The following is a 54,679-nucleotide window of genomic DNA, read 5'->3' as shown; positions in this document are numbered from 1 at the left end:
GACCCCTTCGGGCGCCCCGAGGAGTTCCCCGACGGGGCGTACGAGCTGGTGGAGGTGGCCCACGGGGACCACGGCTTCGCGGTGCCCAAGAAGGCGGACCTCACCCAGGACGAGGCCCTCGCGGTGATCACCGGGGCGGTCGCCCCCTGGCTCGCCCGGCTCCTCGGCTGACCCCCTCGCCACCGACCTGACAGATTCGCCCCGCACCCCCGCGTGATCCCGCTCACCCGACCCGCCCACGGCCGCCGCGAAACCGCCGGATCCCTTGCCGCGCCCGGGAATGCGCGGGCCCGGGCTCCTGTTGTGCCGAGTGTCGGTAAGCAGGGAAAAGACGTCGGAGGAGAGGGAGCGCATGACCCAGGTCATCAGCCAGAACCGTCGGCAGGCCGCTGACCTGGACTGGACGGTCCTTCCGGCGCCCAAGCGCGGCTCGGTTCGAGCGGCGGAGGGCCGGGAAGGTCGACTATTCTCCGATTCGAGCGGATCCGCTTTCGGAGCCGCCACGCTGTCGGAGGAGGTGGGTCCTGTCGCTGGGACCGACGAAGGCCAGGCGCAGGAGACGACCGCTGAGCGCAACGCGCGGTTCGAGCGGGACGCCCTCGGCTACCTCGACCAGATGTACTCCGCCGCCCTGCGCATGACGCGCAACCCGGCCGACGCCGAGGACCTGGTCCAGGAGACGTACGCCAAGGCGTACGCGTCCTTCCACCAGTTCCGCGAGGGCACCAACCTCAAGGCGTGGCTCTACCGCATCCTGACCAACACCTTCATCAACTCCTACCGCAAGAAGCAGCGCGAGCCGCAGCGCAGCGCCGCGGAGGAGATCGAGGACTGGCAGCTGGCGCGCGCCGAGTCGCACATGTCGACCGGTCTGCGTTCGGCCGAATCGCAGGCGCTCGACCACCTGCCGGATTCCGATGTGAAGGAGGCCCTCCAGGCCATTCCCGAGGAGTTCCGCATCGCGGTCTATCTTGCCGACGTAGAGGGCTTTGCGTACAAGGAGATCGCGGACATCATGGGTACACCCATCGGTACGGTCATGTCCCGGCTGCACCGTGGCCGCCGTCAACTCCGCGGAATGCTGGAGGACTACGCCCGCGAGCGCGGGCTGGTCCCCGCGGGCGCGGGAGAGTCGAACGACCTGAAAGGCTCGGGCTCATGAGCTGCGGAGAGCCGCACGAGACGGAGTGCTCCGAGGTCCTGGATCATCTGTACGAGTTCCTGGACCACGAGATGCCCGACAGCGACTGCACCAAGTTCGAGACGCATTTCGGCGAGTGCAATCCCTGTCTGGAGAAGTACGGCCTGGAGCAGGCCGTGAAGAAGCTGGTCAAGCGCTGCTGCGGCTCGGACGACGTACCGACCGACCTGCGTTCCAAGGTCATGGGCCGGATCGAACTGATCCGCTCGGGCCAGGCCGTTCCTGACCACGACGTCACCGCGGACCCCGCCGGCGGCTGATCCGCCGCCCTCTGCAACCGCCCCCGGAAGCACCGTTCATTCACTCGAAGGTGCTAATCCGGGGGCGCCCGTACGGGGCAATACGAAAATGTCCCCCGCTTCGCACGGGGGCCGATTTATTCTCCCCTCGCGGTACCCCTTCCGAAGCGGTACCCGGAATGCACGTCCCAGGGGAGGAGAGCGCCATGCGGGTCCTTCCGCCGGCAGCGCGCGCCTGCGTCCTGGGCGCGGTGCTCGCGGCCGCCGCGTGCGTCACCCCCGCCCTCCGTCCCGGATCCGCCGTGCCCTGGCCGGCCGTGGGACTGCTGGCCGCGCTCTGCCTGGGCTGCGAGGCGGCCCGGGTGCTGCCGCTGCGCGGGCGCGGGGCGCCCGAAGGGACCGGCCCCTTCTTCCCGGTGGTGCTGGCCGCCGTCTTCCTGCTGCCCCCGGCCGCCGCCGCGCTCGTGGCCCTGCCCGGCGGGTTCGCCCAGCCCGCCCCCCAGCGCCCCGTCGCCGTCCGCCGGATCTGGCACGCCGCCCAGCAGGCCGTCGCCGCCTGGGCGGCCGGACGGGCCTACGGGGTCCTGGGCGGCCGCGAAGCCCTCGCCGGGGCGGCCGCCTTCCCGTACGCGCTGCTGCCGGCCGCCGTCGCCGCCGTCGTCTTCTGCCTGGTGCTCACCGCCCTCGACACGGCCGTCCTCGCCGCCGCCGAAGGCCGCCCCGCCACCGGCACGGCCACCGCCACCGCCACGGCCACGGCCACCGCGACCGCCACCGACACCGCCACGGCCACCGACACCGCCACGGCCACCGCGACCGCCACCGCGTCCCGGCGCGGACCGGCCGCGCTCCTGCGGCCGCCGGCCGGGGCGGGCGCCCCGGCCCTCGCCCCCTACTGCCTGCACGGACTCGTCGGCCTGATGATGGCCGTGATGTGGCACAGCCCCTACGGCCCCCCGGCCGCGCTGCTGGTCCTGCTCCCGATGTACATCTCCTGCTGGGTCTTCGCCCAGTACCAGCGCGAACACGCCGCGCACCAGGCCACCATCCGCGCCCTCGTCCAGGCCGTCGACATCAAGGACCGCTACACGCGCGGGCACAGCGAGCGCGTGGGCCAGGCCTCCGAGATGATCGCCCGCGAGCTGGGCATGGCCGACGACCGCCTCGAAGTCGTCCGCATCGCCGGGATCCTCCACGACGTCGGCAAACTGGGCGTGCCGACCCGGCTGCTGCGCAAGAACGGGCCGCTGACGCCCGAGGAGCGCCGGGTCGTCGAACTGCACCCCGAGTACGGGCACGAGATGGTGCGCGGCATCGGCTTCCTCGGCGAGGCCCGCTCGGCGATCCTGCACCACCACGAACGGGTCGACGGCTCCGGCTACCCGTACGGGCTGAGCGGGGAGCAGATCCCGGTGCTGGCCCGGGTGGTGGCGGTGGCCGACTCCTTCGACGCGATGACCTCGACCCGCTCCTACAGCCGGGCCCGGCCGGTGGAGACCGCCCTCGCCGAGCTCCGGCGCTGCGCCGGCTCCCAGTTCGACCCGGCCATGGTGCGGGCCCTGACCTCCGCCGTCGGGCGGCACGGCTGGCACCCCGTGGTCACCTCGGACGAGGACCTCCGGGCCGCCCGGGCCATCGCCGGGGCCGGCACCCGCGGAGCCGGACCGCAGACCCCGCCCGTGATGCCCGCCCAGGGGCGCGAGGCCGCCGGTTCACCTGGACAGGGCAAGGCCGGCGGCCCGTGAGGGCGTTCGCCGGCTGGGCCGTGCGGGGGGCCGCGGCCCTGCTCACCGCGGGCGCGCTGGGACACACCCTGTGGACCGGGGTCGCCGAACCCGGCACCGCCCTCGCCTTCGCCACCCTGATCACCATCGGGGAACTCGCCCGCCGCGACCACCCCGCCGAGGACCGCCGCCCCGCCCCGCTCGGCTCCGCCGGGGCCCTCGCCTACGCCCTGCTCGGCCAGGACGCCGGGCAGCCCACCCACCACGGCGTGCTCCAGACCGTCGCCGTCGTCGTGGCGGCCGCCCTGGCCGGGACCGTCCCGCACATCGCCCGCGGCCACGCCCCCGCCCTCGACCACGTGGCCCGCCGGGTCCTGGCCGTCGCCTTCGCCGCCGCCTGCTTCCAGCCCCTCTACGGCTCCGGCCGCCTCACCCACCGGATCGGCCAGGGACCCTACCTCGTCCTGTTCCTGGTGCTGCTGCTGGGGCTCACCGCCCTGTGCGACGCCGTCCTGGCCGCCGCACTCGCCGCAGCCCGCACCGGCTGGCGCTTCGGACCGCTGCTGCGCGACGAGCTGCGCGCCCAGCTCGGGATCGGCTCCGCCATCTGCGCCACCGGCGTCGTCATGGCGCTCGGCGTGGCCGTGGCCGGCCTGTGGGCCCTGCCGGTGTTCAGCGTCCCGCTGCTGCTGACCCAGCTCTCCTTCCACCGCATCGACGCCGTCCGCACCACCTACCGCCAGACCATCACCTCCCTGGCCCGCGCCACCGAGATCGCGGGCTGCACCGCCCCCGGCCACTCCCGCCGGGTGGCCACCCTCAGCCGCGCCGTCGGCCGGGAGCTGGGGCTCTCCGAGCGGGAGCTCACGGTGCTGGAGTACGCGGCCCTGATGCACGACATCGGGCAGCTCTCCCTCGTCGACCCCGTCCCCGGCGGGGCCACCGCCGAGCTGGCCCCCGACGAGGCCCGCCGGATCGCCGGGCTCGGCGGGGAGGTGGCCCGGCAGACCGGGGTGCCGGCGGAGGTCGCCGTGATCGTGGAACGGCAGGCCGACCCGTACCGGCAGCAGCCCGTCGCCGCCCGGATCGTGCGCGCGGTCAACGCCTACGACGACCTGGCCGGGGACGGCCGTCACCCGGCCGGCTCACTGGCCGCCCTGGAACGCCTCCGCCTGGGCACCGGGCACGACTACCAGCCGGAGGTCGTGGAGTCCCTGGCGAGGGTTCTGGCCAGGGGCGGACGCGGCAGAGTCGTTCCCGCTCCACCGGGGTAACCCATGGGTAATGAGCGGTCGTCCGAGCGGGCATGGTTGGATGCAGTAAGGGGTGTCCGTGAGGGTGTCCGCAGGGCTGAACCGTTGGAGCGGCAGGCGGGAATCGTGAGGATCTTCGGGAAGGTACGGCATCGGCCCTCCGCCTCGTGGCGGCAGGCCACCGACCGCGCGTTCACGCTGATCGGCGACGGTCGGTACGAGGACGCGGGTGCACTGCTGACCAGGGCGGCGGACCTGGAGCCCTGGCTGTCCGAGTCCTGGTTCAACCTGGCCCTTCTCCACAAGTTCCGGCACGACTGGGAGCAGGCGCGGGCCGCCGGCCTGCGCGCCGTCGCCCTGCTGGACCGCGAGACCGGCGCCCCGGACTGGTGGAACGTGGGCATCGCCGCGACCGCCCTCCAGGACTGGCCGCTGGCCCGCCGGGCCTGGCAGGCCTACGGGCTGAAGGTGCCCGGCGACCCCCACAGCACGGCCGGGACGGGCGAGCCGGTGGGCATGGAGCTGGGCAGCGCGGCCGTGCGGCTCTCGCCCGAAGGCGAGGCCGAGGTCGTGTGGGGCCGCAGGCTCGATCCAGCCCGCATGGAGGTCCTGTCCATCCCGCTGCCCTCCTCGGGACGCCGCTGGGGCGAGGTCGTCCTGCACGACGGGGTGCCGCACGGCGAGCGGGTCACCGCGGCCGGGCCCTCGTACCCGGTCTTCGACGAGATCGAGCTGTGGGCGCCCTCCCCCGTGCCGACCTGGGTGGTCCTGCTGGAGGCGGCCACCGAGGAGGACCGCGACGCCCTGGAGCAGCTGGCCTCGGACGCGGGCTTCGCCGCCGAGGACTGGTCCTCGTCCGTGCGGCTGCTGTGCCGGACCTGTTCCGAGAGCTCGATGCCCAGCGGCGAGAACAACGGCGACCACCTCGACCCCCACGACCACAGCGAGCCCGGCCACCCCGGCCCCCTCGGCCACAGGACGGCCGGATCCGGCTCCCTGTGGGTCCCCGAGCGCGAATGCGGCATCGCGGCGCCGGCCGGACTGGTGCGCGGACTGCTCGACGGCTGGGTCGCCGACAGCCCCGACAGCAGGGAGTGGCGGGATCTCGAAGAAGTCTGCTGACCCCGGGCCGTAGGCTGTACGGGCACACCACGGACTTTGAGGGAAGGCGTACGGCGGACATGGCGCAGCAGGAGAACCAGGTGACCCCGATCGACGACGAGGGCTGGGTCGTGGACACCGAGGACTGTGAGGCGCGCGAGCTCGCCCACCGCGAGCGCGGTACGTCCCGCCCCATCACGGTCGTCGGCAACCCGGTCCTGCACCGCGAGTGCAAGGACGTCACCGAGTTCGGCGACGAGCTGGCGCAGCTCATCGACGACATGTTCGCCAGCCAGAAGACCGCCGAGGGCGTGGGCCTGGCCGCCAACCAGATCGGCGTCGACGCCAAGGTCTTCGTCTACGACTGCCCCGACGACGACGGCGTCCGCCACACCGGTGTCGTGGTCAACCCCAAGCTCGTCGAGCTGCCGGCCGGCGCCCGCGTCCTGGACGACTCCAACGAGGGCTGCCTCTCCGTCCCCACCGCCTACGCCTCCCTGGCCCGCCCCGACTACGCCGAGGTCACCGGCCAGGACGCCCAGGGCAACCCGATCAAGGTCCGCGGCACCGGCTACTTCGCCCGCTGCCTCCAGCACGAGACCGACCACCTGTACGGCTACCTGTACATCGACCGCCTCTCCAAGCGCGACCGCAAGGACGCGCTGCGCCAGATGGCCGAGAACACCCCGCGCTACGAGGTCGTCCCGAACGACTGACCCGGCCCGCGCCCCGCGGACGCACGAAGGCCCCGCTCCGGAATCGCTCCGGAACGGGGCCTTCGCCTGTGGGGGGTGTTCCGCGCGGGTGACGCGGAGCGGCGTACTCGGATCCCACCACCGCCTCGGCCCGACGACCAGACCCGCCCGCCCCGCATGTCAAGTCGGGGGTCGAATACCGGCCGCCGCTGCCGACCGGCCGGACTAGAAGTCCTCGTCCAGGTCCACGGTGCCCTCGACGGCCACCTGGTAGGCCGACGGGCGGCGCTCGAAGAAGTTCGTCAGCTCCTGGACGCCCTGGAGCTCCATGAACGAGAACGGGTTCTGCGAGCCGTACACCGGCGGGAAGCCGAGGCGCACCAGGCGCTGGTCGGCGACGCACTCCAGGTACTCGCGCATCGAGTCGGTGTTCATGCCCGGCAGGCCGTCACCGCACAGGTCGCGGCCGAACTGCAGCTCCGCCTCCACGGCCTCCTTCAGCATGTCGGTGACCTGCTGCTGGAGGGCGTCGTCGAAAAGCTCCGGCTCCTCCTTGCGGACCGTGTCCACGACCTCGAACGCGAAGTTCATGTGCATGGTCTCGTCGCGGAAGACCCAGTTGGTGCCCGTCGCCAGGCCGTGCAGCAGGCCGCGCGAGCGGAACCAGTACACGTACGCGAAGGCGCCGTAGAAGAACAGGCCCTCGATGCACGCGGCGAAGCAGATCAGGTTCAGCAGGAAGCGGCGGCGGTCGGCGGCCGTCTCCAGGCGCTCGATCTTCTCGACCGAGTCCATCCACTTGAAGCAGAACTGCGCCTTCTCGCGGATGGAGGGGATCTCCTCGACCGCGTCGAACGCCGCCGCGCGGTCGTCCGGGTCGGGCAGGTAGGTGTCGAGCAGCGTCAGGTAGAACTGGACGTGCACGGCCTCCTCGAACAGCTGGCGCGACAGGTACAGGCGCGCCTCCGGGGAGTTGATGTGCTTGTACAGCGTCAGGACCAGGTTGTTCGAGACGATCGAGTCGCCCGTCGCGAAGAACGCGACCAGACGGCCGATCATGTGCTGCTCGGCCGGCGTCAGCTTCGCGAGGTCGGCGACGTCGGAGTGGAGGTCGACCTCCTCCACCGTCCAGGTGTTCTTGATCGCGTCCCGGTAGCGCTCGTAGAAGTCCGGGTAGCGCATCGGGCGGAGCGTGAGCTCGAAGCCCGGGTCGAGGAGGTTCTTCTTCTCGGTGGAGCTCATTACTGGCAGGCCTCGCAGGACTCGGGGTTCTCAAGGGAGCAGGCCAGCGCCTCGGCGTCCATGGCCTGCGGCAGCTGGGTGGGGGTGGCGGCGGCCGGGACGGCGGCGCCGGAGGCCGCGCGGGCGATCTTCGTCGCCGGGCGCGAGCGCAGGTAGTACGTGGTCTTCAGGCCCTGCTTCCAGGCGTACGCGTACATCGAGCTGAGCTTGCCGATGGTGGGCGTCTCCAGGAAGAGGTTCAGCGACTGGCTCTGGTCCAGGTACGGCGTACGGGCCGCCGCCATGTCGATCAGGCCGCGCTGCGGGATCTCCCACGCCGTGCGGTACAGCTCGCGAACCTCCTCCGGGATCCAGCCGAAGCCCTGGACCGAGCCGGAGGAGTCGCGCAGCGCCTCGCGGGTCTGCGCGTCCCACACGCCGAGCTTCTTGAGGTCCTCCACCAGGTAGCCGTTGACCTGGAGGAACTCACCGCTCAGGGTCTCGCGCTTGAAGAGGTTGGAGACCTGCGGCTCGATGCACTCGTACACGCCCGCGATGGAGGCGATCGTCGCCGTCGGGGCGATGGCGAGGAGCAGGGAGTTGCGCATGCCGGACTGGGCGACCCGGGCGCGCAGGGCGTCCCAGCGCTCGGGCCAGTGGCGCACGGTGTCGTAGTGGTCCGGGTGCAGGACGCCCTGGGCGGTACGGGTCTCGGCCCAGGCCGGGAGCGGGCCGGAGCGCTCGGCGAGGTCGCAGGAGGCCTCGTACGCGGCGAGCATGATCCGCTCGGCGATCTTCGTGGACAGCGCCTTGGCCGCGGCGGAGTCGAAGGGCAGGCGCAGCTTGAAGAAGACGTCCTGGAGGCCCATCGCGCCCAGGCCCACCGGACGCCACTTGGCGTTGGAGCGGCCGGCCTGCTCGGTCGGGTAGAAGTTGATGTCCACGACGCGGTCGAGGAAGGTCACGGCCGTGCGGACGGTCTCGTCCAGGCGCTCCCAGTCCATGTCCCCGTCGGCGACGAACGCGCCGAGGTTGACGGAGCCGAGGTTGCAGACGGCCGTCTCGCCGTCGTTGGTGACCTCGATGATCTCGGTGCAGAGGTTGGAGGAGTGGACCACCGTGCCCGGGAGCGCGGTCTGGTTCGCCGTCCGGTTGGAGGCGTCCTTGAACGTCATCCAGCCCTGGCCGGTCTGCGCGAGGGTGCGCATCATGCGGCCGTACAGGTCGCGGGCCGGCATGGTCTTCTTGGCGAGCCCGGAGGCCTCGGCCTTGACGTAGGCGGCGTCGAACTCCTCGCCGTACAGGTCGACCAGCTCGGGGACGTCGGCGGGGGAGAACAGCGACCACTCGGCGTCGGCGTTCACGCGGCGCATGAACTCGTCCGGGATCCAGTGGGCGAGGTTCAGGTTGTGCGTGCGGCGCTGGTCCTCGCCGGTGTTGTCGCGGAGCTCCAGGAACTCCTCGATGTCCGCGTGCCAGGTCTCCAGGTAGACGGCGGCGGCGCCCTTGCGGCGGCCGCCCTGGTTCACGGCGGCGACGGAGGCGTCGAGGGTCTTCAGGAACGGGACGATGCCGTTGGAGTGGCCGTTGGTGCCGCGGATCAGGGAGCCGCGGGCGCGGATGCGGGAGTACGAGAGGCCGATGCCGCCGGCGTGCTTGGAGAGGCGGGCGACCTGGTGGTAGCGGTCGTAGATGGAGTCCAGCTCGTCCAGGGGGGAGTCGAGGAGGTAGCAGGAGGACATCTGCGGGTGCCGGGTGCCCGAGTTGAACAGGGTCGGGGAGGACGGCAGGTAGTCGAGGCGGCTCATCAGGCTGTAGAGCGAGGCCACTTCCTCGACGGCGCGGACGCTTTCGTCCTCGGCGAGGCCGCAGGCCACGCGCAGCATGAAGTACTGCGGGGTCTCGATGACCTGGCGGGTGATCGGGTGGCGCAGCAGGTAGCGGCTGTGCAGGGTGCGCAGGCCGAAGAAGCCGAAGCGGTCGTCCGCGCCCTCGGCGAGCGCGTGCTCGACCAGGGCGTTCAGGCGGGCGGCGTGGGCGGCGACGAACTCGGCGGTGCGGTCGGCGATCAGGCCCTCGCGGTGGCCGACGGCGACGGACTCGGCGAAGGAGGTGGCGCCCTGGCCGGCGGCCTCGTCGGCGACGGCGAGCGTCAGCAGGCGGGCGGCGAGCCGGGAGTAGGCCGGGTCCTCGGAGATCAGGCCGGCGGCGGCTTCGGTGGCGAGCCCGCGCAGTTCGGCCTCGTCGGCGGCGGCGCTGCGGCCGCGCAGGGCGGCGGCGGCGATCCGGCCGGGGTCGGTGTCGGGGAGGTCGGCCGTGAGCTCGGTGAGGGTCCGCAGCAGGGCGGCCCCGGGACCTTCTGCTTCGGGGTGGTCGGACTCGGCGCGCGGTGCGGCGGGCGCGATGGTCACGGGGGAGCTCTCCCTCACTCGGCCCGGTCATCGGCGGAGCGGGGCGCGAGCGGGCGCGCGCGGGCAGGGGCCCGTGAGGGCGGCACCGCGCGGCGTCCACCGGCCCAACCGCGAGGCCCGGACGAATCGACACCCCGGTTCGGTCGATCCGGGGGCACTGCCGGCAGGTCTTCGGACTCGCGGATACGCCGCTGGGCGTACGTCTCACCGTTGCGGGACAGTTCCGGATTCCCACCGGATTCCCCTGCGGCGGCAGCAGGCATGAGCATACATGTGGGGGCGACCTGATGCGGTAGCCCCCACATGTTGTGTCGGGTGCATGCGGAGCGTGTCCTCACAGCTCCATTCGGTACGTGAGCAGGGTCAGTGCGGGGATGGGCGACCAGTCCAGTTCCGGCGTACGGGCGAACCCGAGCCGCTCGTAGATCCGCTGGGCCCCGCGCATGGCCGGCTGGGTGGACAGCACCAGTGCCGTGACCCCGTCCAGGGCCCGGGCCCGTTCGGCGCACGCCCGTACGAGGGCCTCCCCGACGCCCTGCCCGCGCGCCTCGGCGGCGACGGCGAGCATCCGGAACTCGGCGTCGTGCGGCCCGGCGATGTCGGCGAGCCGGCTTCCGGGCGCGGCGAAGGTGACCCCGCCGAGGAGCACCCCGTCCCGCACGGCGACGAGCACCTCCCCGTCGGAGGCCCGCCCGGCGACGTCGCGCAGCACGTTCAGGTAGGTGTCGTCGTCGTTGAGGTCGAGCAGCCCGTCCCCGGTGTAGGCCCGCCCGGTGATCTCCCCGAGCCGCGCGTACTCGTCTTCCCGTGCCGTCCTGATCTCGAAGTCCATGCCACCGAGTGTGCGCCACGGGCCCGGTACGCCGAAGGGCCCCGCCGTCTCCGGTCGGAGACGGCGGGGCCCTGCTCCGTGCTCAGCAGCAGCGGAAGCCCTTGCGGGGGTCGGCCTCGCGGGCGTCCGTGCGGGCGTGTTCGAAGGCGCGGCGGGTCATGACCTCGGCCTCGGGGTCGTGGGAGCGGGCGTGGGCGACGTAGCGGTCGTACGCGGCCTCGCCGGAGAACTCCCGCACGAAGTAACGGGCCTTCGCCAGCGCCGACCGGACCGCGCCGCTCATGCGACCGGGTCCTTCACGCGGCCGCCGCCGTTGTCGAGGCCGGCCGCCGCGAGCTGGGCCTTCTCCTCGGCCGTGGCGATCAGCCCCGCCGGGGCGATGATCTTCGACTCGCTCCACGGGACCTCGCTCAGGCGGACCGACCCGGGGTCGGAGACGGCCTTGAAGCAGGTGCGGGCCGCGTCCAGCAGGACGATGACGATCAGCACGGCGAAGAGGGCGGAGAGGACCCCGTCGACCGTGGCGTTGGTGACCACGGTGTGCATCTCGTCCATGTTCTTGGCGGGCGGCAGCACCTTCCCGGCGTCGATGCCGGTCTGGTACTTGTCGCGCTGCGCGAAGAAGCCGATCTTCACGTCGTCGGAGAAGACCTTCTGGTAGCTCGCGGTGAGGGTGACGGCCACGTCCCAGGCCAGCGGGACGCCGGTGACCCAGGCCCACTTGAGGCGGCCGGACTTGACCAGCAGGGTGGTGCACACCGCCAGGGCGACGGCGGCGAGCAGCTGGTTCGCGATGCCGAACAGCGGGAACAGCTGGTTGATGCCGCCCAGCGGGTCCTTGACGCCGACCCACAGGAAGTAGCCCCAGCCGCCGACGACGACCGCGCTGGCCAGCCAGACGCCCGGCTTCCAGCTGACGTCCTTGAAGGACTTGTGCACGTTGCCCAGGGTGTCCTGGAGCATGAACCGGCCGACGCGGGTGCCCGCGTCCACCGTCGTCAGGATGAACAGGGCCTCGAACATGATGGCGAAGTGGTACCAGAACGCCTTCATCCCGGCCCCGCCGAACACGGAGGAGAAGATCTCCGACATCCCGAGCGCGAACGTCGGCGCTCCGCCCGTGCGGGACAGCAGGGTGGTCTCCTCCACGTCCTTGGCGGCCTGCGCGAGGGCGTCGGGGGAGATGGCGAAGCCGAGGTGGCCGACGGCCGCCGACGCGCTCTGGACGGTGGTGCCGATGACCCCGGCGGGGGAGTTGACGCCGAAGAACAGGCCGGGCTCGATGATGCAGGCGGCGATCACGGCCATGACGGCGACGAAGGACTCGGTGAGCATCGCGCCGTAGCCGATGACCCGGACCTGGGTCTCCTTCTGGATCATCTTCGGGGTGGTGCCCGAGGCGACCAGCGAGTGGAAGCCGGACAGGGCCCCGCAGGCGATGGTGATGAAGACGAAGGGGAACATCGACCCGGCGAAGACCGGGCCGTCGCCGCGCGTGGCGAAGTCGGTGACCGAGGGCATCTTCAGCGTCGGCATGGCGATGACCACGCCGATCGCCATCAGGGCGATGGTGCCGACCTTCATGAAGGTCGACAGGTAGTCGCGCGGGGCGAGCAGCAGCCACACCGGCAGGACGGAGGCGATGAAGCCGTACCCGATCATCCAGATGACCAGGGTCTCCTTGTCCAGGGTGAAGAAGTCGGCCCAGGAGGACTCCGCGACCCAGCCGCCCGCCACGATGGCGAGGAGCAGCAGTGCGACGCCGATGACGGAGACCTCGGTGACCCGGCCCGGCCGCAGGTAGCGCAGGTAGACGCCCATGAAGAGGGCGATCGGGATGGTCATGCCGATGGAGAAGACGCCCCAGGGGGAGTGCCCCAGGGCGTTGACGATGACCAGGCCGAGCACCGCCAGCAGGATGATCATGATGGTGAACACGGCGAGCAGGGCGGCGGCCCCGCCGACGGGGCCGATCTCGTCCCGGGCCATCTGGCCGAGCGAGCGGCCGTCGCGCCGGGTGGAGAAGAACAGCGTCACCATGTCCTGGACGGCGCCGGCGAAGATCACGCCCGCGACGATCCAGATCGTGCCCGGCAGGTAGCCCATCTGGGCGGCGAGCACCGGGCCGACGAGCGGACCGGCGCCGGCGACGGCGGCGAAGTGGTGGCCGAAGAGCACGCGCCGGTCGGTGGGGTGGAAGTCGACACCGTTGTCGAGGCGTTCGGCGGGGGTGGCCCGGGTGCCGTCCAGCTTCAGCACGCGGTTCGCGATGAACCGCGCGTAGAAGCGGTAGCCGATGGCGTACGAACCCAGCGCGGCGGCCAGCAGCCAGGCGGCGGAGATCTCCTCACCGCGCGAGAGTGCCAGCACGCCCCAGCCGACGGCGCCGACGAGGGCCACGAGCACCCAGACGGCGATGGACTGCGGGGTGGCTCTCGCCGCCGGTGTCCGCTGCGTCCCTGTTGCTCCCGGTTCCGGCATGATCCTCGTCCCCTCGTTGATCATTTGCGTACAAGCGCACGGAATCTACGGGGGGTTGTCGGTGGACGTAACCCCTCGTCCGCATAGCGGTACGAGCGTCCACCGGCGTTCGAAGGCGCGTCAACCGTTGATCACACAGCGGGTCGCTGGAGACGGGCAACGAACTTATAACGGTCGCCGCGATATACCGATCGCACCCATTCGACCGGTTCGCCTTCGGCGTCCAGCGAGTGGCGCGAGAGCATCAGCATCGGCAGGCCCACGTCCGTGCCGAGCAGTCCGGCCTCGCGCGGGGTGGCGAGGGAGGTCTCGATGGTCTCCTCGGCCTCCGCGAGCCGGACGTCGTACACCTCGGCGAGGGCGGTGTAGAGGGAGGTGTACTTGGCGAGCGAGCGGCGCAGTGCGGGGAAGCGCTTGGCCGACAGGTGCGTGGTCTCGATGGCCATCGGCTCGCCGCTGGCCAGGCGCAGCCGCTCGATGCGCAGCACCCGCCCGCCGGTGGCGATCTTGAGCAGGCCGGCGAGGGTGTCGTCGGCGGTCACGTAGCCGATGTCGAGGAGCTGGGAGGTGGGCTCCAGGCCCTGGGCGCGCATGTCCTCGGTGTAGGAGGACAGTTGCAGCGGCTGGGAGACCTTGGGCTTGGCGACGAAGGTGCCCTTGCCCTGGATGCGCTCCAGCCGCCCCTCGACCACGAGCTCCTGCAGCGCCTGCCGGACGGTGGTCCGGGAGGTGTCGAACTCGGCCGCGAGCGTCCGCTCCGGCGGTACTGGAGTGCCGGGGGGTAGCGTTTCGGTCATGTCGAGCAAGTGCCGCTTGAGTCGGTAGTACTTGGGCACACGTGCCGTTCGAGTGGCTGGTCCGCTCTCCGGCTCCGTGGTCGCCCCTTCGGTGGACATCGCCGCCCGCCTTCCCGACTCCAGTTTCGCTGCCGTCACCGGCTCCTCCGATATGTGCGGTCACATGGTGACACGGGCGGGAGGGCAGGCCTCCTCCCTCCCCCAGGTGTCGGTCCGATAACGGACCGAGCACCCGCTCATTAGACCCTTGACACCCCTAAAGGTCTAGGCCAAGCTCCCGGTACTGGTCTACACCAATATGGATCAGATCCCGGCCCCACGGCAGTACTTCGTATGTATGTCACCGCGGCGGGCGAGGGAAGTGCAGAGAGCATCCCTGAGGAGGGTGGCGTGAAGCGCAAGCTCATCGCGGCGGTGGGAGTCGCCGGCATGGTAATCGGCCTGGCGGCGTGCGGTGACTCGGGCAGCAAGGCGGGCGGCGACGGCAAGGCCTCCGACGCCAAGGAGCTGACGGTCTGGCTGACCGTCGACGCCCAGAAGAACTGGCCCGAGCTGGTGAAGGCCGCCGACGACGCCATCGTCGCGAAGCACCCGGGTCTGACCGTCAAGCACGAGTACTACGGCTGGCCGGACAAGAACGCCAAGCTGGACGCCGTGCTCGCCACGGACAAGGCCCCGGACGTTGTCGAGATGGGCAACTCCGAGATGATCGGCTACATGTCGACCGGTGCCTTCGCCGAGGTCGACCCCTCGAAGTTCGAGAACTCCGCCGCCTGGCTCGACGCCCTCAAGCAGTCCGTCACCTACGAGGGCAAGACCTACGGCGTCCCCTACTACGCCGGTGGCCGCGTCGGCACCTGGCGCAAGGACATCGCCGCCGAGGCCGGCATCACCGCCACCCCGAAGTCCTGGGCCGAGTACACCGCCGCCCTGGACAAGATCCAGGCGGCCAAGGGTGACAAGTTCAGCGCCCTCTACCAGCCGTCCCCCGACTGGTACGCGGCCATGTCCTTCGTCTACGACGCGGGCGGCGCCATCGCCAAGAAGGACGGCGGCAAGTGGAAGGGCGCCCTGTCCTCCCCCGAGTCGCTGAAGGGGCTCAAGCAGTACAAGGAGCTCCTCGACAAGTACATGCACGCCGACAAGACCAAGGACGAGTCGGACCGCCCGGTCGTCTTCGGCCAGGGCAACTCCGCCGCGATCTTCGCGGCCGCGTGGGAGGGCAGCACCGCCGCCACCCCGGAGAACGACAAGGTCGGCGGCCTGACGGACAAGCTGGAGAACTTCGTCCAGCCCGGCCCCAACGGCAAGAACCTCCCGGTCTTCCTCGGCGGCTCCGACCTGGCCATCCCCACCAAGTCCAAGGCCCAGGACGTCGCGGCCGAGTGGATCAACGCCTTCACCGGCGCCCAGGGCCAGAAGGGCCTGATCGCCAAGGGCAACCTGCCGAACAACAAGACGGACCTCGGCCCGCTGAAGGCCGACCCGAAGACCCAGGTCGCCGCCACGGCCGCCGAGTCCTCCTGGTTCGTCCCCACCGCCCCCGGCTGGGGCCAGGTCGAGAAGGCCAAGATCCTCCAGACGATGCTCCGTGACCTCGGTACCGGCGGCAAGTCGGTCGAGGACGCGGCCAAGGCCGCCGACGCCGAGATCGACAAGGTCATCAACACCAAGTGACCTGAAGTCGCAGGGCCCCGCCGGACGGCGGGGCCCTGCCGACCGTCAAGAGAGGGACTTCCGAGGAGCGCGCGATGAGTGCCGCACAGACAACCACCGCCGAACTGCCGCCGGCGAAGCAGCAGACCTCCCCCGGAGCCGGGAGCGGAAGCACGGGCGCGCCGGGGAAGGCCGCCCGCAAGGGGAGCGGTGCCACCCCCTGGCTGCTGCTGGCGCCCTGCCTGCTGATCATCGTCCTCATCATGGGCTACCCGCTCTACAGACTGGTGACCCTCTCCTTCCAGAAGTTCGGCAAGTCCGAACTCTGGGGCTTCAAGGACCCCGAGTGGGTCGGGTTCGACAACTTCTCCAAGATCCTCGGCGACGGCGTCTTCTGGTCCGTCGTCCTGCGCACGGTCCTCTTCGCGGTGGGCGCGGTCGTCTTCACGATGGTCATCGGCATGCTCATCGCGCTGCTGCTCCAGAAGGTCTCCGGCTTCGTCAAGATCCTCATCAGCATCGCCCTCGTGGCCAGCTGGGGCATGCCGATCATCGTCGCCACCGCCGTCTTCAAGTGGCTGTTCGACGCCGACTACGGCGTCCTCAACTACCTGCTCAGCAAGCTTCCCGGCGTGGACATGGTCGGCCACAACTGGTTCGCCAGCGGCCCCCAGGGACTCGCGGTGATCATGCTCCTCGTGGTCTGGGGCGCCGTGCCGTTCGTGGTCATCACCCTCAGCGCGGGCCTCACGCAGGTCCCCAAGGAACTGGAAGAGGCGGCCCGCCTCGACGGCGCCGGCGCCTGGGGCGTCTTCCGGCACGTCACCCTGCCCATCCTGAAGCCGATCATCGTCATGCTGACGACCCTCTCGGTCATCTGGGACATGGGCGTCTTCCCGCAGGTCTTCGTGATGCGAAACGGCAACCCCGAGGCCAAGTTCCAGCTGCTGACCACCTACTCGTACCAGCAGGCCTTCACCGTCAACGACTACGCGACCGGCTCCGCGATCGCCCTGGTGACCGTGCTGCTGCTGCTCGGAGTCGTCGCCGTCTACATGCGCCAGATGCTCAAGATCGGAGAGGTGGAGTGACCTCGACCACCGCAACCGCCGCGCCCCTCAAGCGCGTGAAGAAGTCCAAGCTCGGCTGGAACCTCATCGGCCTGCTGGTCTTCGTCGTCGTGGGCTTCCCCGTCTACTGGATGCTCAACACGGCGTTCAAGCCGGCCAAGGACGCGATCGACCCGAACCCCCACTTCTTCCCCACCACGTTCACGCTGGACAACTTCCGGCGCGCCCTGGAGATCTCCGACTTCTGGGGGCCGGTCGGGCGCAGCCTGATCGTCTCCAGCGTCGTGGTCGTCATCGGCATCGCCGTCGGCATGCTGGCGGCCCTGGCCATCTCCCGCTTCGCCTTCCGCGGGCGCAAGGCCGTCATCGTGGGCATCCTGGCCGTCCAGATGATCCCGCTCGTCGCGATGATCATCCCGGTCTTCCTCCTGCTGAACGACCTCGGCCAGTACGACAAGCTCACCGGCCTGATCATCACCTACCTGACCTTCATCCTCCCCTTCACGGTCTGGACGCTGCGCGGCTTCATCGTGAACATCCCCAAGGAGCTGGAGGAAGCGGCCCAGGTCGACGGCTGCACCCCCACCGGCGCCTTCATCCGGGTGGTCTTCCCGCTGCTCGCCCCGGGCATGGTCGCCACCTCCGTCTACGGGTTCATCCAGGCGTGGAACGAGTACCTCTACGCCCTGATGCTGATGAGCCAGCAGAAGCAGACGGCCACGGTGTGGCTCGGGAACTTCACCACGCTGCACGGCACCGAGTTCGCCCCGATGATGGCCGGCTCCACCATGATGGCGATCCCGATCGTGGCCCTGTTCCTCGTCGTCCAGCGCAAGATGGCCGCGGGCCTCACCGCCGGCGCCGTGAAGGGATAACGGCCGTGACGATCCTCGCGCACCACACCGACACCCTGACCCGCGACGCGCTCGCCGTCCTCCAGCCCGGCTTCGAGGGCACCACCGCCCCCTCCTGGCTGCTGCGCCACATCGGCGAGGGCCTCGCCTCCGTCGGCCTCTTCGGCCGCAACATCACCGCGCCCGAGCAGCTCACCGCGCTCACCGCCCAGCTGCGCCGCGAACGCGAGGACCTCCTCGTCGCCATCGACGAGGAGGGCGGCGACGTCACCCGCCTGGAGGTCCGGGGCGGCTCCTCCTTCCCGGGCAACCTGGCGCTCGGCGCCGTCGACGACACGGACCTGACCCGCGAGGTCGCCCGCGAACTGGGCCGCCGCCTCGCCGAGTGCGGGGTGAACTTCAACTGGGCCCCGTCCGCCGACGTCAACTCCAACCCCGACAACCCGGTCATCGGGGTGCGCTCCTTCGGCGCCGACACCGCCCTCACCGCCCGGCACACCGCCGCGTACGTCGAGGGCCTCCAGGCCGCCGGGGTCGCCGCCTGCACCAAGCACTTCCCGGGCCACGGCGACACCAACGTCGACTCGCACCACGCGCTGCCCCGCATCGACGTGGGCCTGGACACCCTCCAGGCCCGCGAGCTGGTCCCGTTCCGGGCGGCCATCGAGGCCGGCACCAAGGCCGTCATGAGCGCCCACATCCTGGTGCCCGCCCTCGACCCGACCCGCCCCGCCACCCTCAGCCCGCAGATCCTCACCGGTCTGCTGCGCAAGGAACTCGGCTACGAGGGGCTCATCGTCACCGACGGCATGGAGATGAACGCCATCGCCGGCACGTACGGCATCGAGCGCGGCTCGGTGCTGGCCATCGCGGCCGGCGCCGATGCCATCTGCGTCGGCGGGGGCCTCGCCGACGAGGCGACCGTGCTGCGTCTGCGCGACGCGCTGGTCGCCGCCGTCCGCGAGGGCGCGCTGCCCGAGGAGCGGCTCGCCGACGCCGCCGAGCGGGTGCGCGCCCTCGCCGGATGGACCTTCCGGGCCCGGCCGGACGCGCGGCAGGAGGGGAGCCGCGCGTCCGGCATCGGCCTGGAGGCAGCCCGCCGCGCACTGGCCGTGTCGGGCACCCCGGCCCCCGTGGCCGCCCCGTACGTCGCCACGCTCGCCCCCGTCGCGAACATCGCGGTCGGTGACGAGACCCCCTGGGGGGTGGCCGAGGAGCTGGCCGCCCTGGTCCCGGGGACCGCCTCGGGCGTCTACTCCGAGGGCTCGGGCGCCGGGGACGTACTGGCGGCCGCGGGGGACCGCACGGTCGTCGCGGTGGTCCGCGACGCGCACCGGCACCCGTGGATGACCGGTGTGCTGGACGCCCTGGTCGCCGCGCGGCCCGACACCGTGGTGGTGGAGATGGGCCTGCCGCGCGCCGAGCCGCGCGGGGCGCTGTACATCGCCACGCACGGCGCCGCCCGGGTCTGCGGGCGGGCCGCGGCCGAGGTCGTCGCCGGCGCCCGGTAGACCACGGGCACACGCGGAAGGGCCGGGCCCCCGAGGAGGGGGGCCCGGCCCTTTTCCGTCGTTCCCGTGCGCTTACAGGCCCTGCCAGGCGGGCTTGTTCGCGTAGGTGTGGCGGAAGTAGTCGGCCAGCTTCAGCTTGGAGGCGGCGGCCTCGTCCACGACGACGGTCGCGTGCCGGTGCAGCTGGAGCGCGGAGGCCGGGACCAGGGCCGACAGCGGGCCCTCGACGGTCTGGGCGACGGCCTCGGCCTTGCCCTCGCCGGTGGCCAGCAGGACCAGGTGGCGGGCGTCGAGGATGGTGCCGATGCCCTGGGTGATGACGTGGTGCGGCACCTGCTCGATGTCGTCCTCGAAGAAGCGCGCGTTGTCCACGCGGGTCTGCTCCGTGAGCGTCTTGATGCGGGTGCGGGAGGCCAGGGAGGAGCAGGGCTCGTTGAAGCCGATGTGGCCGTCGGTGCCGATGCCCAGCAGCTGGAGGTCCACCCCGCCGGCGTCGGCGAGGGCCTGGTCGTAGGCCTCGCAGGCCGCCTGGACGTCGGCCGCGGAGCCGTCGGGGCCCATGAAGGAGTCCTCGGTCAGGCCCAGGGGCTCCACGACCTCGCGCAGCACGACCGCGCGGTAGGACTCCGGGTGCCCGGCCGGCAGCCCGACGTACTCGTCGAGCTGGCAGATCCGGGCCCGGGAGGCGTCGACCTCGCCGGCCGCGACCTTGGCGGCGAGCGCCGCGTAGATGGGCAGCGGGGTGGATCCGGTCGCCACGCCCAGCAGGGCGTCGGGCTTGCGGCGGACCAGGGCGGCCATGGCCTCCGCGATGAGCTCGCCGCCTGCCTTGGCGTCCGGGACGATGACAACTTCCACGCGGGGCCTGCCGATCTGAAGAGGGTGCGGGGTTGTGGTATAGACCAATCTAGCAGAGCGTCCCCCCGGATGGCGGTACTCCGCCCCACCCATCGTCCCGCCGTTCCGGCCCCCGCGCCCGGTCGGCCGGCTACTGCAGGGCCAGCTGCAAGCCCCCCGTGGCGGACAGGTGCTGGCCCGTGATCCAGCGGGAGTCCGGGGAGGCCAGGAAGGCCACCACGTCGGCCACCTCCTCCACCGTGCCCACCCTGTCGAACACCGACCGCGACGCCGCGTGCGCCCGGGCCGCCGGATCGGCCAGCCAGGCCGCGTTCAGCTCGGTCTCGGTGATGCCGGGGCCCACCGAGTTCACCGTGATCCCGCGCGGCGCGAGCGCGGCGGCCAGCGAGACCGTCAGCGCGTTCACCGCGCCCTTGGCCATGATCGTGGCGAGGATCGCCGGGAGGGCGATGTCCGGGGTGCCCGTGACGTTGACGATCCGGCCCCCGTCCGCGAGCCGCTCCAGCCCGTGCTTGATCACGAAGAAGGGGGCCTGCGCATTGAGCGCCTGGACCCGCTGGAAGGTCTCCTCGTCCGTCTCGCCGATCCCCGCGAAGGTCGCCGCCCCGGCGTTGTTCACCAGCACGTCCACCCGCCCGGTGTGCGCCGGGTGGGCCTCGTACGCCGCCCAGAGCGCCTGCGCGTCCCCCGGCACCCCGAGCTCCGCGCCGATCGCGAAGGCCCGGCCGCCCGCGGCCTCGATCGCGGCGACGGTCTCCTTCGCCGCCGCCTCGTTGCGCCCGTAGTGCACGGCGACCAGCGCGCCGTCCCGCGCCAGCCGCTCCGCGACGGCCCGCCCGATACCCCGGCTGCCGCCCGTGACCAGCGCCGTCTTTCCCTTGAGCACGCCCATGACGCGCCCCCCTCCATCATTCGGTAGTGGTCGCTACAGAAAGGACCGTATCAGATTCCTTAGCGAGCGCTATAGAATCGTCCGCATGGTGACAGGACAGCGCGGCAGGCCCCGCTCCTTCGACCGGGACGCCGCCCTCGACAAGGCGATGCTGGCCTTCTGGGAACACGGCTACGAGGCCACGTCCATCTCCGACCTGACCCGCACCCTGGGCATCGGCGCGCCCAGCCTCTACGCGGCCTTCGGCGACAAGCGCAAACTCTTCGACGAGGTCGTCGTGGTCTACGGCAGCCGCTACGGGGACTTCGCGGGCGTCGCGCTCCGCGAGGAGCCCACCGCCGGCGCGGCCATCGGCCGGATCCTGCGGGAGGCGGCCGAGATCTACACCGACCCGGCCCACCCGCCGGGCTGCATGGTGATCAGCGCGGCCGCCAACACCACCTCGCAGGAGGTGGCCGAGGCCCTGCGCGAGCGCCGCAACGCCAACCTGGCGATGTTCGAGAGCCGGATCAGGGCCGACATCGCGAGCGGCGTCCTGCCCGCCGGCACGGACGCGCGGGCGCTGGCCCGCTACGCCGGAGCGGTGCTCCAGGGCATGAGCCAGCAGTCGCGCGACGGGGCGACCCGGGAGGAACTGGAGGCGGTGGCGGAGCGGGCGCTGCTGGCCTGGCCGCAATGATCGGGCGCGCTCCGGCGTGATACCGCGGGGAATTCCGCACGCGGTCGGCATTTCCTCTGGGCCACGGTGCAGGACGGGACCCTCAACCCGTCCGGCACCGTAGCCCGGAGTACTTACGGCCGTCAGGTGTGCGGTTCCCGGCGGCCGGTGGGAGGTGTCTGCGCGGTCAGGGCAGAACGCGCGGCCACCTCGATCCGTCCTCCTGTGCGGGGAGGGCGGAAGCTTCGGTCAATTGTGGACTAGACCAATCTGTCCTGTCCATCCAAAGCGCGGACCTACTGGCCCGTCACTTCCTCCAACAGTACGCGGAGTGCGCCCTTCCTGGATACTCCCGAGTACCCGTCGTGGGGAAAGTCATCCCCGTACCCGGGGTACGCTCGCAATGTGCCCTCCATGAACGATCTCGTACGCCAGCACACCGCCCTCGGTGAAACCGACCTGGAGTGGCTGCACCTGCTGGTCTCGGAGTGGCAGCTGCTCTCCGACCTCTCCTTCGCGGACCTCGTGCTCTGGGTCCCCACCCTCGACGGCACCCGCTACGTCTCCGTCGCGCAGATGCGGCCGAACACCGGCCCCACCTCGTACCAGGACGACATGGTCGGCCACCTCGTGCCGCGCGGCCGCCGCCCGCTGCTCGACGCCGCCCTCGACGAGGGCCGGATCGTGCGCGAGGGCGACCCGGAGTGGCGCGAGGAGGTGCCGGTCCGCGTCGAGTCGATCCCCGTCCGCCGCGAGGGCCGGGTCCTCGGCGTGATCGCCCGCAACACCAACCTGCTCACTGTGCGTACACCCAGCCGGCTGGAGCTGACCTACCTCCAGTCCGCCTCCGACCTCGCGCAGATGATCGCCGCGGGCTCCTTCCCCTTCCCCGGCCAGCAGGTCGACATGGACGCCTCCCCGCGCGTCGGCGACGGCCTGATGCGCCTCGACGCCGACGGCGTCGTGACCTACGCGTCCCCCAACGCCCTCTCCGCCTACCACCGGCTCGGCCTCGCCGCCGACCTGGTCGGCCAGCACCTGGGCACCACCACCGCCGAACTCGCCCCCTCCCGCGGCCCGGTGGACGAGGCCCTCGCCAAGCTCGCCAGCGGCTGGGCCCCCCGCGAGACCGAGGTCGAGGGCAACGGCGGGGTCATCCAGCTCCGCGCGATCCCGCTCAAGCCCAAGGGCACCCGCATCGGTTCCCTGGTCCTGTGCCGCGACGTCACCGAACTGCGCCGTCGCGAACGTGAACTGATCACCAAGGACGCCACCATCCGGGAGATCCACCACCGGGTGAAGAACAACCTCCAGACGGTGGCGGCGCTGCTGCGCCTCCAGGCACGCCGGATGGACTCCGAAAGCGGCCGCGAGGCGCTCAACGAGGCGGTGCGGCGCGTCGGTTCGATCGCGATCGTGCACGAGACCCTCTCCCAGAACCTGGACGAGCGGGTCGAGTTCGACGAGATCGCCGACCGCGTGATCGCCATGGTCGCCGAGATCTCGCCCGGCAAGGTGCAGTGCCGCCGCGTCGGACGGTTCGGGATCCTGGACGCGGAGGTGGCCACTCCGCTGTCGATGGTGCTGACCGAGGTCCTCCAGAACGCCCTGGAGCACGCGTTCACCCAGGGGGAGGGCGGCACGGTCGAGGTGACCGCCGCCCGCAGCGGCTCGGGCCGTGCCGACGGCCGGCTGCTGATCACCATCCTCGACGACGGCTGCGGCCTGCCCGAGGGCTTCGACCCGCAGAAGGCCGGCAACCTCGGGCTGCAGATCGTCCGGACCCTCGTGGAGGGGGAGCTCGGCGGCACCTTCGACATGGTCCGCGCCGAGCCGCGCGGCACCAAGGTCGTCCTCGACGTCCCGGTCAGCTCACAGAAGTAGCCCCCCACCGTCCGTCACTCACCGTGACGGACCGGTGCGGGGAAAGCACTGAGCCCCGGACCGAAGGGTGATCGGTCCGGGGCTCAAGAGCACGTTGCTGAGCGCTATACGGGTACTACGCGCTGCGCGTCGAGGCTCGAAAGTCGATATCAGGCGCTGGCGTTGCGCGCCCGGTTGCGAGCGGCGCGGCGCTTCATGGCGCGGCGCTCGTCCTCGCTCAGGCCGCCCCAGACACCGGAGTCCTGGCCGGACTCGAGCGCCCACTGCAGGCACTGCTCCATGACGGGGCAACGGCGGCAGACGGCCTTGGCTTCCTCGATCTGCAGCAGCGCAGGACCGGTGTTGCCGATGGGGAAGAAGAGCTCGGGGTCTTCCTCGCGGCAAACGGCGTTGTGACGCCAGTCCATGGCTGCTCCATCTCCTTGTATTGCGGGCAGGTTGCTTGTGAATGTGAACGCTTTCACGAATCCCCCCGTGAGGGAAGGGCCGACGCCCAGTTGCCTGGTGCGGTCCGAGATTCGTGGTGGGGTTCTGGCGCTCTGTGTGGGTGCCGGGTTCTGCGGGCTGTCCCGAACGCCATGTAGAGATTCGCAAACCTCGGACGGGGATACAACCCCTTCCGGAAAGTTTTTTTGGATTCGTCGGTGTCGACTAGGTCACAGCCCTAGTTCCTAGGGGTGGACTGGCGTGTAAACGTTCGACTGAAAGGATTTTGGACTCTTCTACTCACACAATCACACGCAGTGCACGGCGAACGCCTGTGAACCGAACGCTGGTGCGCACTCCGAGGTGATCGCCGTCCATCTGGAAAGGGAGGGGAACCTTCGAATGCAAGGTGAAGTCGGTCAGATCGTGCAGAGACACGGCGTGCTTGCCGTGCGGACCGCGCTCAGGAGTCGAGGTCAGGAGCTGTGTCGCGTACCGCGCGACCGCCGGAGTTGACAAACGGTCCAGCGCCAATACGTCAAGCGCGGTGTCGAACGAGGCCTCCGGAGAGGCGTACAGCGGGCGATTTCCCAGGTACGTCCACGGAGAGGTGTTGCAGACTATCGACAGCACCAGATCCGTCACCGGATCCATGTCCGGCCGCTCCAGCGTGATCGTCCCGTGCCGGCGGTTGGGCTCCTCCCAGAACTGCCGCATCAGCTGTCGTACATACAGGGCGTGCGTCGAACGCTTGCCGCGCTCCCGCTGCTGCTCGACCCGCCCCACCACACCCGCGTCGAAACCGAAGCCCGCGCAGAACGTGAACCAGCGCGACGGGACCGACTCGTCCTCCGTGCCCGGCACCCCCGCGGCCAGCCCCAGGCCCACCGTCCGCTCGCGCCGCTCCCGCAGCGCGTCCAGCAGGGCGCCGGTCGCCTCGACCGAGTCGTTCGGCAGCCCGAGCGCCCGTGCGAAGACGTTCGTGGAACCGCCCGGCACCACCGCCAGCCGCGGCAGGTTCTCCGGATCCGGGCCGTCGTGCAGCAGCCCGTTCACCACCTCGTTGACGGTGCCGTCACCGCCCAGGGCCACCACCAGGTCCAGCCCCTCGTGCGCGGCCTTGCGCCCCAGGTCACGGGCGTGCCCCCGGTACTCGGTGGTCACCGCCTCCAGCTTCATCTCGCTGGCCAGGGCGTGGGTGAGGACGTCGCGCGTGCGCGCACTGGTGGTCGTCGCTGCTGGGTTGGCCACGAGAAGTGCACGCATGGTCGCCAGACTACCCACCCCCGCGCACCCCGCCCCTACCGACCGTCCCCGTCCGGACCCGCCCCGCCGCGGCTACCCTGCTGGGGTGAGCAAGAAGCCGAGCCCCCGCACCCCCGCCGCGTCCCCCGAAGGCCCCGCCGCCGCGACCACGGAACCCAGGACGCTGCCCGGCCGGCTGACCGCGGCCGCCGCACTGACCGCCCTGGAGGGCCTCGCCCTCGCCGGCCTCGGCGTCTACATGCTGTTCGTCGGCATCGCCGGCCACCCCGACTCCCCGCAGCAGGCCGAGACCGGGGGAGTCACCCTGCTCGCCCTCGCCGCGCTCCCGCTGATCGCGGCCCGCGGGCTGCGCCTGGGCCGCCGCTGGAGCCGCGGCCCCGCGCTGATCACCCAGCTGATGGCCCTCCCCGTCGCCTGGACCCTGTGGACCACCGGCGGGGCGATGACCGCCGCCGCCGTGGCCCTCGCCCTGGCGGCGGTGGCCGTCACCGGGCTCCTGGTGAACCCGACGGCGACCGAGGCACTGGGCATCGGACCCGCGGACCAGGCCCGATAACCCCTCCGGCACCCTTCGATCACTCCTCGACGAGGAGCTTGTCCCGCAGCTGGGCCAGCGTCCGCGCCAGCAGCCGGGAGACGTGCATCTGCGAGATGCCCACCTCCTGGGCGATCTGCGACTGGGTCATGTTCCCGAAGAAACGCAGCAGCAGGATCCGCTTCTCCCGCGGCGGCAGCCCCTCCAGCAGCGGCTTGAGCGACTCGCGGTACTCGACGCCCTCCAGCGCCTCGTCCTCCGAGCCCAGGGTGTCCGCCACCGCCGGCGACTCGTCGTCGGTGTCCGGCACGTCCAGCGACAGCGTGCTGTAGGCGTTGGCCGACTCCAGCCCCTCCAGCACCTCCTCCTCGGAGATCCCCAGCCGCTCCGCCAGCTCGTGCACCGTCGGCGAACGGCCGTGCTGCTGGGACAGCTCCGCCGTGGCCGTCGTCAGCGACAGCCGCAGCTCCTGCAGGCGCCGCGGCACCCGCACCGCCCAGCCCTTGTCACGGAAGTGCCGCTTGATCTCGCCGACCACCGTCGGGGTGGCGTACGTCGAGAACTCCACCCCCCGGTCCGGATCGAACCGGTCCACCGACTTGATCAGGCCGATCGTCGCCACCTGCGTCAGGTCGTCCAGCGGCTCGCCCCGGTTGCGGAACCGCCGTGCCAGGTGCTCGACCAGCGGCAGGTGCATCCGCACCAGCCGGTTGCGCAGCTCCGCCCGCTCCGGGGACCCGTCGGGCAGCTCGCGCAGCTCGAAGAACAGGGCCCGCGCGCCACTGCGGTCGCGCGGATCCGGCACCGCCGCGTGCGCCTCGTCCGGCAGCTCCGGGGCCGGGGCCTCCGGTGGCTGTGGTTGGTCGTGCTGGTTCTCGCTCATAGGGCCCGCCCGTCGCTCCGCCGAGTCCAAAAAGCCGTCTTCCGCATCCGCGTCAGCCGGGTGCGGCCGGGCGTGGTGCTGCTCCGGGATGCCGCCGTCGACCTCGTGCCGTACCCGGGGCCGATCCCCGCCCCGCACCGGGATCTCCCCGCCGCTCACGCCGGGCCTGGTCCCGCGCCGCGTTGTTTGTAGAGGCTGATGCTCACCGTCCGGTTGTCCTCGACCGTCGCCTCGACCTTGCCGGCCAGCGCCGACAGCACGGTCCACGCGAACGTGTCCCGCTCCGGCGCGCGCCCGTCGGTGGTGGGCGCGGAGACGGTCACTTCCAGTGAATCGTCGATCAACCGGAAGACGCAGCTGAGGACGGAGCCCGGCACGGCCTGCTGGAGCAGGATCGCGCAGGCCTCGTCCACCGCGATGCGGAGGTCCTCGATCTCGTCGAGGGTGAAGTCCAACCGTGCCGCGAGACCGGCCGTGGCCGTTCGCAGCACCGACAGGTAGGCACCCGCAGCCGGCAGCCGGACTTCCACGAAGTCCTGGGTCCCGGGCTCGCCTGCGATCTGGGACACCCTCACCTCCAAGGTGGTACGAGCTCTGTTCGCCGGTGACGCTATCGCGATCCGGGCGATCGTGTCGCGGCACCCCTCATGGCGCCCTCTGTGGAGCGCCCGGGCCGACCCCACCTCTGTGCAGTGACCGATGGTAAGCCCATGAGTACACACAGTGGCTAGGGGTCTGCGGGCCCAAATCGGGGGAACCGGCGGAGGGTTGAACTACCCCGCTTCAGACGATCGAACCGTCGACAAAACACCAACGCCACGTCTCACCCGGTTCGAAGCTGCGCATCACCGGATGGCCCGTCTCCTGGTGGTGCGCGGTGGCGTGCCGGTGGGGAGAGCTGTCACAGCAGGCCACGTACCCGCACCCCAGGCACATCCGCAGCTGGACCGGATGGCTGCCGAGCACCTGACATTCCGGGCACGTCAGTGCACTGGGGACAGGCTCGGGGCGCGGCAGTTCGGCAACGTGGGTGCACTCGCTCATGATGGCCAGGTTACGGCCAGGGCGCGGGTGGGACATCGGCGACGACGGATGGGGATGGATCTTCGATGGAGGTATTGCCGCTGGTGGCGCTGGTGGCGGTGAGCGCCGCCGTGGCGGGGGCGGCCCGGCGCACCCCCGTGCCGGCGCCGCTGCTGCTGGTCGCCGTGGGACTCGTCGCGGCGTACGTGCCCGGGGTGCCCTCGTACGCCCTCGACCCGCACATCGTGCTGCCGCTGCTGCTCCCGCCGCTGCTGCACACGGCCGCGGTCGACAGTTCGTACCTGGACCTGCGGGCCAACGTACGGCCCATCGCCCTCCTCTCGGTGGGGTACGTGCTGTTCGCGACGCTCGCGGTGGGCTGGGTGACGTACCTGGTCGTACCCGGGGTGTCACTGCCGGTGGCACTGGTGCTGGGCGCGGTCGTGGCCCCGCCCGACGCGGTCGCGGCCACCGCGATCGCCCGGCGGCTCGGGCTGCCGAGCCGGGTGACGACCATCCTGCAGGGCGAGTCCCTGGTGAACGACGCCACCGCCATCACCGCCTACAAGGTGGCCCTGGCCGCCGCCGTCGGCACGAGCGCCGGCTGGTCGGGCGGACTCGCCGAGTTCCTCCTGGCCTCGGTGGGCGGCGTCGGGGTCGGCCTGCTCCTGATGGTCCCGATCCACCAGCTGAGGAAACGGCTGCGGGAGCCGCTGCTCCAGAACACCCTCTCCCTGCTGATCCCCTTCGTGGCGTACGCGGCCGCCGAGCGGGTGCACGCGTCGGGCGTCCTGGCCGTGGTGGTCGTGGCCCTCTACCTCGGGCACCGCAACTGGCAGGTCGACTTCGCGACCCGGCTCCAGGAGGAGGCGGTGTGGAAGGTCGTCGCGTTCGTCCTGGAGTCGGTGGTCTTCGCCCTGATCGGCCTCCAGCTGCCGGTGGTCCTGAAGGGGCTGAGCGAGTACGAGGGCCTGGCGGCCGCCTGGTACGCGGTCGCGGTGTTCCTCGCCGTGGTGGTGGCCCGGTTCGTGTGGGTGTTCCCGGCGACCTTCATGCCGAGATGGGTCTCGGAGCGGATCCGCGCGCGCGAGCCCGACACCGACTGGAAGTCCCCGGTGATCGTGGGGTGGGCCGGGATGCGGGGGGTGGTCTCCCTGGCGATCGCGTTCTCGGTGCCGATGAGCGTGCCGCACCGCAACCTGATCCTCTTCCTCACGTTCACGACGGTGATCGGCACCCTGGTCGTGCAGGGCCTGACCCTCCCGCCCCTGATCCGCGCGCTGCGGCTGCCGCCGCGCGACGCCCAGGCCGAGACCCTGGCGGAGGCCCAGGCCCAGAGCGAGGCCTCCCGGGCGGCGGAGGAACGCCTCACGGAACTCCTGGAGGACCCGGCGAACAGCAGCCTGCCGCCGCCCCTGGTGGACCGCCTGCGCACGGTCCTGGAACGCCGCCGCAACGCGGTGTGGGAGCGCCTGGGCGAGGTCAACCCGCTGACGGGCGAGTCGGCGGACGAGGTCTACCGCAGGCTGGCCCGCGAAATGATCGAGGCGGAACGGGAGGTCTTCGTGGCCCTCCGGGACCGCCGCCGCATCGACGACGAGATGCTCCGCGGCCTGCTCCGCCGCCTGGACCTGGAGGAGGCGGCGGCCTACCGGGAGGAGACGGGCTGAGGGCGGGCCCTACGGCCGCCCGGTCACGATCGCCGTCACTGTCGTGCCCCTGGCGAAGGCCCCCGCCTCCGTCAGGGTCGTCAGGGCCCGGAGGAGCTTCGCGACGTAGACGCGTTCCACCGGGAGGCCGTGGCGGGACTCGAAGTCCTGCGCGAAGGCTTCGAGCGGCGGGGGGACGCGGGCGTAGCCGCCGTGGTCGTGGCCCTCGGCCAGGGTCCAGTTGGGGGTCGGGGCTCCGAAGGCGGCCGTCTGGAGGGAACGTATCTCCCCGCCCAGGAAGCCGCCCGCCAGGACCGGGACGCCCAGGGCGTGCTGCTCCGGGGCCAGGCCGGCCGCCAGGCCGGCCAGGGTGCCCCCCGTGCCGCAGGCGACGGCCACCACGTCGCCGGCGCCGCGCAGTTCGCGCCCCAGTTCCGCGCAGCCCGTGAGCGCGAGCGCGTTGCTGCCGCCCTCCGGGACCAGGTAGGCGTCCTGGGCCCCGGCGGCGGTCAGGAGGCGGGAGAGGACCTCCGGCTCGGCCTTGCGCCGGTAGTCCGCGCGGGTGACGAAGCGCAGCCGCATGCCGTCCGCCGCGCAGCGGGCCAGGGAGTCGTTGAGGGGGCGGTCCGCGAGCTCGTCGCCCCGGACGAGGCCGACCGTCTCCAGGCCGAGCAGCCGTCCGGCGGCCGCCGTGGCGCGGAGGTGGTTGGAGTAGGCGCCGCCGAAGGTGACGAGCCGGTCGTGGCCCGCCTCCAGGGCGGCCCGGAGGTTCGGCGCGAGTTTGCGCCACTTGTTGCCCGGGAGCTGCGGGTGGACGAGGTCGTCCCGCTTGAGGAGGAGCCGCACCCCCTGCGCGGCGAAGCGTTCGTCGGCCGCCTCGACGAGAGGGGACGGCGGGCGGGGGCGCAGCTCGGGGTGGGTCACCCGTCCATTGTCACTTCAGCCGGTCGGCCACACGTTCGCGCAGCCAGTCCATCGTGAAGCCCTTGGGGTCGATCTTGCCCGGCTGCCATTCGAGGTGGCCGATGACCGAGCGGGCGCCCCAGTCGTGGACGCGGCACAGGGCCGCCGCCGCGCGGGTGACGGCGTCGAGCTGGACGGCGGGCCAGGGGTCCTCACCGTCGCCGAGGTTCTCGCATTCGAAGCCGTAGAAGTAGCGGTTGCCGTCGGTGTCGGCCTGGTGGTCCGGGGGGAGGCGGCGCTCGGCGACGACCGCCGCGAGGACGTCGGAGTCGCCGGCGCCGGCGTGGTTGGCGCGGCCGTAGCCGACGAGGTGGACGCGGCCGTCCTTGGTGATGACCCCGTGGCAGAGGGGTCCGGGCAGGGCGCGGTCCCCGTCGCGGCAGAGCTGCACGGTGTAGGCGGTGCCGTGGGTGACGGTGTGGTGGATCATCACCCCGTGTACCGGCCCCCAGGGGCCCTTGTGGTTGCGGTTGTGCGTGCGCCAGCTGCCGACCTCGACGACGGTCAGCCCTTCGGCGCGCAGGGCGTGGATGAAACGGTCCGCGGACATGGGTGCGGACATGGCCGCCTCCCTTACGGTACGTGTTCGGTGCGTCACGTACCGGTGTAGTGGAAGCGGCCATTCCGTGGCTAGGGCGGGTTTCGGCCAGCCGTCACGCCGAGGCGAGCCAGAGGTCGGGGCCGAAGACCTCGTAGTGGATGTCGGACGCCGGGACCCCCTTGGCGATCAGCTGGGCGCGGACCGACCGCATGAAGGGGAGCGGGCCGCAGAGGTAGGCCTGGGTGCCGGGGGCGACGGGGGTGGCGTCCAGGTCGAGGAGGCCGGTCGCGTCGCCCGGCTCGGCGTCGGACTCGTACCAGAAGCGGGCCGAGGCGTCGGGGAGCTTGTGCGTCAGGGCGCGGTGGTCGGTGCGCAGGGCGTGGTCGGCGGGGGTGCGGTCGGCGTGGACGACGGTGACGGGGGCGGGGTGTCCCGTTTCGGCCAGGTGCTCCAGCATCGAGAGCATCGGGGTGCAGCCGATCCCGGCGGAGGCGAGCAGGACCGGCGCGGTGGAGTCCCGCAGGACGAGGTCGCCGTACGGGGCCGAGACGCGCAGGGTGTCGCCGGTGCGGACGTGGGCGTGGAGGTGGTTCGAGACCTCGCCGTCGGGGCCGTCGCCGCCGTGGACCCGCTTGACCGTGATCGTCCGGACGGGGGAGCCGGGGGCGCTGGTGAGGCTGTACTGGCGGATCTGGCGGGCGCCGTCGGGGAGTTCGGTCTGCACGGAGACGTACTGGCCGGGCTTGGAGCCGGGCGCCGGGGTCCCGTCGGTGGGGACGAGGTGGAAGGTGGTGCAGTCCGCGGTCTCCTCGACGCGCGCGGCCACGGTCCAGTCCCGCCAGACGTCGCCGGCCAGGACCCGCTGTTCGGCGTAGAGGCGCTCCTCGACGGCGATGAGGGCGTTGGCCATCAGCCAGTAGACCTCGTCCCAGGCCTCGGCGACCTCCGGGGTGACGGCCTCGCCGAGGACCTCGGCGATGGCCTCGAAGAGGTGCCGGTGGACGACCGGGTACTGCTCGCGGGTGACGCCGAGGGAGGCGTGCTTGTGGGCGATGCGGCCGAGCATCACGTCCGGGCGGGTGTCCGGGTGCTCCACGAGGTGGGTGGCGAAGGCCGCGACGGACCCGGCGAGGGCCTGCTTCTGGAGGCCGGCGTTCTGGTTGCCGCGGTTGAACAGGTCGCGCAGGAGTGCCGGGTGGGCCGCGAACAGCTTCTCGTAGAACAGCTCCGCGATGTCGCCGATCGCCGCCCCGACGGCGGGCAGGGTGGCGCGTACGGTCGCGGCCGACTTCTCGGACAGCATGGGGTCTCCTCGCGGCAGTGGTTAATTGGCATACGGGGTTCATATTTACGGGTGCGCGGCGGCACGCTCCCTGGTGGTGCGGGGCCCTCGGGGGTGGGTCAGCCGGCCGGGCCGCGGGCGGGGGCCGAGAGGCCGAGGAGGAGGGGCCCTGTGGGGGCCGCCACCAGTTCCGCCACCGTGAGCGGGTCCAGCGCGGCGAAGAAGGCCTCCTGGGCCCGGCGCAGCGCCCCGCGCAGGACGCACGCCCCGCGCAGCGGGCAGGGGGTGGTGCCGTCGCAGTCCACGACGTCCCCCTCGCCCTCCAGCTCGCGCACCACGCCGCCCACCGAGGCGGCCCGGCCGGCGGAGGTGAGCGCCAGTCCGCCGCCGCGGCCGCGCCGCGCCTCGACCAGGCCGAGGTGCTGGAGCCGGGCGACCACCTTGGCGGTGTGGGTGTAGGGAACCTCCATGGTCGCCGCCACCTCGCGGGTGGTGGGGAGTTCCGTGTCCTCGACCGCCAGGCGCATCAGGACGCGCAGCGCCAGGTCGGTGAATCGGGTCAGCCGCATGGGGACAGGGTAGGAAAACTGGCATCGGAGATGCAAGTTAGGGATCGGACCCAGAAGGATGCCCAGCCTGGACGGGAGTAGTCCCACCCTTTTGTGTAATGGTCCGACCGCATTGCGTGCTGAAAGGGTTCTCTATCGCAGACCCATGGAGTGATCGAAAGGCGAAGACATGTCGGTCCAGGCGGGCTCCGAATCCGAAGCCCAGACACCGCAGCGCAGTCTCGGCACCGCGGCCGCGCGGAACTTGGCGAGCACCACCAAGTCCGCCCCGCAGATGCAGGAGATCACCTCGCGGTGGCTCCTGAAGATGCTCCCCTGGGTATCCGTCCAGGGCGGCACCTACCGCCTCAACCGCCGCCTCAGCTACTCCGTCGGCAACGGCATCGTGGAGTTCGTCAAGACGGGCCGCCAGGTCCAGGTCATCCCCGCCGAACTCGGCGAACTGCCCCTCCTTCGCGACTACACCGAAGAGGACGTCCTCACCGAACTCGCCGCCCGCTGCCGGCAGCTCGACTTCGAGGCCGGCCAGGAGCTCACCTCCTTCGGCAGCCCCTCCGACCAGGTGTTCCTCCTCGCGCACGGCCGCATCGACCAGATCGGGCCCGGCCCCTACGGCGACGACGCCGTCCTGCGCACCGTCGCCGACGGCGCCTACTTCGGCGAGGACGCCCTCACCGACGAAGAGGCCATCTGGGAGTACACCGCCCGCGCCGCCACCTCCGGCACCGCCCTCGTCCTGACCCGCCAGGACTTCCAGATCCTCGCCGACCGGGTCCCCTCGCTCCGCGCCCACCTGGACAGCCTGAGCACCCGGCCCGAGCGGCACGCCAACCCGTACGGTGAGGCCGCCATCGACCTCTCCGCCGGCCACCACGGCGAAGCCGTGCTCCCCGGCACCTTCGTCGACTACGAGGCCCGCCCCCGCGAGTACGAACTCTCCATCGCGCAAACGGTCCTGCGCGTCCACACCCGCGTCGCCGACCTCTACAACCACCCGATGAACCAGACCGAACAGCAGCTGCGGCTGACGGTCGAGGCGCTGCGGGAGCGCCAGGAGCACGAGATGCTCAACAACCCCGACTTCGGCCTGCTCCACAACGCCGACTACGACCAGCGCGTCCAGCCCCACGACGGCGCGCCCACCCCCGACGACTTCGACGCGCTGCTCTCCATGCGCCGCGACTCGAACCTGTTCCTCGCCCACCCCAAGGCCATCGCGGCCTTCGGCCGCGAGTGCAACAAGCGCGGCCTCTACCCCGAGACCGTCGACGTCGCCGGGACCCGGGTGCCGGCCTGGCGGGGCGTGCCGATCTTCCCGTCCAACAAGATCCCGGTCAGCGACGCCCGGACGACGTCCATCCTCTGCATGCGCACCGGCGAGGAGAACCAGGGCGTCATCGGACTCCACCAGCCCGGGATCCCCGACGAGATCGAGCCGAGCATGTCGGTCCGCTTCATGGGCATCAACGAGCAGGCGATCATGTCCTACCTGGTCACCGCCTACTTCTCCGCCGCCGTCCTGGTCCCCGACGCGCTCGGCGTGCTGGAGAACGTCGAGATCGGCCGCTGGCGCTGATGGCCGCGCACACCGTCGCCACGGGCGAGGGGCAGGAGGCGGCCGCCCTCCTGGACCGCACGAGGGAAGCGGTCGACCCGGAGCTGCGCCGGGCCGTGGAGAGCCTGCCCGCCCCCACCCGGCGGGTGGCGGCGTACCACTTCGGCTGGGCGGACGAGGACGGCGGACCGGCCGCCGTCGGCGCGGGCAAGGCCATCCGGCCGGCCCTCGTCCTCGCCTCGGCGCGGGCCCTCGGCGGCCCGCAGGGCAGCCCCGGGTCCGCGGTACGGGCGGCGGCCGCCGTGGAGCTGGCGCACAACTTCACCCTGCTGCACGACGACGTCATCGACAACGACGCCCGCCGCCGCGGCCGGCCCACCGCCTGGACCGTCTTCGGGATCCCGGACGCCCTCCTGACGGGCGACGCGATGATGGCGCTCGCCCTGCGGATGCTCGCCGACGACCCGCACCCGGCCTCGGCGCGGGCCTCGGCCCGTCTCGCGGCCTGCATCGTCGAGCTGTGCGCCGGGCAGCAGGCGGACTGCGCCTTCGAACGGCGTTCCTCCGTCTCCCTGGAGGAGTGCCTGGCCATGGCCACGGCCAAGACCGGCGCCCTCCTGGGCTGCGCCTGCGCGGTCGGCGCGCTGTACGCGGGCGCCGGGCCGGAGGAGGTCGAGGCGATGGACGCCTTCGGGCGGGAGGCGGGCCTGGCCTTCCAGCTGATCGACGACCTGATCGGCATCTGGGGGGACCCCGGGCACACCGGCAAGCCCGCCGGGGCCGACCTGCTCGCCCGCAAGAAGTCCCTCCCCGTCGTGGCGGCCCTCACCTCCGGCACCGAGGCGGGGGAGGAGCTCGCCGCCCTGTACGCGGGCCCCATGACCGGGGACGAGGACGTGCCGCGGGCCGCCCGGGCCGTCGAGCGGGCCGGTGGCCGCGACTGGGCGCAGGACCACGCCGCCGACCGGATGGGCCGGGCGGTGCAGGAGCTGTCCCGCGCGGTGCCGGACGTGGCGGCGGCGGGCGGGCTGCTGGCGCTCGCCGAGTTCGTGACGCGCCGTACGAAGTAGGGCGGGTTGGCCCGTTCCGGCACCGCGGGGGTGCCGGAACGGGCCTTTCCGCGTGCTCGGGCCAACTCTAGTATCGCTCGCGGTAGTTGACGTGCGAGTGAAGGGCGTGACCTGTGGTGCTGGAGATACGTCAGGCGGATCGGTCGGACCGGGACGCCGTCGCGCGCCTGCTGGACGAGGCCTTCCGCAGCGACCCGGTCAGCTCCTGGGTCTTCCCCGACCCCGCGCACCGGGCCGCCGTCCACGGGAGGTTCCTCGGGGTCTTCGTCGACGTGGCCCTGGCCGAGGGCCGGATCGACTGCGCCGCCGACGGCTTGGCGGCCGCGCTGTGGCTGCGGATCCCGGCCGGCGATCCGGAGGGGGAGGCCGCCGAGGACGACGTCCCCGCGAAGATGCGCGCGGTGGCCGACCCCGGCAACGAACGGTGCGAGCTCGTCGGACGCCTCACGGGAGCCGTGCACCCGACCGCCGAGGAGCACGAGTACCTGCTCATGATCGCGGTCGCGCCCGGGCGGCAGGGCGAGGGGCTGGGTACGGAGCTGATCCGGCCGGTGCTGGAGCGCTGCGACCGGGACGGGGTCCCCGCGTACCTGGAGGCGAGCAGCGAGCGGAGCATGCGGCTCTACGAGCGGCTGGGGTGGGAGTTCACCGGTGAGGCGGTGCGGCTGCCGGACGGCCCGCTGATGTGGCCGATGTGGCGCAAGCCGCAGGGGGGTGGGGGCCTTGCCTAACCACTTCATCTGAAGTACTTTGACTGTCGTGCCACGGAGCGTGGCACCCCCTCACGGAAGAGACCCCGCTTGCGCAAGCTCACGTACTTCGTCGCCACCACCGTCGACGGGTTCATCGCGGCCCCGGACGGCGATGCCGATTTCATGTACGCCTACGTCGACCAGGAGTTCCTCGGGCACCTGATCGCCGAATATCCCGAGACGATCTCCGCCGCCGGCCGCGCCCACCTCGGCATCGCCGACGCCCCGCCGAAGCGCTTCGACGCGGTGATCATGGGCCGGAACACCTACGAGCCGGGCCTCAAGGCCGGCATGACCAGCCCCTACGGCCACTTCCGGGAGCAGTACGTCGTCTCCCGCTCCCTCGCCGAGGCGCCCGACCCCGAGGTGCGCCTGATCAGCGGGGACATCGCCGCCACGGTCCGCGAGCTCAAGGCGCAGGACGGCCTCGGCATCTGGCTGTGCGGCGGCGCCGACCTCGCGGCGCAGCTGGCCGACGAGATCGACGAGTACATCGTCAAGACCTACCCGGTCCTCGCGGGCGCCGGCATGCCGATGTCCCGCACGGGCTTCGGGGTGCGGGAGCTGGAACTGACCGGCTGCACTGCGTTCGGCGGCGGCCAGGTCGTCTCCGCGTACACCGTCAAGCGCTGACCGGGCGGACGCGCGGAACCGGCCTACCGTGGAGGTATGGCCGGTGAACGAGAACGCGCGCACCCGACGGTCGCCCCGCAGGCCGGGCACGAGCAGCGGACCTGCCCGGCCTGCGGGACCCCCGTGGAGACGGTGGTCCGCCGCCACAAGTCCCTCGGGATCTTCGTACCCACGTGGGGCCCGGGCCCCTGCCCCGACCCGGACTGCCCGCGGCACGCGCCCGCGGAGGGATGACCCTCCGCGGGCGCTGCCGTACGGGACGACCGTCAGGGCTCAGCCCTTGGTGCCGAGACCCGAGCCGACCAGACCGTTGGCCCACAGCTGGTTGACGCGGGAGCGCTCGGCGCTGTTCGGGTTGGGGTTGGTGCACGAGGTGCCCGGGCCGCCGCCCGACATCAGCTCGCTGCACGGACCCGAGTAGTGGTCCGGCAGACCCAGTACGTGACCCGTCTCGTGGGCCGTCACGCGGGTGGAGTTGTACTGCTGGTTCTGCGCGTAGTCCAGGAAGATGTAGCCCCGGCCGTGCCCGTCGGTGCTCGCGTACGAACCGCGGGAGTCGTTGCCCTCGTAGTACGAGAAGCTCCCGCCCGAGGCCACCTCCTGCAGCTTCACGTTCGAGACCGAGCTGTTCCAGATGCGGGTCGAGTTGGCTATCTGGGTGCGGAAGCTGGGCGCGTTGCGGGTGTTGTAGGTGACCGTGACGGCCGCCGTGGCGCTCGGGTTCGCGGCACGCTGCTCGGCCACCGCGCGCTGGACGGCCTCGAAGAAGGCCTTGTTGGCGGCCTGGTTCTCCGTCGAGCGCTCGTACGCGGCGTAGCTCGCCGGGCTGCCGCCCGCCGGGGTCGCGGCCGTCGCGCTCGGGACGACGCCGCCGAGGACGGCGACGACACCCAGGCCGACGGACGCGGCGGACAGCATGGTCCTGCGGGAGTGGCGCATGTGGGGGGCTCCTACTCGTCAGGTGGTGCGGTGGGGGGTGGATGGGTCATCCGGTACGGGAGTCTGCGGGAGCCGAAGGCGGGTGCGGATGATGTCAGAGGCCGATAACACCGCCCTATCGGGGGGTTTCGGAGAGATTTACCTTGGTCAACTAGCGTGAGAATGGCGGGATTCGGGGGGCTATCGGCGGCTGGTGCGGTCCCGTGGGCCCGCCTACCCTCGGGTCATGGAGCTCGAGGTGAGGCACCTGCGCGCGCTGTGCGCCATCGCCGACGCCGGCAGCCTGCACAAGGCCGCCCGGCAGCTCGGCGTGAGCCAGCCCTCCCTGACGACGCAGCTGCGCCGGATCGAACGGGCCCTCGAGGGCGAGCTGTTCCTCCGCGAGCGCACCGGCTGCCGGCCGACTCCCTTCGGGCGCACGGTACTCGGCCGGGCACGGCCGCTCCTCGCCGAGATGGCCGCACTGGTCGCCGACGCGCGGGCCGCCGCCCACGGACCCCGCCTGCGGATCGGCTCGACCGCGAGCCGGGCCCTGCCGGGGTGGCTGCGCCGGCTGCACCGGCGCGCGCCGGAGACGGAGACCACGCTGGTGGTCGACGTCTCGGCCAACGCGCTGCTGCGGATGACCGCCGCCGGGCAGCTGGACGTGGCGTTCGTGCACGAGGTGGAGGGCAGTCCGCTGCGGGTGCCGGGCGGGCTGGAGCTGCGGGTGCTGATGGAGCGCGAGCCGCAGTTCGTGTCCATGTCCCTGGACCATCCGGCGGCCCGCTCGTCGGTGGTGGAGTTAGAGGACCTGGCCGGGGACCGCTGGACGGTGGACCCCTCGGTCGACGGCGAATGGGACGGCCTGCGGCGCGTGTTCGCCCGCGCGGGCCTCACCCCGCAGGTCCTGCACGCCGACTACCACACGGCGGCGTCCCTGATCGTCTCCGGCGAGGCGGTGGCCCCGTGCCAGCCGACGTCGGGCCCCCGCGACGACATGGCGATCCGCCCGCTCCAGGGCGACCCCCTGGCGGTCCGCCTCCTGCTGGCCACCCGCCCGGGCGAACACGAGGAGGCCTACGAGGACCTCCGCGCCGCCTACCGCGAAGCGGCCCTGGGCACCCCGCCGTACCGTGCGTGGCTGTCGCGGCAGGGGAGCTCGCTGCTGGTGGCTTAGGCCCGCCATCTCCCCCTCGAGGGGCCGGGGGCGGGTCGGAGGCTGCCCACCCGCCTCGCGGCGGTGTCCCGGCGGGGCGGGGCGGGACTGCCGGCCGGGACCGGGGGAGGGCGGGGCCTCAGCCGGGCGGTCTCAGGGAGGGTTGGGGGCTTCCCGCCAGTCTCATCGTCCTTCCGCGTCGGGCCGGCCTGTCAAGGGCGCTCCTTCGTCGCGTCGCTGCGCGATGGCCTTCGGCCACCCTTGACAGACCGTCCCGCCACGGAAAAACGAAGACTGCCGCGAACCCCCCAAAGGAACGGGACGGAGGATCAATGGACATACGGCGGGATCAGGGATCAGGCGGGGTGGTCGGGGGCCGCCTCGCCGGGCATCCGGGCCGACATGGGCAGCAAGCGGCACCGCCGCACGCGTCAGATCGCTACGCGCTTCTCCCGTCTCGGCGTCCGGCGGCCGTCTGGGGCCGCTACCCGCAACACATGCCGGTCAGAGAGACATTCGGGGCCGGTGGGCGCGTCTGATCGCTACGCGCTTCTCTCGTTTCGGCGTCCGGCGGCCGTCGAGGGCTGATACCCGCAGCACATGACGAAACGGGCCCCATCCGGGACCCCACGGCGCCCGAGATCGCTACGCGCTCCCCATGTTCCGGCGTCCGAGGGCCGTCTGGGGCTGGTACCGGCGCCACAGGCCAACCGGCAGAGCATCCCGGCCCAGGACGGCGGCAAGCCGCCGAAAGAGCGAAGCGCGTAGCGATCCGACGCGCCCACCGACCCCGAATGGGGTCCTGATGAGCATGTCTTGCGGGTAGAGACCCCAGACGAGCTGCGGACGCCGAGACGGGAGAAGCGCGTAGCGATCTGACGCGGAGGGAGGCTCCGATTGCTCCTGAAAACGGCCCGGATGGGTGTCTGCCGGCCCCCGGCCTGGCCGCCTGGTCCCTGAGACCGCCGCGTGTCCTAGGAACGTCCGTCCCGTTCCTTTGGGGGTTTCCCGGCAGTCCTTGTCTTTCCGGTTCGGGTCGGTCTGTCAAGGGTCGCCGGAGGCGATCGCGAAGCGACGCGACGAAGGAGCGCCCTTGACAGGCCGGCCCGGACCGGAAGGACAGTGGGACTGGCGGGAAAGCCCCAACCCTCCCTGAGACCGCCCAGGTCGGACCCCGCCCTCGTGGGTCCCGGGCGGCTGTCCGCTACCGCCCCGCCGAAACCCCGCCACCACCCCGACCCCGCCTCCGTACCTGCTTGACTTCGCGACGCCGCGATATATCGTGTTCTGAAGAAGACGCGATATGTTGCGTGCGTCGCGTCGGTCCACGAGGAGGAGCAGCACCATGCCTGAGCAGATGACCTGGTCCGTCCCCGCCCCCCAGCGGCTCGCCTTCGAGCAGCCGGTCACGGACCTGCGGGTCCGTGTGGTCGGCGGCACCGTCAACGTCGTCGCCTCCGAGGACGGGCCCGCGCGGCTGGAGGTCACCGAGGTCGACGGGCCCCCGCTGCACGTGGTGCAGGAGGGCGGCACCCTCACCGTGTCCTACGAGGACCTGCCCTGGAACGGCACCCAGGGCTTCAAGAAGTGGTTCGAGGGCAAGCCCTGGAAGGCCTGGTCCGGCTCCTCCTCCGACGGGCGCAAGGCCTGGGAGCGCAGCGTCACCGTCACGCTGACCGTGCCCGCCGCCACCGCCGTCCAGCTGGCCGCCGTCAGCGCGACCGCGTTCGTCTCCGGCATCTCCGGCGCCACCGACGTCACCGGCGTCTCCGGCGACGCCACCCTGGTCGGGCTCTCCGGGCGGGTCAAGGCGCACACCGTGTCCGGCAGCGTCGAGGTGCAGTCCGTCACCGGTGAGCTCGGCTTCCACTCGGTCTCCGGCGGGCTGACCGTCGTCGACGGCGCGGGCGGCAGCGTACGGGCCGACTCCGTCAGCGGTGACATGCTCATCGACCTCGCCCTCGACGGCGCGGCCCCCAAGCCGGTGGACATCTTCCTCAACTCCGTCTCCGGCCAGGTCGCCATCCGCCTCCCGCACCCCGCCGACGCCAAGGTCGAGGCGAACACCGCCACCGGCAGCGTCTCCAACGCCTTCGAGGACCTGCGCGTCACCGGGCAGCTGGGCGCCAAGCGGATCACCGGCACCCTCGGCAAGGGCTCCGGCACCCTGCGGGCCACCACCGTCTCCGGGTCCATCGCCGTCCTGCGCCGCCCGCAGGCGGACACCGAGGCCGCCGCCTCCCTCCAGCTCGACAAGAAGGTGCTCTGACATGCCGCCCGTCTTCGCCCACGGCCGCCTCCGCCTCTACCTCCTCAAGCTGCTGGACGAGGCGCCCCGCCACGGGTACGAGGTGATCCGCCTGCTGGAGGAGCGCTTCCAGGGGCTGTACGCGCCCTCCGCCGGCACCGTGTACCCGAGGCTGGCGAAGCTGGAGGCCGAGGGGCTCGTCACGTACGCCACCGAGGGCGGGCGCAAGGTGTACTCGATCACCGAGGCGGGCCGCGCCGAGCTGGCCGACCGGGGCGGGGAGCTGGCCGACCTGGAGCTGGAGATCCGCGACTCGGTCTCCGAGCTGGCCGCGGAGATCCGTGACGACGTCCGGGGCGCCGCCGGTGACCTGCGGCGCGAGATGCTCGCCGCGGCCAACGCCTCGGCGACGCAGCCCGAGGACGAGTCCTGGAAGGCCGCCAAGGAGGAGCTCCGCAAGGCGCGCCAGGAGTGGAAGGAGCAGGCCCGCCGGGCCAAGGACGAGAGCCGCCGGGCCCGTGAGGAGGCCCAGCAGGCCCGCCGCCAGGCCAAGGAGGCCCAGGAGCGGGCCCGCGAGGAGGTGCAGCGGATCGCCGCGCAGCTCCAGGAGCAGCTCGGCAGGACGGGCGGGGTGTTCGGCAGCCTGGCCGGGGCCTGGCTGGGCGGCGGCGGTTCCGTCGCGCCCGAGACGCCCACCGCCCCGGGCCCGTCGGGTTCGGCGTGGGCCGACGACCTGACCCCCGGGCCGGACCCGGCCCGCGACCTGGACCGGCTGCTGGACCGGTTCCGTGACGACGTCCGGGACGCGGCCCGCGACCACGGGGTCACCCCGGCCCAGCTGGCCGAGGCCCGTGCCCACCTGGCGGCGGCCGCGGCCCGCATCGAGGCGGGCCTGCGCCCGGGCGCGTAGGCCGTCAGGCCGCGAGGGCGGTTTCCACCCGCGCGTACGTGACCCCGTGGTCCGCGAGGACCTCGGAGACCGTGCCGGGGCGGGTGAGCAGGGCCAGGAGCAGGTGGGGGGTGCCGATGTGGCGGTCCTTGCGGCCCAGCGCGATGCGCAGGGACTGCTCCAGGGTCTTCTTCGCCCCCTGGGTGAACGGGAAGTGGCGCCGCTTGGGTTCCGGGCGGCCCAGGGCCTCGCGGAGGGAGGAGCCGAGGCTCCGCCTGCGGGGTGCGGGGGCCGTGAGGGCGCCCTCGCCGTGGGTCTCCTCGATCCGGGAGACGATCTCCGAGAGGTCGATGCCCAGGTCCGCGAGGGCCTCCTCGTCCACCCTGGAGATCCCGCCCCGGCGGCGGGCCGCCTCCAGGTCGGCGGTCAGCGCGGGGGCGTCCACGCCGAGGGCGTCCAGTGCGCCCAGCTCCAGCAGGGACAGCAACAGGTGTTCCTCGGTGACGGTGTCGGCCCGGGCCGCCACGGCCTGGGCGACGGCCCGGGACACGGCCTCGCGCGCGTCCGAGGTGAAGCGTTCGAACATCAGAGCCTCCCATGCTTCTTGTGCACGGCCTGCCGGCTGACGCCGAGTTCGGCCGCGATCTCCTGCCAGGACCAGCCCTGGGCGCGGGCGCTGCGTACCTGGACGGCCTCCAGCTGCTCCAGCAGCCTGCGGAGGGCGGCCACGGCACGCAGGCCCACACGGGGGTCCCGGTCTCCGGCCCGTTCGGCGAGATCGGTGGCTTCGGTCATGCTGTCAATCTAGGTTGACGCGGGAGGGGTGTCAACCCAGATTGACGAGCAGGGGCGGGGGCGGATGCTCAGACCGTGAGGACGATCTTTCCGAATAGGTCGCCGGACTCGAGGCGCTCGAAGCCCTCGCGGGCGCGGTCCAGCGGCAGGACCTCGTCGATGACCGGGCGGACCCCGGTGGTCGCGCAGAAGGCCAGCAGATCCTCCAGCTCGTCCTTCGTGCCCATCGTCGAGCCGACCACCTTGAGCTCCAGGAAGAAGATCCGCCGCAGCTCCCCCTGGGGAGGGGTGTCGCCGCTGGTGGCGCCGGAGATGACCAGGGTGCCGCCGGGCCGCAGGCACTTGACCGAGTGGGACCAGGTGGCCGCGCCCACCGTCTCGATCACCGCGTCCACCCGGTGGGGGAGGCGGGCGCCGGGCGGGAAGGCCTCGATCGCGCCCAGTTCCACCGCCCGCTTGCGCTTGGCCTCGTCCCGGCTGGTGGCGTAGACCCGCAGGCCCGCCGCCTTGCCCAGGACGATCGCGGCGGTGGCGACGCCGCCGCCCGCGCCCTGGACGAGGATCGAGTCGCCGGGGCGGACCCCGGCGTTGGTGAACAGCATCCGGTAGGCCGTCAGCCAGGCCGTCGGCATGCAGGCGGCCTCCGCGAAGGACAGCTCGGCGGGCTTGCGCAGCACGTTCCAGGCCGGAACGCTGACCTGCTCGGCGAAGGTCCCCTGGTAGAGCTCGGTGAGCACCGAGCGGGGCTCGTCCGGGCCGACGCCGTGGCCGCTCTGGCCGATCACGGAGTGCAGGACGACCTCGTTGCCGTCCTGGTCGGTGCCGGCCGCGTCGCAGCCGAGGATCATGGGCAGTTTGTCGGCGTCGAGGCCCACCCCGCGCAGGGACCACAGGTCGTGGTGGTTGAGCGAGGCGGCTTTGACGTTGACGGTCACCCAGCCGGGGCGGGCCTCGGGGGCCGGGCGTTCGCCCAGCACGAGGCCGTTCAGGGGCTGGTCTCGGTCGATTCGGGCGGCATAGGCAGCGAACATGGCGCCAGAGGCTACCGGTCGGTAGGGCCCATGACCAGGGGCGCGGGGCTGCGGATGGGGCGTACTGGAAGCGGAGTGAGGTCTCTCAACTACCGTCCGTGCCATGCCGTTTGTGGGTCTGTATAGGCCTAAACGGAAGAGATCGGCAGGCTCCGGATGGGGGTAATATTCAGGCCATGCGGTGGCTCGTCATGATCGTGTCGCGTGCCCCGCACACTCCTTCTGCGTTCCCGGGGCGCCCTTCGCGCGCTCTTTCCGCGCGCCCGCTCGTGCCCGGTCGTGTCCGGTCGAGCCGGTGAGGAGGCCCACGGCCGGCCGCGGCGAAGGACCCGGGACGTCCCCTCCCCGTTCGGGGGCGGGGAGGGTGCGTTCCCCTGCGCGGCGGCCCTCCGTACACGAAGAGGCCCGGCCGGATCGCTCCGGCCGGGCCTCACCCGTTCAGCCCCGCGGGGCCCCGCCCGTCACTCAGACGAGGCGGGCCACGCCGTCGGCCTTCGCCGCCGCGGCGACCGCGGCCGTGACGGCCTCGGCGACGCGCTCGTCGAACGGCGAGGGGATCACGTAGTCGGCGGCGAGCTCGTCGCCCACGACACCGGCGATGGCATCGGCGGCGGCGATCTTCATGCCCTCGGTGATCCGGGTCGCGCGGACCTTCAGGGCGCCCGCGAAGATGCCCGGGAAGGCCAGCACGTTGTTGATCTGGTTCGGGAAGTCCGAACGGCCCGTGGCCACGACCGCCGCGTACTTGTGCGCGATGTCGGGGTGCACCTCGGGGTTGGGGTTGGCCATGGCGAAGACGAAGGAGTTCGGCGCCATGGTGGCGACTGCCTCCTCGCCCACCGTGCCGCCGGAGACGCCGATGAAGACGTCCGCGCCCGCGAGGGCCTCCTCCAGCGTGCCGCTGCGGCCCGTCTTGTTGGTCAGGCCCGCGATCTCCGCCTTGACGTCCGTCAGGTCGGTGCGGTCCGCCGAGACGACGCCCTTGCGGTCGGTGACGCAGACGTCGCCGATGCCCGCGTCCACGAGGATCTTGGCGATGGCGATGCCCGCCGCGCCGGCGCCCGCGATCACGGCGCGCAGGTCGCCGAGGGTGCGGCCGGTCAGCTTGGCCGCGTTGCGCAGGGCGGCCAGCGTCACGATGGCCGTGCCGTGCTGGTCGTCGTGGAAGATCGGGATGTCGAGGGCCTCCTGGAGGCGCCGCTCGATCTCGAAGCAGCGGGGGGCGGAGATGTCCTCCAGGTTCACCCCGCCGAAGGACGGCGCCAGACGGATGACCGTCTCGACGATCTCGTCCGTGTCCTTGGTCGCGAGCGCGATCGGAACCGCGTCCACGCCGCCGAACTGCTTGAACAGGATGGCCTTGCCCTCCATGACGGGGAGGGAGGCCTCGGGACCGATGTCACCGAGTCCGAGCACGGCCGTACCGTCGGTGACGACGGCGACCACGTTGGACTTCCAGGTGTACTCGTTCACGAGCTCGGGCTGCTCGGCGATGGCGGTGCACACCTTCGCCACGCCGGGCGTGTAGGCCAGGGACAGGTCATCCTTGTCCTTGACGGGCACGGTGGCCTGGATGGCCATCTTGCCGCCCCGGTGCAGCGCGAAGACCGCATCGGGGTTGTTGTCCGTCGCGCTGTCGCTGCGAGGGTTGACGATCTCGGCTGCCACTTCGTGTGACCCCTTAAGTCCTTGTGTTGATTGAGGGTGGCCACTCCTGGTTAAGGGGTGGGCGGGCACCGCGTCCGTACTCCGCATCGACGGTTGGCCCGTCTCCGCGGAGGGGAGGTTCGTACGCGCGGGCGCGCCGCACGCGCGCCCTGAGCCCCGGATGAGGGGTGTAAGGATCTGTTCTACCCGAAGAGCACACGCCCAGACGAGTCGATTCCGGACTGATCGTAGGGTCCTTGTCCCGGTTTTGGCCAAAAGTCCAAAGGTTGCTGTCCAGTACCTGAGACGAGCCGCAAATAGTGAGGCGAAAATGCCAGGTCACGGCGGTTTGTGCGGCTCCGAGGGGCCTTGCCCGCAGTCCTGTTGGGTAGTCGGGGGCGCCCGTTATCTGATTTTGACCTCACGGGCACCCTGAATGCGTCAGTCCGAATGGCAAGATGCCGTAATCACACAAGGTCGCGGCGCTCGATGGTGCGTGCTCGACCTGTTCTCGGATGCTTTTCCACCCCTGTCGGAGGAACCAGCTCATGACCGCTAGCACCACCCGTCGTACGACCGCCGCCCGGTCCCGGATCGCCGCGGTCGGCGCGATCGCGGTCGCCGGCGCCCTGATCCTCACCGGCTGTGGCGACCAGACCGACAAGGCCTCCTCCGGCTCGGGCACGGCCGACAAGAGCGCCCCGCTCTTCTCCAAGCTCCCGAAGAAGATCCAGGACGCGGGTGTCATCAAGGTCGGCTCGGACACCGCCTACGCCCCGATGGAGTTCGTGGACAACGGCAAGATCGTCGGTGTGGACCCGGACATCGCCGAGGCGCTCGGCAAGCAGCTCGGCGTGAAGCTCCAGTTCACCTCCGGCACCTTCGACGGCCTGATCACCTCGCTGGAGACCGGCCGCCAGGACGTCGCGATCTCCTCGATGACGGACAACAAGAAGCGCCAGGAAGGCCTTGACGACAAGGGCCAGAAGATCGGCAAGGGCGTCGACTTCGTCGACTACATGTCCTCCGGCGTCTCGCTCCTGGTCCGCAAGGGCAACCCGGACAACATCAAGTCCCTCGACGACCTCTGCGGCAAGACGGTCGCCGTCCAGCGCGGCACCATCTACGAGGACACCTTCAAGGCCCAGGCCGAGAAGTGCGGCGACAAGAAGCTCACCATCGAGGCGTTCGACACCGACGCCGAGGCCCAGACCCGCGTCAAGGCCGGCGGCGCCGTCGCCGACCTGAACGACTTCCCGGTCACCTCGTACATCGCGAAGACCTCGGGCGGCGGCAACGACTTCGAGGTCGGCGGCCAGCAGTCCGACGTCGGCCTCTTCGGCATCGCGGTCTCCAAGAGCAACAACCAGCTCCGCGACGCCCTCAAGGAAGCCGTCGACGCCATCATCAAGGACGGCTCCTACGCCAAGGTCCTGGAGAAGTGGAACGTGAAGGACGGCGCCGTGCAGTCCGCCACGATCAACGCCGGCAAGTAATACCGAAGCGCTCCACTGAAGGGCAGTCATTGTGACTGACAAGATCGACAAGGGTCCGGAAGACGCCACTCCGCCGGCCGGGCCCGGCGCCTCGGGCACCACCCCCTACGAGGCCATCAAGGCAATCCCCGTACGGCACTACGGCCGCTGGATCAGCGCCGTGGTCGTGGCCGTACTGCTGGCGTGGCTCGTCTACGCCTTCTCCCAGGGCAAGATCATCTGGGGGACGGTCGGCGACAAGCTGTTCGACTCCTCGGTCATCAGCGGCCTCGGCAACACCGTCGTCATCAGCATCACCTCGATGGCGCTGGGCCTCGCCCTCGGCATCCTCTTCGCGGTGATGCGCCTGTCGAAGAACCCGGTCACCAGCTTCGTGGCCTGGCTCTACATCTGGTTCTTCCGCGGCACCCCGGTCTACGTCCAGCTGCTGGTCTGGTTCAGCCTCCCGCTGATCTTCCAGTACATCAACCTCGGTCCGATCTACAAGAACGAGACCGTCGACGTCATGACCCCGTTCATGGTCGCCCTCCTGGGCCTCGGCCTGAACGAGGGCGCCTACATGGCGGAGATCGTCCGCGCGGGCATCCAGTCCGTCGACGAGGGCCAGAGCGAGGCCTCCCACGCGCTGGGCATGACCCAGACGCAGACCATGCGCCGCGTCGTGCTCCCGCAGGCCATGCGCGTGATCATCCCGCCGACCGGCAACGAGTTCATCAACATGCTGAAGACCTCCTCCCTGGTCTCGGCGGTGCAGTACACCGAACTCCTGCGGGCCAGCTCCAACATCGGCAGCACCGCCGGCGCGGTCATCGAGATGTACTTCGTGGCCTCCATCTGGTACCTGGCCCTGACCAGCGTCTTCAGCGTCGGCCAGTACTACCTGGAGCGCCGCTACGCCCGCGGCGCGCAGCGCACGCTGCCGCCCACGCCGTTCGAACGGCTGAAGGCCAACCTGAACATGTTCCGCCGTACGGAGGTCGCGCGATGACCGCCAAGACCGCTCAGCCGATGGTCAAGGCCGAAGGCGTCCACAAGTCGTACGGCGCCGCCCACATCCTGCGGGGCATCGACCTCGAGGTAGCCCCCCGCGAGGTGTTCTGCCTGGTCGGCCCGTCCGGCTCCGGCAAGTCCACCTTCCTGCGGTGCATCAACCACCTGGAGCGCATCAACGCCGGCCGGCTCTCGGTCGACGGCCAGCTGGTGGGCTACAAGCAGAAGGGCGACAAGCTCTACGAGCTGAAGGACAGCGAGGTCGCGGCCCAGCGCCGGGACATCGGCATGGTCTTCCAGCGCTTCAACCTCTTCCCGCACATGACGGCCATAGAGAACGTCATGGAAGCCCCCGTCATGGTCAAGGGCGAGTCCAAGGCGGTGGCCCGCGAGCGCGCGGTCAAGCTCCTGGACCGGGTCGGCCTCGGCGACAAGGGCGGGAACTATCCCACCCAGCTCTCCGGCGGCCAGCAGCAGCGCGTGGCGATCGCCCGCGCGCTGGCCATGGAGCCGAAGCTGATGCTCTTCGACGAGCCCACCTCGGCCCTCGACCCGGAGCTGGTCGGCGACGTCCTCGACGTCATGCGCGACCTGGCCGAGTCGGGCATGACCATGATCGTGGTGACCCACGAGATGGGCTTCGCCCGCGAGGTCGGCGACAACCTCGTCTTCATGGACGGCGGCGTCGTGGTCGAGTCCGGCCACCCGCGCGACGTGCTGGGCAACCCGCAGCACGACCGCACCAAGGCGTTCCTCTCCAAGGTCCTGTAGCCGCGCGGCCGTGGCGAAGGGGCGGTACGGGTCTCCGTACCGCCCCTTCGCGCTGCCGCCGGAAGTTACCGCTTCAGACCTAGGACCAGCGCGTCCGAGGGGGAGCGCCAGACCGTGCGGGCCTCCGCGAAGCCCGCCTCCCGCAGGGTGCGCGCGTGCCAGAACTCGTCGGGGGTGTCCCCGTCGGCGTGCTCCCCGTAGATCGCGAAGCGGGCCTTCGTCGGCTCGGCCAGGACCGGGTCGGCGGCGGCCAGTGCCCACCAGTCGCGCCAGTCCAGGACCCCGGCCGCCTTCGCCCGGTCCATCCCCGCGTGCCGCAGCGCCCGGTCGGCGGCGTTGACCAGCGGGGTGGAGGGGTCGGGCATGTGGTCGGCGTTCATGAACACCCCGCCCGGGCGGACCAGCTCCGCGATCTGCCCGTAGAGGACCGCCAGCTCGTCGCTGTGCAGCCAGTGCAGGGCCGTCGCGGTCAGGACGGCGTCGTAGGAGTCGTACGGGAGCGCCGCGCGCCAGTCGGGGTCCTTGAGGTCGGCGGTGACGAAGGCGACCCGGTCGTCGCCCGCGAAGTGGCCCCGGGCGATCGTCAGCAGGGCGGGGTCGAGATCCAGCCCGGTGGCGACCGCCTCCGGGAACCGTTCGAGGAGGCGGTCCGTGATACTTCCCGTACCGCACGCGAGGTCCAGGACCCGGGGGGCGGGGCCGGTCAGCGCCCCGACCATGTCCAGCATCACCCGGAACCGCTCCTCGCGGTCGGGCATGTACCACTCCTGCTGGCGGTCCCAGCTGTCCTGCCAGGCCTGCCAGTCCGTACCGAACGAGCCAGTCACCGTATCCGTCATCCCGAACCCCTCCATACGTAATACCCTCGAAGCGAGAGCAGCCGTTACCGGCGGCCGTGACCCGACCCTAACCCGCAGCCGTAAGGACTACAAGTGGAACTGGCCCATTACTCGGACTATGCCGTGCGCCTGGTCAACACCGAGGAGCCGGCCCGCAACAAGGACGCCCTCACCTCGGCGGACGACGTCCGTGCCCTCTTCGGCCCCAGCACGCAGATGGCCCGCCGCGTCACCGACACCGACGTCACCCGCTTCCGCAACGTCCGCGGCCGGCTCCGCGCCGTCTTCGAGGCCGCCGACGGCGGCGACCACGTCCTCGCGGTGGACCTGCTGAACTCCCTGCTCATGGAGTTCCCCGTCAGCCCCCAGGTCTCCGGCCACGACCTCGTCGGCCCCGACGGACGCCCCGACTGGCACATCCACCTCGCCGACCACCCCTCCAACGCCAGCGCCGGCTACGCCGCCATCGCGTCCTTCGGCCTGGCCTTCCACCTCACCGAGCACGGCCCCGACCGGCTCGGCCTCTGCCAGGCCCCGCCCTGCCGCAACGCCTACCTCGACACCTCCACCAACCGCTCCCGGCGCTACTGCTCCGACCGCTGCGCCACCCGCGCCAACGTCGCCGCCTACCGCGCCCGCAAGCGCCTGGAGGCCGAGGAGTCCGCCCGCAGCGGCCGCACCGCCGACAGCGCCCAGGACAGCCGGGCCCTCAGCGAACTCTGATGCGCCGGGCGGGGCCGCAGCCGCAGCACGGCCGTCGCCAGGACGAGGTCGTCGGGGACGGCGCCGTAGTCGGTGCTGTCCCCGGTCTCGTTGAACGGGTTGTCCCCGAGCACCCACCAGCCGCCCGGCCGCCGCTCCGCCGCCCGCTTCACCACCAGCAGGTCCTGCTGCAGCGGATGCCGGAACACCACCACGTCACCCGGCCGGACCAGCGCCCCGTACCGCACCACCATCCGGTCCCCGGGCAGCAGCGTCGGCACCATCGACGGCCCCACCACCTCAGTGATCCCGACGCGCACCCGCGCCCGCCCGCTCTCCGCCATCCACAGCCTCCTCGTCCTGCCCGCATGGTGCCGCACGCCGCCGTAGGTTCGCTCACCCGTCCTCGGCGGAGGCTGGACTTTTGTCCTAAGCCCATGGGGGCGCCCGCGATTTCCGTCTTCTCAGCGAGTAATCTCCACCCTTGAGAAGACGATCACGAGGAGGACCCACTCCAATGCTTTCCCGCTTCTTCGCCCCCAAGGTGAAGGTCTCCGCCCACTGCGACCTGCCCTGCGGCGTGTACGACCCGGCCCAGGCCCGCATCGAGGCCGAGTCCGTCAAGGCCGTCCAGGAGAAGTACCAGGCCAACGAGGACGCGGACTTCCGCGCGCGCGCCATCACCATCAAGGAGCAGCGCGCCGAGCTCGCGAAGCACCACGTCTCGGTGCTGTGGAGCGACTACTTCAAGCCCCCGCACTTCGAGAAGTACCCCCAGCTGCACACCCTGGTCAACGACACCCTGAAGGCCCTCTCGGCCGCCAAGGCGTCCAACGACCCGGCGACCGGCGCCAAGGCCCTCGAGCTCATCGCCGAGATCGACCGCATCTTCTGGGAGACGAAGGCCGCCTGATCCAGGCCTTCCCCCGGCACCACCACCGAGGGGCCCGACCGCATGCGGTGCGGCCCCTCGGTCGTTGCCGCCTGCGGACTACTCGTCCTCGTCGTCCTCGTCGTCCAGCCGGGCCAGCCAGGTGGCCAGGCGCTCGACCGGGACCTCGAAGTCAGGATTGAGGTCCACGAAGGTGCGCAGCTGCTCGGCGAGCCACTCGAAGGTGACCTCCTCCTCGCCGCGCCGCTTCTCCAGCTCCTCGATGCCGCGATCGGTGAAGTACAAGTCGGGCTCCGTGCCGTCTCGGGGTGTGTTTCCCGCCAGGATAATCCGGGTCCCCTGCGACACCTCCCGCCTTCCCGCCACCGGCGCTAGCGTGGACGGAGCCGATGGGGCGGGCGGGGGAGGGGGGTCTCGGGATGCCGGACGGGCGCACGGTCGGCCCCGCGCGCGCCTTCGAGCTCCTCGAACCCCTGGTCCGGGCCGCCACGGTACGCGTCCACGCGGCCCCGGGCGGGTATGACAGCGCTGGGACCGGACCCACCTGGGGCAGCGGCTTCTTCATCGCCCCCGGCTGGGTCCTCACGTGCGCGCACGTCGTCGGTGAAGGGGGTGCCGGGGTGCGTCTGGCGGGGCGTGAGGTCGGCATCAGCTTCTTCCCCGGCGGGGACACCACCGCCGGCGGGACGGTCGCCGGGCGGGTGGAGTGCGTCCTGCCCGAACGGCTGGACGAGCGCCGGCCCGGCCGGCGGGCCCTGTGGGACCTGCCCGACCTCGCACTGGTCCGCGTCCTGTCACCCGTCACCCACACCTGCGTCTGGCTCACCGACCGGGCCCGGCCCCGCCTCGACGAGGCCGCCTACTTCGGCTGCACCGAGGAACTCGGCATCCGCGAGATCACCGGCCGCACCACCCGGCTGCGCGGCCTCGCCGGAGGCGGCGCCGCCATCCGCCTCGGCGACGACGACGAGATCGAGGCCGGCATGTCCGGCGGCCCCGTCGTCGACCTGGCGCGCGGGGAGGTCGTCGGCGTGGTCAAGGCCCGGCGGCACGCGGGCGGCGGCGGCCTCGCCGTGTCCGTGTCCCAGCTGCGGACCCTGCCCCTCGCCGCGACCGGCCAGACCGGCCTCTACCGCCGGGTCATGCAGGCCCACGACCTGTACCACTACGACCGCCACCTCAGCGACCTCGACAGCCGCCGCACCTGGACCGACGTCCACGACCTGCTCCCCGACACCGAGAGCGACCCCTACGGCGGCCGCGGCCGGCTCACCCCCGGCGAGCGGACCACCCTGTCCGGGCTCCTCGCCGAACTGCCGCCGCCCGGATCCTCCGAGGCCGTGCGGGAACTCGCCGAACGGGCCAGGGGCGAGGAACCCGACACCACCCTCCCCGCCCCCCTCAGCTGGCGCGACGGCCTCGGCCTCCTGCACGACCCGCCCGGCGCGGGCGGCGAGGCCGCCGCGATGCTCCGCTACGCCACCGGCGTCAGCGTCGCCGACCACCGCGAACCGCCCGCCCCCGGCGCCGACGAGGAACTGTGGGACTGGGTCCGGGCCACCGCGGAACGGCTGTGGCGGCCGCTGCGCCGCGAGCTCGCCGAACAGCACGAACGGGGCCTGGCCGAACGGGACCGGCGCCGCCGCCAGGCCGCCGGACGGGCCGCCCTGGGCCGCGCCCGGCCGCCCCAGGGCCTGCCCGCCGGACCCTCGGTCCTGCTGGAGGCCTGGGCGCACGGCTGGGAGGACGTCTACGACTGGCGGGTGTCCGTCCTGGCCGGCCCCGCCCGGCCCGGCCGGGTCACCCCGGTCGCCGCCGGCGTACGGGCCACCCTCGCGGGCCTGCCCGAGGCGCTGCGGGCCCCGCTCGCCGAGGGCTTCCGCCGCTGCGACACCCACGAGAGCGCCGCGCCGCTCGAAGTGGCCGTCGCCCCCGAACTGTTCGGGCTCGCCTTCGACGAGTGGCCCGTCTCGGGCGGCGTCCCCGTCGGGGTGCAGCGCCCCGTGGTGCTGCGCCACCCGGACGCCGCCGCCGGCCCCGCCGCCCGCGCACGCTGGGCGCGGGTGCAGGCCGGGCCCCTGCTGGACCAGCGCGCCGACTGCTCGCGCGGCCGCCCCCGCAGCCCCTCCCCGGGCTGGCTCCAGGGACTGCCCGACACCACCGTGCCGGTGCTCTGCCGGGACCCCGCCGCCGACCCGACGCTGGGCGCCCTGCACTCCGTACGGGACGCCGGGTACGGGGTGGCGGTGTGCCGGCGGCCCCCGGCCGACCCCTCGACCTCGTGCGCGCCCTTCCACCGGGGGCTGCGCGAGGAGTTCACCGAGGCGGCCCGGGGCGCGGCCCTGCCGCAGCGCCTCCAGAGCCTGCGGCAGCGGGCCCACGGGGCGGACCCCGACGCGTACTGGGCGGCCGGGCTGGCCCTCGTCTGGGAGGACCCGGACCGCGCCCTGCCGGAGGACGAACCGCTGCAGGGGGACCTTTGAGGCGGGGGCCCGCAGGAGGGCGGCCGTGGTGTGGGAGGGAGCGGCAGTGAACGACGAATGGCTGATCTACCGGGGGGTCGGCGAGCCCCACGACGGGATCGAGACGCTGCCCGACCCGCCGCCCTGGCGGGACTTCGACGGCGGGCCCGTCGCCGAGCCCGGCCCGGCGGCCGCGGCCGCCGACGGGAACGTGGCCCGGCGCCTGGGCGCCCACCGGCAGGCCGCCGAGCTGCACCGGCCCGAGCCCGAGGAACTGGAGGCCGTCAACGCGGCCCTCTACCTGCGCCGGCCCCTGCTGGTCACCGGCTACCCCGGCACCGGCAAGTCCACCCTCGCGCACGCCGTCGCCCACGAGCTGAAACTCGGCCGCGTGCTGCGCTGGCCCGTGGTGTCGCGGACCGTCCTCCAGGAAGGGCTCTACCGCTACGACGCCCTCGCCCGGCTCCAGGACGTGCAGATCGCCGCGAGCGGGGCCGGCCGGGGAGGCGGGGCCGCGGCGGCGACGCCCCCCGGCATCGGCAGGTACATCCGGCTCGGGCCGCTCGGCACCGCCCTGCTGCCCACCGCCCGGCCCCGCGTCCTGCTCGTCGACGAACTCGACAAGAGCGACATCGACCTGCCCAACGACCTGCTGAACGTGCTGGAGGAAGGCGAGTTCACGCTGCCCGAGCTCGAACGCGTCGCCGACTCCGAGCCCGAGGTCCAGGTCCTCACCGACGACGGCACCAAGGCCACCGTCCAGGGCGGCCGGGTCCGCTGCCGGGCCTTCCCCTTCATCATCCTCACCAGCAACGGCGAACGGGACTTCCCCGCCGCCCTGCTGCGCCGCTGCATCCAGCTCAAGCTCGGCCAGCCCGGCGAGAAGCGCCTCGCCACCATGGTCCGCGCCCACCTCGGGGAAGAGGCCGCGCGGCTCGGCGCCGACCTGATCCGCGAGTTCCTCAGCCGCTCCCGCTCCGAACTGGTCGCCGCCGACCAGCTGCTCAACGCCATCTACCTCACCCACTACGCCTCCCCGCCCAGCCGCGAGGACCTCGCCGACCTCCTCATCCAGCGCCTCGACCGCCCGAGGTGAGCACCGGTGCCCCCCGAGCACGCCGACCCCCCGGCCACCGGCCCCGGCGACCCCGGGCTGCGGGCGCTGGCCGGGCTGCTCCGGGCCGCCGGGCTCGACCCGTCGCCCGAGGAGCTCGCCGACGCCCTCTGGCTGGCCGCCCGGACCCGCGAGGCGGCCCGCGCGGCCGCGCCCGACCCCGGCACCGGCCGGGAGCCCCGGCCCGCCCGGACGCCCGCGGGGGCCGGGCGGGCCCCGGGGCGCCCGGCCGGCACGAGCC

55 protein-coding genes, 1 pseudogene and 1 riboswitch (1 of these 57 cut by a window edge) are annotated in these 54,679 nt (G+C 72.0%); of the genes and pseudogenes, 31 read left to right on the top strand and 25 right to left on the bottom strand.

The window, feature by feature from the left end; genetic code table 11:
* The 7 genes from ACFVXK_RS09435 to def form a co-directional block, all read left to right on the top strand.
* Positions 1-171: the final stretch of an alpha/beta family hydrolase gene (locus ACFVXK_RS09435; RefSeq protein WP_389610919.1), read on the top strand. 468 nt of this gene lie to the left of the window's left edge; the window shows 171 of its 639 coding nt (coding positions 469-639); its start codon lies beyond the left edge, outside the window; its stop codon occupies positions 169-171.
* Between the two features lie 346 nt (positions 172-517).
* Positions 518-1,162, top strand: a complete 645-nt coding sequence (locus ACFVXK_RS09430; RefSeq protein ID WP_007266438.1) for a sigma-70 family RNA polymerase sigma factor — start codon at positions 518-520, stop codon at positions 1,160-1,162.
* Positions 1,159-1,461, top strand: coding sequence for a mycothiol system anti-sigma-R factor (gene rsrA, locus ACFVXK_RS09425; RefSeq protein ID WP_045945881.1), 303 nt, complete (start codon positions 1,159-1,161; stop codon positions 1,459-1,461). Before ACFVXK_RS09430 ends, rsrA begins: the two co-directional genes overlap by 4 nt.
* A gap of 185 nt (positions 1,462-1,646) precedes the next feature.
* A complete protein-coding gene (locus ACFVXK_RS09420; protein WP_389610918.1) occupies positions 1,647-3,185 on the top strand; it encodes an HD-GYP domain-containing protein in 1,539 nt (512 codons plus the stop codon).
* Complete coding sequence (locus ACFVXK_RS09415) at positions 3,182-4,438, top strand: HD-GYP domain-containing protein (protein WP_389610917.1); 1,257 nt, start codon at positions 3,182-3,184, stop codon at positions 4,436-4,438. The genes ACFVXK_RS09420 and ACFVXK_RS09415 overlap by 4 nt, the downstream gene beginning before the upstream one ends.
* A 105-nt stretch (positions 4,439-4,543) precedes the next feature.
* Positions 4,544-5,539: a tetratricopeptide repeat protein gene (locus ACFVXK_RS09410; RefSeq protein WP_389610916.1), complete on the top strand. Its 996-nt coding sequence runs from the start codon at positions 4,544-4,546 to the stop codon at positions 5,537-5,539.
* A gap of 59 nt (positions 5,540-5,598) precedes the next feature.
* Complete coding sequence (gene def, locus ACFVXK_RS09405; RefSeq protein ID WP_389610915.1) at positions 5,599-6,234, top strand: peptide deformylase; 636 nt, start codon at positions 5,599-5,601, stop codon at positions 6,232-6,234.
* A gap of 204 nt (positions 6,235-6,438) precedes the next feature.
* Here def and ACFVXK_RS09400 read toward each other — a convergent pair whose 3' ends face one another.
* The 6 genes from ACFVXK_RS09400 to ACFVXK_RS09375 all read right to left on the bottom strand — a co-directional run bounded on the left by ACFVXK_RS09400 (position 6,439) and on the right by ACFVXK_RS09375 (position 14,054).
* Entirely contained in the window at positions 6,439-7,455 is a 1,017-nt protein-coding gene (locus ACFVXK_RS09400) for a ribonucleotide-diphosphate reductase subunit beta (RefSeq protein ID WP_358899304.1), read from the bottom strand.
* Entirely contained in the window at positions 7,455-9,845 is a 2,391-nt protein-coding gene (locus tag ACFVXK_RS09395) for a ribonucleoside-diphosphate reductase subunit alpha (RefSeq protein WP_389610914.1), read from the bottom strand. The genes ACFVXK_RS09400 and ACFVXK_RS09395 overlap by 1 nt, the downstream gene beginning before the upstream one ends.
* 144 nt (positions 9,846-9,989) lie before the next feature.
* A riboswitch (cobalamin riboswitch) is annotated at positions 9,990-10,121 on the bottom strand.
* Positions 10,122-10,179: 58 nt separating this feature from the next.
* A complete protein-coding gene (locus tag ACFVXK_RS09390) occupies positions 10,180-10,677 on the bottom strand; it encodes a GNAT family N-acetyltransferase (RefSeq protein ID WP_389610913.1) in 498 nt (165 codons plus the stop codon).
* Between the two features lie 82 nt (positions 10,678-10,759).
* On the bottom strand, positions 10,760-10,960 hold the full coding sequence (locus tag ACFVXK_RS09385; protein WP_389610912.1) for a YbdD/YjiX family protein: 201 nt from the start codon (positions 10,958-10,960) through the stop codon (positions 10,760-10,762).
* A complete protein-coding gene (locus ACFVXK_RS09380; protein ID WP_389610911.1) occupies positions 10,957-13,158 on the bottom strand; it encodes a carbon starvation CstA family protein in 2,202 nt (733 codons plus the stop codon). Before ACFVXK_RS09380 ends, ACFVXK_RS09385 begins: the two co-directional genes overlap by 4 nt.
* A gap of 131 nt (positions 13,159-13,289) precedes the next feature.
* Positions 13,290-14,054 carry a GntR family transcriptional regulator gene (locus ACFVXK_RS09375; RefSeq protein ID WP_358899310.1) on the bottom strand — a complete coding sequence of 255 codons (765 nt, stop codon included), beginning with the start codon at positions 14,052-14,054 and terminating at the stop codon, positions 13,290-13,292.
* 291 nt (positions 14,055-14,345) lie between these two features.
* Between ACFVXK_RS09375 and ACFVXK_RS09370 the strand changes: the two genes are divergently transcribed.
* From ACFVXK_RS09370 to ACFVXK_RS09355, 4 genes are all read left to right on the top strand, one after another.
* Positions 14,346-15,632: an extracellular solute-binding protein gene (locus ACFVXK_RS09370; RefSeq protein ID WP_389610910.1), complete on the top strand. Its 1,287-nt coding sequence runs from the start codon at positions 14,346-14,348 to the stop codon at positions 15,630-15,632.
* Between the two features lie 74 nt (positions 15,633-15,706).
* The gene (locus ACFVXK_RS09365; protein WP_389610909.1) at positions 15,707-16,702 is read left to right on the top strand and encodes a carbohydrate ABC transporter permease; all 996 of its coding nucleotides are present in this window, start codon (positions 15,707-15,709) and stop codon (positions 16,700-16,702) included.
* Positions 16,699-17,556, top strand: a complete 858-nt coding sequence (locus tag ACFVXK_RS09360; RefSeq protein ID WP_389610908.1) for a carbohydrate ABC transporter permease — start codon at positions 16,699-16,701, stop codon at positions 17,554-17,556. The genes ACFVXK_RS09365 and ACFVXK_RS09360 overlap by 4 nt, the downstream gene beginning before the upstream one ends.
* 5 nt (positions 17,557-17,561) lie before the next feature.
* Positions 17,562-19,046, top strand: a complete 1,485-nt coding sequence (locus tag ACFVXK_RS09355; protein ID WP_389610907.1) for a glycoside hydrolase family 3 protein — start codon at positions 17,562-17,564, stop codon at positions 19,044-19,046.
* 72 nt (positions 19,047-19,118) lie between these two features.
* On the opposite strand, the gene nagB is transcribed toward ACFVXK_RS09355, so the two are convergent.
* Positions 19,119-19,904 carry a glucosamine-6-phosphate deaminase gene (nagB, locus tag ACFVXK_RS09350; RefSeq protein WP_389610906.1) on the bottom strand — a complete coding sequence of 262 codons (786 nt, stop codon included), beginning with the start codon at positions 19,902-19,904 and terminating at the stop codon, positions 19,119-19,121.
* 130 nt (positions 19,905-20,034) lie between these two features.
* Positions 20,035-20,796: an SDR family oxidoreductase gene (locus ACFVXK_RS09345; RefSeq protein ID WP_389610905.1), complete on the bottom strand. Its 762-nt coding sequence runs from the start codon at positions 20,794-20,796 to the stop codon at positions 20,035-20,037.
* Between the two features lie 85 nt (positions 20,797-20,881).
* Between ACFVXK_RS09345 and ACFVXK_RS09340 the strand changes: the two genes are divergently transcribed.
* Positions 20,882-21,475 carry a TetR/AcrR family transcriptional regulator gene (locus tag ACFVXK_RS09340; protein WP_389610904.1) on the top strand — a complete coding sequence of 198 codons (594 nt, stop codon included), beginning with the start codon at positions 20,882-20,884 and terminating at the stop codon, positions 21,473-21,475.
* Between the two features lie 393 nt (positions 21,476-21,868).
* Positions 21,869-23,338, top strand: a complete 1,470-nt coding sequence (locus ACFVXK_RS09335) for a sensor histidine kinase (RefSeq protein WP_389610903.1) — start codon at positions 21,869-21,871, stop codon at positions 23,336-23,338.
* A 149-nt stretch (positions 23,339-23,487) separates the two neighbouring features.
* Here the strand turns inward: ACFVXK_RS09335 and ACFVXK_RS09330 are convergent, their stop codons facing one another.
* Together ACFVXK_RS09330 and ACFVXK_RS09325 are read right to left on the bottom strand one after the other, a co-directional pair.
* Entirely contained in the window at positions 23,488-23,745 is a 258-nt protein-coding gene (locus tag ACFVXK_RS09330; protein ID WP_003953983.1) for a WhiB family transcriptional regulator, read from the bottom strand.
* 319 nt (positions 23,746-24,064) lie between these two features.
* Positions 24,065-25,030, bottom strand: coding sequence for a diacylglycerol/lipid kinase family protein (locus tag ACFVXK_RS09325; RefSeq protein ID WP_389610902.1), 966 nt, complete (start codon positions 25,028-25,030; stop codon positions 24,065-24,067).
* An 85-nt stretch (positions 25,031-25,115) separates the two neighbouring features.
* Here ACFVXK_RS09325 and ACFVXK_RS09320 point away from each other — a divergent pair, with 85 nt between their 5' ends.
* Positions 25,116-25,586, top strand: coding sequence for a hypothetical protein (locus ACFVXK_RS09320; RefSeq protein WP_389610901.1), 471 nt, complete (start codon positions 25,116-25,118; stop codon positions 25,584-25,586).
* Positions 25,587-25,605: 19 nt separating this feature from the next.
* Here ACFVXK_RS09320 and ACFVXK_RS09315 read toward each other — a convergent pair whose 3' ends face one another.
* From ACFVXK_RS09315 to ACFVXK_RS09305, 3 genes are all read right to left on the bottom strand, one after another.
* Positions 25,606-26,592, bottom strand: a complete 987-nt coding sequence (locus tag ACFVXK_RS09315; RefSeq protein ID WP_389610927.1) for an RNA polymerase sigma factor SigF — start codon at positions 26,590-26,592, stop codon at positions 25,606-25,608.
* Positions 26,593-26,603: 11 nt separating this feature from the next.
* Positions 26,604-27,017 carry an anti-sigma regulatory factor gene (locus ACFVXK_RS09310; RefSeq protein WP_042816094.1) on the bottom strand — a complete coding sequence of 138 codons (414 nt, stop codon included), beginning with the start codon at positions 27,015-27,017 and terminating at the stop codon, positions 26,604-26,606.
* Between the two features lie 214 nt (positions 27,018-27,231).
* Entirely contained in the window at positions 27,232-27,492 is a 261-nt protein-coding gene (locus ACFVXK_RS09305) for a UBP-type zinc finger domain-containing protein (protein WP_389610900.1), read from the bottom strand.
* Between the two features lie 65 nt (positions 27,493-27,557).
* Here ACFVXK_RS09305 and ACFVXK_RS09300 point away from each other — a divergent pair, with 65 nt between their 5' ends.
* A complete protein-coding gene (locus ACFVXK_RS09300; RefSeq protein ID WP_389610899.1) occupies positions 27,558-29,141 on the top strand; it encodes a Na+/H+ antiporter in 1,584 nt (527 codons plus the stop codon).
* A gap of 9 nt (positions 29,142-29,150) precedes the next feature.
* Here the strand turns inward: ACFVXK_RS09300 and ACFVXK_RS09295 are convergent, their stop codons facing one another.
* From ACFVXK_RS09295 to ACFVXK_RS09280, 4 genes are all read right to left on the bottom strand, one after another.
* Entirely contained in the window at positions 29,151-30,044 is an 894-nt protein-coding gene (locus ACFVXK_RS09295; RefSeq protein WP_389610898.1) for a 1-aminocyclopropane-1-carboxylate deaminase/D-cysteine desulfhydrase, read from the bottom strand.
* 10 nt (positions 30,045-30,054) lie between these two features.
* Positions 30,055-30,645, bottom strand: a complete 591-nt coding sequence (locus ACFVXK_RS09290) for an N-acetylmuramoyl-L-alanine amidase (RefSeq protein WP_389610897.1) — start codon at positions 30,643-30,645, stop codon at positions 30,055-30,057.
* Positions 30,646-30,736: 91 nt separating this feature from the next.
* The gene (locus ACFVXK_RS09285; RefSeq protein WP_389610896.1) at positions 30,737-31,927 is read right to left on the bottom strand and encodes a globin domain-containing protein; all 1,191 of its coding nucleotides are present in this window, start codon (positions 31,925-31,927) and stop codon (positions 30,737-30,739) included.
* A 98-nt stretch (positions 31,928-32,025) separates the two neighbouring features.
* Positions 32,026-32,475: an RrF2 family transcriptional regulator gene (locus ACFVXK_RS09280; RefSeq protein WP_389610895.1), complete on the bottom strand. Its 450-nt coding sequence runs from the start codon at positions 32,473-32,475 to the stop codon at positions 32,026-32,028.
* A gap of 169 nt (positions 32,476-32,644) precedes the next feature.
* Between ACFVXK_RS09280 and ACFVXK_RS09275 the strand changes: the two genes are divergently transcribed.
* From ACFVXK_RS09275 to ACFVXK_RS09255, 5 genes are all read left to right on the top strand, one after another.
* A complete protein-coding gene (locus ACFVXK_RS09275; protein WP_389610894.1) occupies positions 32,645-34,051 on the top strand; it encodes a family 2B encapsulin nanocompartment shell protein in 1,407 nt (468 codons plus the stop codon).
* Positions 34,051-35,100: a family 2 encapsulin nanocompartment cargo protein polyprenyl transferase gene (locus tag ACFVXK_RS09270; protein WP_389610893.1), complete on the top strand. Its 1,050-nt coding sequence runs from the start codon at positions 34,051-34,053 to the stop codon at positions 35,098-35,100. Before ACFVXK_RS09275 ends, ACFVXK_RS09270 begins: the two co-directional genes overlap by 1 nt.
* A 113-nt stretch (positions 35,101-35,213) precedes the next feature.
* Positions 35,214-35,831, top strand: a complete 618-nt coding sequence (locus ACFVXK_RS09265; RefSeq protein WP_389610892.1) for a GNAT family N-acetyltransferase — start codon at positions 35,214-35,216, stop codon at positions 35,829-35,831.
* 69 nt (positions 35,832-35,900) lie between these two features.
* Positions 35,901-36,485, top strand: coding sequence for a dihydrofolate reductase family protein (locus ACFVXK_RS09260; protein WP_389610891.1), 585 nt, complete (start codon positions 35,901-35,903; stop codon positions 36,483-36,485).
* A gap of 36 nt (positions 36,486-36,521) precedes the next feature.
* Positions 36,522-36,719, top strand: a complete 198-nt coding sequence (locus ACFVXK_RS09255) for a hypothetical protein (RefSeq protein WP_389610890.1) — start codon at positions 36,522-36,524, stop codon at positions 36,717-36,719.
* A 39-nt stretch (positions 36,720-36,758) separates the two neighbouring features.
* On the opposite strand, the gene snpA is transcribed toward ACFVXK_RS09255, so the two are convergent.
* Positions 36,759-37,424, bottom strand: coding sequence for a snapalysin (gene snpA / locus ACFVXK_RS09250; protein WP_389610889.1), 666 nt, complete (start codon positions 37,422-37,424; stop codon positions 36,759-36,761).
* 226 nt (positions 37,425-37,650) lie between these two features.
* On the opposite strand from snpA, the gene ACFVXK_RS09245 reads away from it, so the two are divergent.
* The 3 genes from ACFVXK_RS09245 to ACFVXK_RS09235 all read left to right on the top strand — a co-directional run bounded on the left by ACFVXK_RS09245 (position 37,651) and on the right by ACFVXK_RS09235 (position 41,720).
* Positions 37,651-38,583: a LysR family transcriptional regulator gene (locus ACFVXK_RS09245; protein ID WP_389610888.1), complete on the top strand. Its 933-nt coding sequence runs from the start codon at positions 37,651-37,653 to the stop codon at positions 38,581-38,583.
* A 1,324-nt stretch (positions 38,584-39,907) separates the two neighbouring features.
* Positions 39,908-40,831 carry a DUF4097 domain-containing protein gene (locus ACFVXK_RS09240; RefSeq protein ID WP_389610887.1) on the top strand — a complete coding sequence of 308 codons (924 nt, stop codon included), beginning with the start codon at positions 39,908-39,910 and terminating at the stop codon, positions 40,829-40,831.
* 1 nt (position 40,832) lies between these two features.
* On the top strand, positions 40,833-41,720 hold the full coding sequence (locus tag ACFVXK_RS09235; RefSeq protein ID WP_389610886.1) for a helix-turn-helix transcriptional regulator: 888 nt from the start codon (positions 40,833-40,835) through the stop codon (positions 41,718-41,720).
* A 4-nt stretch (positions 41,721-41,724) separates the two neighbouring features.
* Here the strand turns inward: ACFVXK_RS09235 and ACFVXK_RS09230 are convergent, their stop codons facing one another.
* The 4 genes from ACFVXK_RS09230 to ACFVXK_RS09215 form a co-directional block, all read right to left on the bottom strand.
* Positions 41,725-42,285 (bottom strand): Clp protease N-terminal domain-containing protein, encoded by a 561-nt coding sequence (locus tag ACFVXK_RS09230; RefSeq protein WP_389610885.1) that lies wholly within the window; start codon positions 42,283-42,285, stop codon positions 41,725-41,727.
* Positions 42,285-42,494: a helix-turn-helix domain-containing protein gene (locus tag ACFVXK_RS09225; RefSeq protein WP_042818984.1), complete on the bottom strand. Its 210-nt coding sequence runs from the start codon at positions 42,492-42,494 to the stop codon at positions 42,285-42,287. The genes ACFVXK_RS09230 and ACFVXK_RS09225 overlap by 1 nt, the downstream gene beginning before the upstream one ends.
* A gap of 68 nt (positions 42,495-42,562) precedes the next feature.
* Positions 42,563-43,525, bottom strand: coding sequence for a zinc-binding dehydrogenase (locus ACFVXK_RS09220; RefSeq protein WP_389610884.1), 963 nt, complete (start codon positions 43,523-43,525; stop codon positions 42,563-42,565).
* Positions 43,526-43,990: 465 nt separating this feature from the next.
* The gene (locus tag ACFVXK_RS09215; protein WP_389610883.1) at positions 43,991-45,193 is read right to left on the bottom strand and encodes an NADP-dependent malic enzyme; all 1,203 of its coding nucleotides are present in this window, start codon (positions 45,191-45,193) and stop codon (positions 43,991-43,993) included.
* Between the two features lie 527 nt (positions 45,194-45,720).
* Between ACFVXK_RS09215 and ACFVXK_RS09210 the strand changes: the two genes are divergently transcribed.
* Genes ACFVXK_RS09210 through ACFVXK_RS09200 form a run of 3 tightly spaced genes read left to right on the top strand, consistent with a single transcriptional unit; the run spans position 45,721 to position 48,429 of the window.
* Complete coding sequence (locus ACFVXK_RS09210) at positions 45,721-46,668, top strand: ABC transporter substrate-binding protein (protein WP_389610882.1); 948 nt, start codon at positions 45,721-45,723, stop codon at positions 46,666-46,668.
* A 31-nt stretch (positions 46,669-46,699) separates the two neighbouring features.
* Positions 46,700-47,656: an amino acid ABC transporter permease gene (locus ACFVXK_RS09205; RefSeq protein ID WP_389610881.1), complete on the top strand. Its 957-nt coding sequence runs from the start codon at positions 46,700-46,702 to the stop codon at positions 47,654-47,656.
* A gap of 20 nt (positions 47,657-47,676) precedes the next feature.
* The gene (locus ACFVXK_RS09200) at positions 47,677-48,429 is read left to right on the top strand and encodes an amino acid ABC transporter ATP-binding protein (RefSeq protein ID WP_045946348.1); all 753 of its coding nucleotides are present in this window, start codon (positions 47,677-47,679) and stop codon (positions 48,427-48,429) included.
* A gap of 65 nt (positions 48,430-48,494) precedes the next feature.
* On the opposite strand, the gene ACFVXK_RS09195 is transcribed toward ACFVXK_RS09200, so the two are convergent.
* Positions 48,495-49,268, bottom strand: coding sequence for a class I SAM-dependent methyltransferase (locus ACFVXK_RS09195; protein ID WP_389610880.1), 774 nt, complete (start codon positions 49,266-49,268; stop codon positions 48,495-48,497).
* Positions 49,269-49,361: 93 nt separating this feature from the next.
* Here ACFVXK_RS09195 and ACFVXK_RS09190 point away from each other — a divergent pair, with 93 nt between their 5' ends.
* Entirely contained in the window at positions 49,362-49,991 is a 630-nt protein-coding gene (locus ACFVXK_RS09190; protein WP_387264797.1) for a CGNR zinc finger domain-containing protein, read from the top strand.
* On the opposite strand, the gene sodX is transcribed toward ACFVXK_RS09190, so the two are convergent.
* A complete protein-coding gene (gene sodX, locus ACFVXK_RS09185) occupies positions 49,895-50,314 on the bottom strand; it encodes a nickel-type superoxide dismutase maturation protease (RefSeq protein ID WP_389610879.1) in 420 nt (139 codons plus the stop codon). The genes ACFVXK_RS09190 and sodX overlap by 97 nt on opposite strands.
* A 173-nt stretch (positions 50,315-50,487) precedes the next feature.
* On the opposite strand from sodX, the gene sodN reads away from it, so the two are divergent.
* On the top strand, positions 50,488-50,883 hold the full coding sequence (gene sodN, locus ACFVXK_RS09180; protein WP_007266490.1) for a superoxide dismutase, Ni: 396 nt from the start codon (positions 50,488-50,490) through the stop codon (positions 50,881-50,883).
* Between the two features lie 78 nt (positions 50,884-50,961).
* Here sodN and ACFVXK_RS09175 read toward each other — a convergent pair whose 3' ends face one another.
* Entirely contained in the window at positions 50,962-51,147 is a 186-nt protein-coding gene (locus tag ACFVXK_RS09175) for a DUF6104 family protein (RefSeq protein WP_010061466.1), read from the bottom strand.
* Between the two features lie 134 nt (positions 51,148-51,281).
* On the opposite strand from ACFVXK_RS09175, the gene ACFVXK_RS09170 reads away from it, so the two are divergent.
* The 3 genes and pseudogenes from ACFVXK_RS09170 to ACFVXK_RS09160 form a co-directional block, all read left to right on the top strand.
* Positions 51,282-53,345 (top strand): trypsin-like peptidase domain-containing protein, encoded by a 2,064-nt coding sequence (locus tag ACFVXK_RS09170; protein ID WP_389610878.1) that lies wholly within the window; start codon positions 51,282-51,284, stop codon positions 53,343-53,345.
* A gap of 46 nt (positions 53,346-53,391) precedes the next feature.
* Entirely contained in the window at positions 53,392-54,420 is a 1,029-nt protein-coding gene (locus tag ACFVXK_RS09165; RefSeq protein WP_389610877.1) for an AAA family ATPase, read from the top strand.
* A gap of 6 nt (positions 54,421-54,426) precedes the next feature.
* Positions 54,427-54,679: pseudogene (locus tag ACFVXK_RS09160) on the top strand (hypothetical protein); the annotation flags it as partial.

This window comes from Streptomyces sp. NPDC058157 (assembly GCF_042884105.1).
GTDB lineage: Bacteria > Actinomycetota > Actinomycetes > Streptomycetales > Streptomycetaceae > Streptomyces.
The sequence above is the reverse complement of the archived record's forward strand: the minus strand, read 5'-3'. Positions and strand labels throughout refer to the sequence as shown.

Excerpts from the sequence above, each read along its gene's own strand:
- ACFVXK_RS09280 (WP_389610895.1), bottom strand. The coding sequence starts at position 32,475 with ATGCGGCTGACCCGATTCACCGACCTGGCGCTGCGCGTCCTGATGCGC.
- ACFVXK_RS09400 (WP_358899304.1), bottom strand. The coding sequence starts at position 7,455 with ATGAGCTCCACCGAGAAGAAGAACCTCCTCGACCCGGGCTTCGAGCTC.
- ACFVXK_RS09340 (WP_389610904.1), top strand. The coding sequence starts at position 20,882 with ATGGTGACAGGACAGCGCGGCAGGCCCCGCTCCTTCGACCGGGACGCC.
- ACFVXK_RS09240 (WP_389610887.1), top strand. The coding sequence starts at position 39,908 with ATGCCTGAGCAGATGACCTGGTCCGTCCCCGCCCCCCAGCGGCTCGCC.
- ACFVXK_RS09420 (WP_389610918.1), top strand. The coding sequence starts at position 1,647 with ATGCGGGTCCTTCCGCCGGCAGCGCGCGCCTGCGTCCTGGGCGCGGTG.
- ACFVXK_RS09235 (WP_389610886.1), top strand. The coding sequence starts at position 40,833 with ATGCCGCCCGTCTTCGCCCACGGCCGCCTCCGCCTCTACCTCCTCAAG.
- rsrA (WP_045945881.1), top strand. The coding sequence starts at position 1,159 with ATGAGCTGCGGAGAGCCGCACGAGACGGAGTGCTCCGAGGTCCTGGAT.
- ACFVXK_RS09330 (WP_003953983.1), bottom strand. The coding sequence starts at position 23,745 with ATGGACTGGCGTCACAACGCCGTTTGCCGCGAGGAAGACCCCGAGCTC.
- def (WP_389610915.1), top strand. The coding sequence starts at position 5,599 with ATGGCGCAGCAGGAGAACCAGGTGACCCCGATCGACGACGAGGGCTGG.
- ACFVXK_RS09230 (WP_389610885.1), bottom strand. The coding sequence starts at position 42,285 with ATGTTCGAACGCTTCACCTCGGACGCGCGCGAGGCCGTGTCCCGGGCC.
- ACFVXK_RS09225 (WP_042818984.1), bottom strand. The coding sequence starts at position 42,494 with ATGACCGAAGCCACCGATCTCGCCGAACGGGCCGGAGACCGGGACCCC.
- ACFVXK_RS09335 (WP_389610903.1), top strand. The coding sequence starts at position 21,869 with ATGAACGATCTCGTACGCCAGCACACCGCCCTCGGTGAAACCGACCTG.
- ACFVXK_RS09245 (WP_389610888.1), top strand. The coding sequence starts at position 37,651 with ATGGAGCTCGAGGTGAGGCACCTGCGCGCGCTGTGCGCCATCGCCGAC.
- ACFVXK_RS09345 (WP_389610905.1), bottom strand. The coding sequence starts at position 20,796 with ATGGGCGTGCTCAAGGGAAAGACGGCGCTGGTCACGGGCGGCAGCCGG.
- ACFVXK_RS09285 (WP_389610896.1), bottom strand. The coding sequence starts at position 31,927 with ATGCTGTCCGAGAAGTCGGCCGCGACCGTACGCGCCACCCTGCCCGCC.
- ACFVXK_RS09290 (WP_389610897.1), bottom strand. The coding sequence starts at position 30,645 with ATGTCCGCACCCATGTCCGCGGACCGTTTCATCCACGCCCTGCGCGCC.
- ACFVXK_RS09255 (WP_389610890.1), top strand. The coding sequence starts at position 36,522 with ATGGCCGGTGAACGAGAACGCGCGCACCCGACGGTCGCCCCGCAGGCC.
- ACFVXK_RS09300 (WP_389610899.1), top strand. The coding sequence starts at position 27,558 with ATGGAGGTATTGCCGCTGGTGGCGCTGGTGGCGGTGAGCGCCGCCGTG.
- ACFVXK_RS09305 (WP_389610900.1), bottom strand. The coding sequence starts at position 27,492 with ATGAGCGAGTGCACCCACGTTGCCGAACTGCCGCGCCCCGAGCCTGTC.
- sodX (WP_389610879.1), bottom strand. The coding sequence starts at position 50,314 with ATGGCGGAGAGCGGGCGGGCGCGGGTGCGCGTCGGGATCACTGAGGTG.
- ACFVXK_RS09170 (WP_389610878.1), top strand. The coding sequence starts at position 51,282 with ATGCCGGACGGGCGCACGGTCGGCCCCGCGCGCGCCTTCGAGCTCCTC.
- ACFVXK_RS09270 (WP_389610893.1), top strand. The coding sequence starts at position 34,051 with ATGGCCGCGCACACCGTCGCCACGGGCGAGGGGCAGGAGGCGGCCGCC.
- ACFVXK_RS09385 (WP_389610912.1), bottom strand. The coding sequence starts at position 10,960 with ATGAGCGGCGCGGTCCGGTCGGCGCTGGCGAAGGCCCGTTACTTCGTG.
- ACFVXK_RS09220 (WP_389610884.1), bottom strand. The coding sequence starts at position 43,525 with ATGTTCGCTGCCTATGCCGCCCGAATCGACCGAGACCAGCCCCTGAAC.
- ACFVXK_RS09275 (WP_389610894.1), top strand. The coding sequence starts at position 32,645 with ATGTCGGTCCAGGCGGGCTCCGAATCCGAAGCCCAGACACCGCAGCGC.
- ACFVXK_RS09200 (WP_045946348.1), top strand. The coding sequence starts at position 47,677 with ATGGTCAAGGCCGAAGGCGTCCACAAGTCGTACGGCGCCGCCCACATC.
- snpA (WP_389610889.1), bottom strand. The coding sequence starts at position 37,424 with ATGCGCCACTCCCGCAGGACCATGCTGTCCGCCGCGTCCGTCGGCCTG.
- ACFVXK_RS09380 (WP_389610911.1), bottom strand. The coding sequence starts at position 13,158 with ATGCCGGAACCGGGAGCAACAGGGACGCAGCGGACACCGGCGGCGAGA.
- ACFVXK_RS09375 (WP_358899310.1), bottom strand. The coding sequence starts at position 14,054 with ATGTCCACCGAAGGGGCGACCACGGAGCCGGAGAGCGGACCAGCCACT.
- ACFVXK_RS09325 (WP_389610902.1), bottom strand. The coding sequence starts at position 25,030 with ATGCGTGCACTTCTCGTGGCCAACCCAGCAGCGACGACCACCAGTGCG.
- sodN (WP_007266490.1), top strand. The coding sequence starts at position 50,488 with ATGCTTTCCCGCTTCTTCGCCCCCAAGGTGAAGGTCTCCGCCCACTGC.
- ACFVXK_RS09195 (WP_389610880.1), bottom strand. The coding sequence starts at position 49,268 with ATGACGGATACGGTGACTGGCTCGTTCGGTACGGACTGGCAGGCCTGG.
- ACFVXK_RS09365 (WP_389610909.1), top strand. The coding sequence starts at position 15,707 with ATGAGTGCCGCACAGACAACCACCGCCGAACTGCCGCCGGCGAAGCAG.
- ACFVXK_RS09390 (WP_389610913.1), bottom strand. The coding sequence starts at position 10,677 with ATGGACTTCGAGATCAGGACGGCACGGGAAGACGAGTACGCGCGGCTC.
- ACFVXK_RS09210 (WP_389610882.1), top strand. The coding sequence starts at position 45,721 with ATGACCGCTAGCACCACCCGTCGTACGACCGCCGCCCGGTCCCGGATC.